We start from the raw sequence: 57,671 nt of genomic DNA on the forward strand, positions 1-57,671 counted from the left end.
CTTGAGACGTTTTACTGCGGCATGTGGAGCCGTGAGCACAGGAATGGAAACGTGTTCGCGTACGCTGGCTGCTGCACGGGACGTTGAAAAGTGGGCCAACATGATGACGTCGCAGTGGGACAATTCCTGAGCCCGAGCCGCAACGAGGCGGTTGTGGCTTTCCGCATCGCCTTTACGCAATAAATCAATGGCATCCGCCACCAAAATGGTCTCAAGAGTGGCGTCAGAACCCTGCTCTGACACATAGTCATCAAACTCTTGCGTCATGGTGTCAATCGATGGGCCAAAGGTCGCGAGCATACCAATTTTGTTCCCCTGCGCTATCGCCTCATGAAACATGGCTTCGTTGGGTTTCAAAACAGGAATGGGGAGGCTCTCGGCAAGTTTATCTATCGCTGGGCCAAACGCCGAACAGGTCACTAAAATCCCTTGGGCAGCCATGTCATAACCGTAGTGCCCGAAGCGAACAAAACGATCAATCATGGTGCTTGAAAGTTCATCCTCGCGAGCGCGATCAATGGATAGACCGTCATCGAGCAGGTTAACGAGCTCTGCTTCGGGCCAGATTTCACTAAATGCTGTATGGATCGGTGCCATTGCTACCGGTGTAGCATGGAGAAGAACAATGCGATGTGTCATATAACGGTTCCTTCAGAATTAAGCGATGCCACCTTACGAGTTCGGTCTTAATCTCTCAGGTAAGCCTACCTAATAATGTAAGGGCTTACAAATGGTTCTGTAAAGTGACTTGCGTCACACAAAAAAGTTATAATTTTGTTAGTGTGATATTGAAATGGAAGGCACGCATCGTCAGTATTGTAAGCGCTTTCAAATTTATGTCTTTTCAGAACGGCACGTTACGCGCTGATATCTCAGACGACCTTTTAATAAGTAATGATTGTGAGAACATATAATGACATCTTCTGCCAATGAATCCTCAATCCACACAGGGGTAAACGGCGCTATGACCTCAACAGGAAGCCTTGCTAATTCAGCGCCAGTGACAAGCAAAATCCCCCGTAAATTTAGTGATTTGCTCGCACTACAAGACTTCGAGCGCCACGCACGTCGTCGGTTGCCCAATATGATTTATCAGTATGTCGCCGGCGGGGTTGAAACCGGACGCGGGATACAGGGAAATTATGAAGCCTATCAGCAATACGCTTTTGTACCCCGCATGTTCGTCGATGTATCGGGACGCAGTCAGAGTGTTGAACTGTTTGGGCACACTTACAGCCACCCCTTTGGCGTTGCCCCGTTAGGGGGGGCTTCCTTTGTCTCTTATCGTGCAGATATATCGCTGGCTAAAGCGGCTCGTGCCATGAATACCCCAATGATCCTTAGCGCTTCATCACTTATCCGCCTCGAAGATGTGTATGAGGCCAATCCCGACGCTTGGTTCCAGGCTTATCTGGCAGGCGACCAGCCTCGTATCGATCGGTTGGTAGAACGTGTGGCTAATGCGGGATTCAAGACACTGGTGGTAACGGGTGACACCCCTATGCTGGGCAACCGCGAGCATAATACTCGCAGTGGTTTCAGCATGCCTATCAAGTTAACCCCGAAAGTGTGTTTGCAAAGTGCCCTTAGCCCACGCTGGCTGTTTGGAACCGTGGCGCAGACCTTCCTGCGCCACGGTGCACCGCATTTCGAAAATACCGATGCCGAACGTGGGCCACCAATGATGTCAAGCAAAGTGCGCAATACTCAGGCGCGTGACAAGCTGAACTGGAAACATGTCGATGCTATTCGCAAGCTGTGGAAGGGAAATCTGGTGGTGAAAGGACTGATGTCACCCGATGACGCCTTTATCGCCCGCGATTTGGGCGTAGATGCCGTTATCTTGTCTAACCATGGCGGACGTCAACTCGACTATACCGTCCCGCCTTTGCATACCCTGCCCGAAATTGCAGCTAAAAAGGGCAGCATGAAAGTCATCATCGACAGTGGTATTCGACGCGGAACCGATGTGATGAAAGCGATGGCTCTTGGTGCAGACTTTACTTTCCTGGGGCGCCCCTTCCTTTACGGTGCGGTTATTGGCGGCCAGGCTGGCGTAGAACATGCGATGCATATTCTGCGCGATGAAATAGACAGGGATTTGGCATTAATTGGTGTTCGATCACCGTCAGAACTGCACGGCGGTTTGCTTCGTCGTGCACCCTATTATGGTCAGGGATCACAAGGTGAAAACTATGGTAAATAACAATCTTATCCAGGTATTTAGCGCGCTCGCCGTCCGTGCACCCTTCGTCGGTCTCGAGGCACAATGGGCAAAACAGTATCCTGATACCTTGCTGGAAATCGAATGGAATCCCACTACCGTCATTGAAAAAAAAATTGCCGAGGGTGAAACGGCAGATGTCGTCATTCTTACCGTGCCAGCGATGGCCAAACTGGTCGAGTTGGACTTGGTGAGCGCCTCCAGCATCATCAATCTTGTTGATTCCCAGATTGGACTTGCCATGCTGCCAGAGGCTGAGGCACCGGATATTTCCAGCACTGAGGCGCTTAAAAATGCGCTGGTCTCCGCCCGCTCAGTGGCTTACTCATTGGGGGGCGCAAGCGGTATTTATCTTCAACAACTCATGAAATCACTGGGTATTGAGGAGGCGGTCAACTCACGCGCATCAACGATCCCGGAAGGATTTACGGCGACAAAACTGATTGACGGTTCTGCAGACATTGCCGTTCAGCAAATAAGCGAACTGCTTACCGTCGAAGGCGTAAAAGTGATAGGTTCACTGCCGCAAGATGTCCAGAAAGTCACATCATTCCAGGCAGGGATTTTCCGTCACGCTAAAAATCCTGACGCAGCGTTGACCCTGCTTGAGTATCTGCGGTCAGAACCGGCTAAAAAAGCCTATGAGAGTTTTGGCCTGCGCTTTATTCCTTAACGACCCTGTCGTGGTGCTGAGCCTGTGCTACTTCGCACAATAAGCTCGGGCTCGAGCACCCACTGTTGCTTGACCGTTTCTCCATTGAGCGTCGCCAGAAGGTATTCAGCGGCGTCCAGTCCTATTTGATCAAGCTCTACTCGCATTGTCGTCAGGGGATGCTCAAGGTGCTCTGCATATTCATAATCATTAAATCCGGCAATGGAGATATCGTTTGGAATACGCATATAGCGCTCACTGGCGGCGCGCATCGCACCAAAGGCCAGCATATCATTCCCGCAAATCACCGCCGTAGGAGGCTCTGGGCCATCCAACAGGGTAAACAGCCCCTTACGCGCATCGTTAATACTGAAAGCACATTCAATAAGATTGGACTCTGGCAGAGATAATCCTGCGTTGTTCAAAACCTCACGTATGCCACGAAGGCGGTCATAAACACGATCGTTTGTCGGGGGTGTACCCGCAATCATGCCAAATTTTTTGTGTCCGAGCGACAGCAGATGCTCAGTCACCCGCTGTGCGGCTTTCACGCTGTCATAACCAATGCTGGGATGTTGCGTGTCGATAGAAAACGTTTGAATACAAGGGATTTTGTGTTGCTCGATTCTTTCCCACAACCGTTGATGGTGGGTATGCCCCACGAGCAGTAACGCGTCTATTCCGTACTCCACCAGTTTGTTAACCTCACGAAATTCGATATCAGGATCAAACTCCGAGTTTGCCAGCAGTAGCGTATAGCCTGACTTGTGGATCTGGTGCTGAAAAGCTGCCAACGTGCGTGAAAATGTCTCTGTAGCCAGCGTCGGGACCACGGCGCCAATCGTCATGCTACGGCGAGAGGCCAGCGTTCGGGCAGCTCGGTTAATCACATAGCCCAGCTCTTCACAAGCACGCTCAACGGCTTCGCGGCGCGATTGACGGACCGTGGTACTGCCGTTTAGCACTCGTGAAACGGTCGCGGTAGAAACGCCAGAAAGTTTCGCGACATCCTCTAATGAGGCTCTTCCCTGAGGGGAGGTCTTATCTTGCATTGCCATATTCCCTATAAATTAGTGACGCCGCCCACAAAAATGAAAGACATTCCCCTCACCTTTTTGAAAGCGCTTACTTTTGGCTTGACTGCGTTTTGTAATCGCTTACTTTTAACATCACGTTATCAGATTTGGTTTCATAAGTTCACCAAATAATAACAGAGCTGTCCCAGAGAAGGCCACTCTTAGGACTGCTTGGCTGATAAATCCAACGCAGAATTTCTGGCTAAGAATGTACGAGTCACTGCCCCACACGGCAGCTTGCTCAACGGTGATACGGGCCAGAAAATCATAAATTATTAATATAATTAAGATAATAAAGGAATTCACCATGCGTAGATACCCTCGGATCCGCTGGATGATGATCGTGTTTTGCTTCTTCGCCATCGCCATAAATTACATCGACCGCGTCAATCTTGCGATCGCCGCACCGCATATCAAAAAAGATCTCGGGTTGGACGATGCCACCATGGGATTAATCCTCGGGGCATTTTTCTGGACTTATGCCTTGATGCAAATCCCGGCCGGTCGTCTGCTTGACCGTTTAGGTGCACGTACTGGTTTAGCCGTTGCTGTCGGGTGGTGGTCACTGTTCACCGTATTTACCGCATTTGGTAAAGGCTTCACCTCTATTTTTATCTCTCGTTTACTGCTCGGTATCGGTGAAGCGGGCGGTAATCCGGGTTCCGCGAAAGTTATCTCCAACTGGTTTCCAAAGAAACAACGAGGTACTGCCTCCGGGATATTTGATGCAGGCCCGCGTGCAGGAACAGCGATAGCTTTGCCGCTTGTTGCCTGGTTGATAAGCGTGTGGGACTGGGAGACATCATTTGTCGTGACGGGGGCGATCGGTTTGGTGTGGGTTGTGCTGTGGTTGGTATTTTATCGTGAACCTGAAGACATGAAGGGCATCGATGAACAGGAAAGACAGAATCTTCTGCAAGATCGTGGTCAAAGCCAACTCGTAGGCACTGAGAAAATAAAACTGTGCACGCTTTTTGGCTACCGGAATATCTGGGGCATGATGATCGGCTTCTTCTGCATGAACTTCGCCACCTACTTCTTTGTGACTTGGTTCCCTACCTACCTCACGATGTCACAGGGTTTTTCATTGAAAGAACTGGGTACCCTGGGGGCTATTCCTGCACTTATGGGCATCCCGGGCAGTTTGATTGGGGGTTATACCTCAGACTGGCTGTACCGCAAGGGGCTGAGTCTGACAGCCGCACGTAAAACCTGCCTGATTGCCGGCATGCTGCTCTCATCGGTTATTGCTCTGGCCGCATTTACCAGCAATATCACGATCATTCTTACTCTCTTCTCTCTAACTTACGCCGGTCTGGCGTTCACCGCAGCGAATATCTGGACCTTGCCAGCCGACGTAGCGCCAAGTCCAAACTATGTGGCGACTATCGGTGGAATACAGAGCTTCGCTGGCAATCTGGCGGGTATCGTCACGGCCTCATTTACCGGAATTATGGTGGGCCTAAGCAATGGTTCTTTCGTAATACCGCTGTGCGTAGCGGGTGGGATCTGTCTGCTTGGTGCACTTAACTTTATGTTTGTGCTTGGAAAAATAGAGCCATTAAACACGCCAAAGAATGAGTCTGGTTCAGATGAGACTACCTCACCTCAGCAGGCATCACTCTCCTGAATTAATGATTAACGATATTTAAAGGGCAAGGTATGAACAATGAAAATAGGCTCCGTGAAGAGATATGCTGGCTAGGCGCCAGCCTTTTTCAACGCGGATATACCGTCGGTTCTGCGGGAAATATTAGCGCCCGTCTTGATGATGGATGGTTAATCACCCCCACCGACGCCTGTTTGGGTCGGTTGGATCCTGCAAAAATTGCCAAGGTAAACAGTAAGGGTGAGTGGATATCCGGCGATAAACCCTCAAAAACGCTGCTCCTGCACCGTCAAATTTATGACCGAAATGCCTCAGTAAACGGCGTGGTGCATACCCATTCAACGAATTTGGTGAACCTGACATTACAAGGCGTGTGGAGCAGACCCAGCATCCTGCCCCCGCTGACGCCTTATCAGGTGATGAAAGTGGGGCGCATTCCGTTAATCGATTATGACCGCCCAGGCTCCGACGCCGTCGCAGCACAAATTGCAGAGTTAGCAAATCAAGTTAATGGCGTGATGCTTGAGAGACTGGGGCCCGTAATTTGGGGCAAAACAGTCTCTTCAGCCTGCTTTGCACTCGAAGAGTTAGAGGAGACGGCCAAACTGTGGATGCAATCTGACAAAAAGCCCTCCCCCCTCCCTGACAGTGCAGTGAGAGAGCTGAGTGAAGTATTTTCAATAAAGTGGTAACAGCTGAGTACCCTGCTTAAAGACACAAGGAGTTAACAATGAAGAAAAGCCTAGGTGCAATTGCACTGATGTCGATCATCACGGCGTCAGGTGCGGCTAACGCGCAAAGTTTTGTGTATGTGTCCAATGCCGTTAGCGGCACGGTAACAGGATATACACTCGACAAGGTTGCCATGAAGCTTGAGCCAATTGGCCGCTTCCCTGCCGGCGAGGGTGCCATGTCGTCGGTGGTTTCTGCGGATAAAAAAATGTTGTATGTCTCCATTCGCAGCAAACCCTATCACGTTGCCGCTTTTCACATCCTCAACGACGGTAAACTGGAGAAGGCAGGCGACACACCACTTCCTGACAGTATGGCCTATCTCTCGACCGATAAACGTGGCCATTTCCTGTTAAGTGCTTCATATGGCGGCGATCTGTTCTCAATTAATCGTATTGGTAAAAACGGTCTTGTTGAAACACCCCCTGTGCAAGTTGTGCATACAGGGAAACGTGCCCATGCGATTCAGGTTGACCCTTCAAACCACTATCTGTACGTCACCCTGTTGGGGGCAGATCAGATGCTGCAGTTCCATTTTGACCAGGACACCGGCAAGGTCACACCAAACAGTCCCTCATTTATAAATATCGAAACCGAAGCGGCAACGGGCCCACGCCACTTTGTTTTAGCGCCCAAGCTTGACGGTCAGGGCAAGCAAAATATGTACATTCTCACCGAGATGGCGGGAAATATTAAGCGTCTGACCATGAATACCAACGGAACCTTTACGCCACAGGAAGATATTGTCTCTGTTTCCCCTGATGACCAAAAATCGATGCAGCGTGGCGAAGCGCGCCCATTGACCGGGGACGACAACCTCCCGCCGACCTACAAACCCCGAATTTGGCAGGCCGATATACACATAACGCCTGATGGTAAGTTCCTCTACTCAACCGAACGCACTAACAGCACGCTCTCTTCCTTTTCGGTCGATCCGACTGATGGCCATTTAACGTATCTGCGAAGTATTAAAACCGAGAAACAGCCGCGTGGTTTTGCTATCGATAATTCGGGTCGTTTCCTTATCGAATCTGGCCAAAAATCAACGCAACTGTCCCTCTATGCCATTGATAAATCCAGTGGAAAACTGACTCAATTAGGGCAATACCCAACAGACAACGGTGCAAACTGGGTCTCGATTGTAGAGTAATCCCGCTATCACGGGTGATTAACAGAATAAGGTAATTAAATGAAATATAGACCTAAAAATTGTTCAATAGTCATGTTTTCGGGGCTGTTAACACTAGCGACTGCATTTTCGAGTGTTGCCGCCGAGAAAGAGAAAGTGGTGGCGACCAACCTTGAACCTGATCACCACGTCATTTTAGAGAATCAATATGTGACCGTGATGCGCGTGATGATCCCGCCAGGTCAGTCAACGATGTTCCACGAGCAGCATCTTGATTATGTGAATACTCATATTGATGGCAGCCCAGTGCAGGCAACCTACCCGAACAAGCCCGCAAAAAACTTCGAAATGAAATCCGGCAACGTGAAATTTGGCAATCATCAAGGCCATTCCGAGGTTGATAAAATCACCAATACCGGTACCACTCTCAACATGCAGATCGCCTTTGAAATCAAACAGCCAGGACCAATCGGCTTTGGCCTCTCCTCTCGTCCGGCTATACCCGCCTTCCAGCAGGTGCTGGATGCCAAGTCGGTAAAAGGATGGAAAGTGACCCTTCAACCCGGTGAAAGCACCCATCCCTATAGTCAAAAAGGGCCAGGCGTAAGAGTTTTCTTCAATGAGGGGCGCGTGCTTGAGGCCATACCCGGCCGACCCAATCGCACTAAAGAGTTGTGGGTACATAAAGGTGATGCGCTGCTAACCACCGCTGGCGAAGTTGAACTCATCAATGGTGGCGATACGCCAATCGTCTTTAACGACTACGAGTTGAAATAAGCCATAAATCCACGCGTTGTCAGTTGATTTTGACTCCTCGTTGTACGACCGAGGGCCTGAACCGTCAGGCTCTGTATTCAATCAGTAAATACACAATAAAAAAATATTAGCTTGGCTTTTTATTTTAGAAGGAGCAATGCCGTGAGAAGACATTATCTGTCTCTCGTGATGAGCACGCTTTTAGCGACCGGTTTTAGTGCGGTTGCGGCGGACAGTTCCAGTCCGCAAGAGCTCATTGCGAAAGGAGAGTATCTGGCTATCGCCGCAGACTGCGGCGCCTGCCATACTTCTCCTAAAGGGGGTGCCGCAATGTCAGGAGGATATGGAATTCAGTCCCCTCTAGGTACCATTTTCGCCAGCAATATCACGCCATCGAAAGTGGCAGGTATCGGAAATTATACTGAGCAGGATTTTGCCCGCGCCGTCAGGCAGGGTATTAACAAGCAGGGTCAATATCTCTATCCCGCAATGCCTTACACATCATATTCTCGCATCACCGACTCTGATATTCAGGCACTTTATGCCTATTTCATGCACGGCGTAGCCGCAGTTGATGTTAAGGCTCCTCAGACTCATCTCCCCTTCCCGTTTAATATTCGCAGTTCGATGGCGCTGTGGAATACCCTGTTTTCTAACAATAAACCGTTTATTGCTGAAGAGAGTGTCTCGCCACAGGTCAATCGTGGAAACTATTTGGTCAATGCGTTGGCACACTGCGATACCTGTCATACGCCACGTAATGCATTGATGGGACAGGATGACAGCAAGGCGCTTTCAGGCGGCAGTCTGGGCAGTTGGTACGCACCTAATATAACGCCTGATAAAACATCAGGCATTGGCAGTTGGTCGGGGGAGGATTTAGCACGGTACCTCAAAACGGGGCACCTTGCTGGTAAGGCGCAGGCAGCAGGACCGATGGCTGAAGCTGTAGAGCACAGCCTCCAACATCTTTCCTCTGCGGATATCGAGGCAATGGTCGCCTATTTAAAGCAGATCCCTGCCGTAAACACCGGTGGTTCTCAATCACGCGATAGCTATGGTGCTGCATCGAGTACCGAACAGCAGATGCGTGGCGACCAGGCCTCAGCCGAACCGGGTTGGGCAGTTTTCAGTGGGAGTTGTGCTAATTGTCATCAGGCAAACGGCGAGGGGACGTCCTATTACCCTTCTCTCTTCCACAACAGTGCAACCGGTGCAGATAACCCGACTAATCTGGTCTCAGCCATTCTCAACGGCGTACATCGCAATGTAAACGGCCAGCAGGTCGATATGCCGGTATTTGGTCCAGATGCGAATTTCTCGATGCAACTCACCGATCGGCAAATCGCTGACGTCAGCAACTATGTCCTGACAACCTTTGGCAACCCAAAGGTCAGCGTAACCGCCGCGCAGGTTCAACAAATTCGCGAGGGCGGTCCGAAACCACTACTGGCGCAACTGACCACGCCAGCGGTAATGATTGGCATTGCTGCCGTCGTCTTGCTGGCAGCGATTCTGCTCGGGGTGTGGGTAAGTAATAGAAGGAAAAAAAATGTCGCGAGAAAATAACCTTCCAGACTCGGTAAGCCGCCGCCGAATACTTCAGGGTATCGGTATTCTCTCATTGAGTGCGTTATCAGCCTCTTTATTTCCTGCGATCAAGGCACAGGCTCAAGAGATGAACGACAGTGGTTTTACTTCACTTTCCTCATTCTTGGTCAGTCGTCCCATTAACGCAATTTTGGCGCAGCGCTATTACCGCGCATTAGTCAAAAACGCTCCCGACTTTCCGACACGACTCGCCGAACTCAATCGTTATATTAACGATCATCATTTCGCGCATATGGATGATTTTGTTGCCAGTGTGAAGTCTGATGATGCGCGTTTTACAACGGCTAGCCATATCGTTGCAGCCTGGTACACCGGTGTCGTAGGAGAAGACGAAAATATGGCGTTAATCGCCTACGCAGACGCAATGATGTACCTGCCAACCAAAGGCATTCTTGTCATACCGACTTACGGATTGGGACCTGATACTTGGGGCAGCAAGCCCGTTATCCCACCTTCAGATAAAGGAAGCAATGTATGAGCAATAAACAAGTCGATGCTGACGTTATCATCATTGGTTCAGGGGTTATGGGTGGGTTAATCGCCTGCCAACTGGCGAAAGCAGGAAAATCGGTCATTATTCTTGAGGCCGGTCCCCGCGTTAAACGTGAGGATATCGTCGAACGTTTCCGTAATGCGCCAACGAAAATGTCACTGACCAACATGAAGTTACAGGGCGCGGGTTCTCCCTACCCTAATCCACCGCATATTCCTTCAACCTATGGGCCCTATTTACAGCAGATGGGACCCGTCAAATATCCAACAAAATATCTGCGCGTGGTTGGCGGCACGACCTGGCATTTTGGCTCAGCGTTGTGGCGAATGATCCCAAATGATTTCAAGCTTAAAAGCCTGTATGGACATGGTCGCGACTGGCCTTTTGGCTATGATGAAATCGAGCCGTGGTATGGACGTGCCGAACAGGAACTTGGGGTTTCCGGTATGGACGGGCAAGATGAAAGCGGTCAAGGTGGAAAGCCTTGGCCTCCACGCTCAACGCCTTTTCCAATGAAAGGGCTGACGCCGAGCTATATGTTTACCCGTCTTTCCGAACTGCTGCAAAAGGGGGATTTTCACCCGGTATATGAGCCAAATGGACGCGCAACACGGCCCTATGGCCAACGCCCAATCTGTGCCGGTAACAATAACTGCAATCCCGTTTGTCCGATCGGTGCAAAATATGATGGTACAGTCCATATCGACCAGGCTGAACGTCTTGGTGCGAAGCTGCTAGATAATTCAGTGGTTTACAAAATAGAAGCTGATGATAAAGGCAAAATCACCGGCGTAGGGTATAAAAAACCTGATGGTTCTGAACATCACCTTACCGCCAACTATTTTGTGTTGGCGGCATACGGTATTGAATCTCCGAAGCTACTGCTCATGTCAACAACCTCACGTTACCCTAACGGTATTGCTAACAGTTCCGATCAGGTTGGGCGCAATTTGATGGGTCATACAGGCATCAGCATGAACGTGATGATGAAAGAGGATGTCTGGCCAGGACAAGGACCGACCGAGCTATTGGTTTATCTTAACAACCGTGATGGCGAGCAGCGTAAGGATATACCCAGCTACAAAACCAAGGTGCGTAATACAGTCCCTACGGCCGATTTCGCGTCAACGCTGATAGCTAAAGGAGTATTGGGGTCCAAACTCGATGAGGAGTTGCAGCGTACTTCCGCTCGTTCACTCAACTTTGCCGTAGATATTGAAACCTTACCGCTGCCCGAGAATCGCATCGTACCGAGCAAAACCAAGACCGATGGTATTGGCCTGCCAGTGCCAGAGATTTATTACAGTGTTACCGATTATTGGCAAGCAGGTAAAGAAGCTGCGCTAAAGGATTTTGATAAGATTGCCACGTTGCTTAACGCCGATGTGCTGAAAATCGACACCAGTTATCAGGACAGGCAGCACATCATGGGCACGACGATTATGGGGGATGATCCGCAGAATTCGGTGGTCGATCGCAACTGTCAGACTCACGACCATCCCAATCTCTTTATTGCGGGAACATCGGTGATGCCCTCTGCATCCTGTATGAATCCTACTCTTACCGGTGCAGCCTTGAGTCTTCGCCTGGCCCATCATCTCTTAACGGTGGTTAATGTTTAACGTACCGAAGATAAAATAAAAGTCCTGGCCATTCGACCAGGACTTTTCCTCTGATTGATAGCTGCCTTATGGCAGCTATTCACCTTATTGAGCGACTTTTTTATCTGCGTTTTCTACGTGACCTTAAAATTATCCAGCCGAAAATGAGCACCAGCAAAGCCACAACAATCATGCCACCTTTGGCTATCGCGAGCAGCGGAGAGGGTTCACCTCCCTGACGCAGCGCTTTCACACGTTCCGGTGTGGTTTGAACCTTAGGATCGCCATAGGTCGTGAACAGATAGTTAACTAACGTTGCAACTTGCTTATCGTCGAGCTTGTCACTAAAGGCAGGCATAGCCTGTCCTTTCGACGGAATAAGACCTTCTAAAACGGCCATCACGGCGTTGTCTGCAACCGGACGCCTCAGCGCAGCGTTATTATAAAGTGCCGGAAGTCCATTGCCGCCTTGCCCTGAAGCCTGATGGCAAGTGGAGCAATGCGAGGCATAGAGCTTGGCCCCTTCTGGCGCTGTACCATTCATGATCGAGATGTCTGAAATTTCCGGTGCCGCAGCTGTCAGTTTTTCCGACGTCGCATTGATACTTTGTGCAGGTACACTCTGAATGTAAGTCGCAATAGCTTTTAAATCGGCAGGAGACAATTTGCTGAAGCTTTTATCAATGGCTTCAAGCATCGGCCCTCCAGCCTGAGAGCCATTATCAGCACGCCCTGTTGCCAGGTAGTCCACCAAATCCTGTTGTGTCCAACGGCCAATACCCGCATGCGGATCGGAAGTGATGTTCGGCGCAAACCAGGTTCCCAACGATGCACCCGCCAGTGACTTACCTGACTCTTCAGCCATCAGTGGATTTCTAGGTGTATGACAGGTTGAACAGTGTGCCAGCCCCTCTGCCAAATAGGCTCCACGGTTCCAAATATGCGATTGCGTGCTGTCTTCGACAAAGGGTTTTCCTCCGGCAAATATCAGGTTCCAGCCCGCCATCGATAAGCGAATATTAAACGGGAAAGGAAGCGCGGTTTCGGGTCCTTTGACGTCAACAGGCTGCACGTCTTGCATGAAGTAGGCATAAAGCGCCTTCATGTCTTCATCACTTATTTTGGAATAGGAGGTATAAGGCATAGCCGGATAGAGATTTGAACCGTCTTTGCGGATCCCTTTGCGTACCGCTTTGTCAAAATCTTCAAGCGTGTAATTGCCAATTCCAGCCGTTTTGGATGGGGTAATATTGGTTGAGAATATTTGTCCGATCGGCGTATTGATGGCCAAACCGCCGGCAAATGCTTTGCCGCCAGAATTGGTATGACAGGCACCACAGTCTCCGGCAAGGGCCAGATACTGACCTTTTGCAATCAAGGACTGACTATCACCTTGCTGCGCCAGCACGGGAAGACTCAATAACAATCCCGTTATCACTCCTGCGATCTTCAAAGAAAGCAACGTTTTCATAGTAACCCCCTTTAAATTTTACCGAGAATGGCATCGGCCGTGCGAAGGCCCAGTGCACAGGCAGTGAGTGTAGAGTTTGCGGTCGCAACCGTTGGCATGACACCTGTAGACACCATATAGAGGTTGTCATATTCCCAGGCTTTGCCCACGTGGTCAGTGACGGAGGTTTTTTCATCAAAGCCCATCGCTAAGGTGCCAGTAATGTGCTGATTGTTGCTGTAAACCCCGGGGGCGGAATAACGCACGTCTGTTGCACCTAACATTTTCGCAATATCGGCGTAGACGCTTAATGAATGTTGCATTCCTTTTTCCACATACTCATCGTAAGAGTAAGAAAATGAGGGGGTTGGCAGTCCGAGTGCATCTTTTTTACGTGAACTGAGCAGGGTCCTGTTGTTGGGGTCCGGTAACTGCTCTAACACATTTTTGATGCTCAGTTCGTGGGATGAACGAAAACGAATCGCCTGCTCAAGATCCTGCCCCGTCAGTCCTTCTTTAATGGCATTAGCGGTAACGCCGGCAACACGCGATGAGTTTGAAAAGTCTATGCGGAAGGCCGCAGATTCTGATCGGAAATCACCATCACGCAACTGCTGAATGGACGAAGGACTCATGGGGCCACGGCCGGGCCAAAGTGGTTCATCGACATAAAAAGTGGCGGAATTAGACGGGTGATCCATGAGATTGCGTCCAAGCTGATCGTAGTTATTACAAAGCCCATGCGGGTTTTTTTCATCAGCTGACAAGAACAGAATTTTTGGCGTTTCGATAGCATTTGCGGCCATAACGAACACTTCTGCCTCAACGCGGTGCGAGACTTTATTCCAGTCGTAGTAGTGCGCCGCGGTTATTTTTCCATGACCATCTTGTTCCAGCTTATAAACCACGGCCTGCGGGATTAATTTAACACCGGCTTTCTCCGCTGCATCTGCTGCAATTCCGCCGTGGTATTGAGCGTCAATCGGGCAAATAGGCATGCAGTTGTTGTTTCCACAGCACTGAGGGCGGCCATCATACGGCAGTGAGTTACGGCCCGTGGTGTTGGTCAGCAACTCATATTTAGGCGCAAGACGTTCTGTAACCCGCTGTTCGAGATACGATTTTGTTACAGGCGGAAGAGGGAAAGCTTCATTACGCGGAGAATATTTTGCCATCTCGGTAGGACCTGAAACGCCCCAAAGCAACTCGGCTTCGTAATAGTAAGGCTCGAGATCGGCGTAGCTAATAGGCCAATCGCGGCCCACCCCATACTGGGATTTAAGTCGAAAATCATTGGGAACCAAACGCCATGCCTGTGCGGCCCAGTGCCAACTGGTCCCCCCGACCACGCGGATATATTCGGGTTTGTAAGGGTGCGGCCCTGCCTGATCCAAGTATCCATTGTCTTCGGGTTTATAATCTGGGAAAGGGGCTATTTTAGAGTTTGGATAAGGTGCAATAAAATCGTCTTTACGCGCCGAGTGCCTAAAATTAGTCACAATATCATCGCGTTGAATTCTTGGACCAGCTTCAAGCATCAGCACCTGGCGCCCCGCCAAAGCCAGTTTACGTGCCGTTAGCGCCCCAACGACGCCAGAACCAATGACGAGGACATCGGTAGTAATAGTGTCAGACATTTTTGTCACTTCTTTTTAATATATCGAATTGAAAATGAAATGTAGACCGTTGGATTAGAACGGTTTTTTGGCCCAACTGCCGTAGGCGCCATAGGCATAACTTGGTGGTCTAAGGACGTCTGCAACTTCTTTATTGGCCAGCGCATCGACATAAGCCACGCAGACGGCGTTGTCTCCCGATCCAACGATGCCGAGATACCATCCAGTCAGGAGCAGCCCTGGCAGCCCCACTAAATCGGCAACCGCAGGATCGGCGCTCAGTCTGTTTTTCAAATCAGCCGCTTTGATGGAGTGTTCGTCGATGTAAGCGCGAAGGTGTGAAAGCTTGGTTGAAATAGTGCTGTCATACTTGGTTAACGCGGAATAAAGAGCGGTGCTGTAGTCTGCTGACAGCTTTTCACGACCAGTCAGAAATATTGAAATTGTTATAAAATCGTTACTTATAGCCGAAGAAGCATACGCGGGGAAAACTCCCGTCGGGATCAAGGTTGTGGCAGCAAGCACCCCCATCCCTTGCAATAGGCGTCTGCGCGTAAGACGGCCAGGTATATCAATCATTTGGCGTTCCTGAATTTGTTGTTTTACTGGAAATAATCTGGCCATAGATTGAGTTTTGCGTCCTGGGCAAGCATCAGAATCGCTATCTAATAACCATAGTCATTATATTGAATTAGCAAATGCTCGCCAATAACGTTAGGGGTATGATCTAAGGTGAGAGGGGTTGTTTAGGTTTTGTTTAATTAATGTGGGGGTGTTTTAATAATGTCATCTTAGTGTGAATTTAAAAATAAAAAATGTTAAATTACATTAAGTTACGGCATGACTTTTTAAGAAAAGTTGACGATGGTCACAAATATTATCGCTGTTTATGCTGTATAACAGCTTGGGAAAAGTTGTGTAACAACTAGTTTCTGCTGCCGGAATTTACCCTATTTTTGCGACTGGCACTAAGAAATGTGTGTTTTCTCGTTTGTACGTGATCAGAGGGCTGTCCATTAGTTCAACACCCTCCCTGCACTCCCTTAAAATCCTGCTCCATGATTTATAAACAGAATTCCGGCACCACAATTGCTGGTTTGGGTAGAGGAGGTATTGATGAAAAAGTCACGATGCAACAGACTGAAAAGTCTGTGCTGCTTGCTCAAGTGGCCAGAAATGCGAGGTTCTCTGGCGATGGCAATGTGCGAAGTTCGTCCACTGACATTTGTAGAATGGGCTGCCAAGGCAGTTAACTATCATACTGAGCCAACCTGTATTATCAGGGGCTGCGAGAAATAGGTAAATCTCATCAATTCGCCATCAGGGCTTTGGTGTTTAAATGGATAAGGATGATTTATCGCAGTTGGAAAAACAGGAACTGCTACTACGACGAGGCAAAATACCTTCTGGCCCTCAAAGAGCGACATTCGCCTTTGCTGGTAGCGTAAAAATCTTGTCGAATAGCTCAGGGCGTGAAGCGGACGTTGCAAATATCACGGTGTGTTATTTTTTGGGGAGCAGATCAGAGATGTTATTGAGGGTCTTGGCTGCCCACTTGCAACGTTCTTCCGTCCGAATGCGAACTATTACTGAATGAAAAAGCAAGATTCAGAGTTTCGCCTTAAATGTACTCGATTATATTAATCACTCGCCTATCTTTTCTTAATGATACCGAGGTTAACTGTGTCTTTTATTATCAGTGGATTAAATGGCAATAACTTCCAACATCTTTATGGCCTATCTGACGGTGAGCTCAAGGTATATGGTGCAGTCAGATTCAACGTGGATAAACACCCCTCCTACCCAGATAGAATTACACTTACAGATATTCCCGTAGGAGAGCATGCCATTTTGCTTAATCATACCTATTTAGACAGTCGTTCACCCTATCGAGGAATGCACGCAATTTTTATTTGGGAAGGTAAAATTGAGCCAAAAGTCTTGAAAGATGAAATCCCAGAGGTTATGCATAACCGAATCATATCCCTACGCGCATTTGATGAAAACGATATGATGATTGAGGGCGTTATTTCTTCGTCGGAAGACATAAAGAAAAAAATTTTAGAATTTTTTCAGATACCTGAGGTTAAGTTCATTCTCGCCCATAACGCAAAGCAAGGATGTTTTTCATGTCGCATAACCCGTGGTTAGTGAGCCGCCACTATTTTGGTAGTCATCCTGTCGCTGGCTAATCTGACCCGTTCCCTATCGATTAATAAATCATGATATTTACTGTTTTTTTACCTGAAAAAACAATTACGAACTTCCGCTTCTCGCTCAAAGCTGTCGGGTTCATTGTTAAATTTCTGTTATTCCCTGAAGGAGGTATGGACCTCGCCTGGTATTCATGCGGACAGTAACGCGACGAGGGTTTAAGGAAAATGCCGATAGAGATATAGGCGGAGCAACATGAGCAAGTTTGGAGATGGATTTCAGACCCTAGCGGAAACTGTAATATGTTGTGAAATCCGATACCCAAGGGGTTAGGTTCGTGAGGATCCCAATGCATTACAAATTAGTGCCAAAGGCCCATTCATCATTTCAGTTTTGACCATATTCTCGTCATGGCAACAACTGATAGAGAACGCGAAACCGTGTAAATAATCTGCCAGCAAATCCAGGCCGTCTTTTTCGGTTTTTATGGGTAGAGCTAAAGGAGAAACAATAATTTTATACCGTTCAGTAAATATTTGTGCTGGGCCGTGTGATGTCATGCTCAGCATAGTTTGTAATAGTCCGCTGTACTCGCGTAATATTTCGATATAACTGACACATAAGTGCTTTAACTCGGTTTGCCAGTCCGCACGTTCTTGAGGCCGATAGATTCCCACCACAAGTGATGTAGTTAGTGCCTCTAACAACGAATTCTTGTTTTTGAAGTAGTGATAGATCGCCATGGGATCCACGTTTAATTGCGTTGCTAATGAACGGATGCTGGGGATTTTCCCCTTCTCTTTCATCAAACATTTAGCTGTTTCTAGAATCCCATCAGCACTTAACTGTGTCAACTTTCCAACGGGTCGTCCGCGTTTTTTTTCATTGACATCCATCTGATATCCCCAATAAAATCAATTTAATTCTACAGTGTAGAATTAACTATACACCCTATTACTGCTTGACTCAACCACGACTAAATTGATGAGGTATTTATGGCAAACATCGTATTCATTGCAACCAGTCTGGATGGTTATATTGCAGATAAACAAGGGAAGCTCGACTGGCTATATTCGATACAAAATCCAGATAATACCGATACTGGTTTCTTCGCTTTGATGGAGCGAATTGACGGGTTGGTGATGGGTCGTAATACCCTTGAGGTTGTACTGAGTTTTAACTGTGATTGGCCTTATACAAAGCCAGTGTTTGTGTTGAGCAATACCATGACGAAAGTGCCGCAAGGCTATGAGGAAAAAGTATTTTTAGTCAAAGGTGAATTAAAAGATATTATCGCGGAACTGAATGCTAAGGGTTTTAATGATCTCTACATCGACGGTGGTGCAACAATTCAAAGCTTCCTCAATGAAGATCTAATCGATCAAATGATTATCACTCGCTTTCCCATCTTACTTGGTGGAGGCATACCTTTGTTTAGTGAACTAAAAAAGCCATTGAACTTCAAAGTGACTAAAAATGAAATAGTACTTGAGACCTTGGTTAAAACCACTTACGTACGAGAGAAATAATCTCTATTTTTGTTACTATAAATGATGTTTATAACTAACTCGAGGCCGTTTTTTAACACTGAAAATGACCGGTTCCCTGTTAATTTTTTAATTTTGAAACCCGGCTCCCACAGCGGAACGCCATGTTGTAAATCAGCATACTGACCGCTCACGTATCATGAATTATTTCCATTGGCCGGTGATAAACCCTATAACCTTAATTACACCTGAAAACCGAAAATTAATCATATGAGCATCTCAGAACCATAGAAATTGGGAAACTTAAGAGGATTTATAACTTTTGCATGCAAAAATTTGTCGTTCTGCAAAAAATACTCCGCAGTGAGCCCTCAATATATTTAAGGCTCACTGCGTTTTTATATTTGAGGCAGTTTACCTAAAATTTTGTCCAGCGTTATGGGAAAGTTTCGAATACATACGCCTGTAGCATTATAAATTGCATTGGCAATCGCGACTGCTACACCCGTTATCCCAAGTTCACTGACACCTTTTGCCTTCATGGGTGAAGAAAAAGGGTCAGCTTTATCAAGAAAAATCACATCCTGATGAGGAATGTCAGCATGTTACCCTGTTGGCCACTTTTCAGTACGATGCAGGGGTTTATGAATATTCCTCATAGGTACATTTCGATTATTGCATCTAATCGCCGGGCCATGAGTTTGCTAGAGTTATTTCACGCCAGACAAACTGAATGGGTACATAGAATGTTGGAAATTATTGCTAGCGGCTCAGTGCCTTCAAACAAAGGACCTGAACAGTATTTTACTGGGACAGTCAGAATTGATGCGCCTTTCAATGGGACGGAATCTTCGCGGATCGGCGGCGCAACGGTGACGTTTGAACCGGGTGCACGCACTGCATGGCACACGCATCCTCTCGGTCAAACACTGATCGTGACCCACGGACAAGGCTGGATACAGTGTGAAGGTGAAGAAACCGTGGTGATGAATCAGGGTGACATCATTTTCATTCCTGAAGGCGTGAGACACTGGCATGGCGCCACTCCTGATAATGCCATGACGCATATTGCGATAGCCGAATCTCTCAATGGAAGCCCGGTAGAATGGCTGGAAAAAGTGACCGATGAACAGTATAAAAAATAGCGGATGAAGTGTATCGCTGGAGATTTTATATTATTTGTTCCAGTAAAAATTTAAAGGTCCCTTTCAACATCCGCACTCATAAGATCTGGTATTTTAAAAAATACTGACAAGACTGTTATGTTTCAGTCATCTTCATGACAGCGTGGAACCATCAATATTCATATCCTCTTTTCTTGCGAGTTCAGGTCTTTCTAAAAAGAGAAATATGAATATTTTCATTTTAAATTTACTGATGCTCATTCTGGCAGGGCAGTCACTGATTTTCAGCACTGCTTCTGCAGCCACATCAATTCAACTGAACTGCACAACGTGTGATAGCCGATCCGAATATGAGCGCAATGTAAAAGAGGATAACACTTTGGACAGAAATAAAACGGTTGTACTTGTGGTCGGTGCCAGTGGCAGCATTGGGCAACCCGCTGTTGCTCAGGCCTACAGCAAGGGGTACGAGACCCGCGCGCTTGTAAGAAACCCGAATCAATCCAGCCTTTTTCCCAATGGCGTTAAGGTGATGGTCGGAGACTTAACACGTCCAGAAACGCTCCATGATGCTGTTGCTGGGGTAACTGGCATAATTTTCACTCATGGGAGTGGTGGAAACAATCCTCAGGCAGCCGAGCAGGTAGATTATGGCGCAGTTCGTAATATCCTTAGCGTGCTTGAGTCGCCAGCAAGGATAGCGCTGATGACTGCCGTCGGTGTCACAAAACCCACCGTTGGGCATGACTGGAAACGTCGTGGAGAACGTCTGGTTCGCGCCAGTGGCCTTCCCTACACCATTGTGAGACCCGGCTGGTTTGACTATAACGACAGAGACCAGCACCATCTTGTTTTACGACAGGGTGATACTCATTGGGCGGGCGCGCCGTCCGATGGTGTGATATCCCGCCGGCAGATTGCACAGGTGCTAGTCGCCTCACTGACGTCACCATCGGCAAACCATAAAACCTTTGAGTTAGTCGCCGAAAAGGGGCCGGCTCAAACCGATCTCGATCCACTCTTTTCTGCGCTGCCAGCCGATCCTGCACTTGAGGTTGATGCGATTGACGATCGGGATAATTTACCCCTGTCCGGGGAACCTCAATCGGTTATCAAGGATCTGAATACCCTTCGTGGTCATTTTAAAAATTAGTCCGCGGCCCGTATCTCTTTCCCTCTCAGGGCAATAAATCATTGCCCTCATATCTGATAATTATTTTCTGTGGGTTCCGGCCTCACGGTGAGGAACGCTGTTGCTATGGCAGCATCCATATTAAAACCCGACAACGCGATGCGTGAGGAAAAATGGGGGCTTTCTCAGAAATCTGATCCGCACTAAGCCCGTTGAAGGCAACGCATTACTCTGGTCATGGCTTTATATTTTTTCACTGTTTCTGGCTTATTTCGTGCTAAGGCCGATTCGTGAAGAGCTGGGCGTGGCTGGCGGAGTAAAAAACCTTCCCTGGCTGTTTACCGGAACGCTGATTGCGATGACCGTCATTAATCCCTTGTTTGCCTGGAGTGTAAAGCGCTGGGCAAGGGAGACATTCATTGCCATCAGCTATCGTTTTTGATGTTGACTCAATTCTTCCGGCGTCATGGGTTTTCCTGCCCTTTCTATGTATGCAGGAGACGCGCACACGATAGAACGATATGCCGCCAGCGGGCGGGCAACCAGCGTATTTACATGCTCGAGTTCGCCGACCTTAATCATGACATCGAAACCTTCTTCTGCCATGTCCATCGATTTATCGCTGAGCACCAAATCCATCGTTACATCAGGCCATGTCGTAAGAAATTGAGCTGTAACCGGCGAAAGCGCATGGACGCCAAAAGAGACAGGGCAACCTACTCTCAGTTTTCCACGTGGATTCTTGTGTAGAGCAAATGCCAGTGACTCGCAATCTTCGATATCAGCTAAAATCCGTTGGCAATTTTGGTAATACTCGTGACCAAAATCGGTAAGGCTTTGGCGACGCGTTGTGCGATTAAGTAGGCGAACGCCGAGATGTTCCTCCAACGCTTTTATAAACAGTCCGACCATCGTCCCGCTGAGCCGTAGCTCTTCGGCAACCGCGCTAAAACTTCCCCTTTCCACCACGCGGACAAACACCGCCATACTTTCCAGTTTATTCACGATTATCAATCCAGACTTGTTAAAGATGAAAATATACCGCTGTTTATCAAACTTTGTCAGCGAGTTTTAATGGACCTTCACTTAACAGGGGAACGCTAAAAATGATTACAAATCCGGAACTACGCGAGCGGGGAATGAGATTGTTTAACGAATTGTACGGTAATGGTGCGGGAGAAGAACTGCGAAAGGACATGGCAGATCTGTGCCCCGATTTTACTGATATATCAATCGAATGGGCTATGGGAGGCATACTTGCACGCCCTGGGCTGGACGCCAGAACGCGAGAGCTGGTTGTGATTGCTTCTTGTGTCACACTGGGCCATACGGTCCCGCAATTGCGGGCGCATACACAGGCAGCGCTAAATGCAGGCGCAAGCCGCGAAGAAATTATCGAGGCTGTCTTGCAGCTACTATTTTATGCCGGAGGCGCGGCGGTGCGCAATGCGCTGGTTAATATACGCGATATTTTAAATGCGCCTTTGAAAAGCCAAGAGGAGATTTCCTGACAGGATTTTAGCATTACATAACTTGCTAAAAATGAAGCCGATGTCTTAAAGCTCGGGGCATCAGGAATAATGGATCTGTTGCAGACTTTACCGCTTTGCGGGAGTGGGGCTCATTATATGAAAAACGAACCGGGTCGAGCAGCTATGAGGGCCATCTTACCGTTTTTTCAAAAGTCCGTCCCCAAGGCCAGATCAGGCTGACCAGTGGCGAAGATATGCATCATTTCCTGACTCAGAGCTGATTAAGTCAGTCTTGTAGATGTCCGATCTTCGCTCTTCGCTCTCAGCGGACCTTCAGCTCACCCTGTACGTCCGTCTCGTGCCAGAAGCGGAAGTTGCTAAGCCTTGGTTCTATTGAGCATTAGTGATTGATAAGAAACCAACATTACTTCTGTTTTTAAGGATCGCTATAGTTATGTCAAAACATAATTTTGACAGGGATCAACTGCCAGATGTATGAACATTTCTTGTGGATGAGGGGGCTGGATAGTTACCAATAGACAAACCTCCTCAACAAGAATTATTTTATTAAGTCTGGAATGTTAATCCATAAGAAACTTGGTACATAAATGCGCCGTAAAAATGTGAACGATTATCAAGCCTTTATCGCAGTAGCCCGAGAAAAAAGCTTCACAAAAGCTGCCGCTCAGTTAGGTGTCTCACAGTCGGCGCTGAGCTACACCGTAAGGACTCTTGAAGCAGATCTTGGTCTTCGTCTTCTTACCCGTACCACACGTAGCGTTTCTGTGACAGAAGCTGGCGAACGGCTACTTTCCCGTATAGGACCACATTTTGACGAAATTGAAAGTGAGATCGCTGCGCTCAGTGGACTGAGAGAAAAACCAGCCGGTACTGTGCGCATTACTTCCGTTGAACATGCAGCCGATACAATACTCTGGCCTAAGCTCGCCTCGGTGATGCTTGAATATCCCGATATCAACATTGAAATTATCAGTGAGTACGGACTCAAAGATATTGTCGCTGAGCGCTATGATGCCGGCGTTCGGCTGGGCGAACAGGTGGATATGGATATGATTTCCCTGCCGCTTGCCAGGGACTTCCGTTTTGCAGTGGTCGGAGCGCCCTCCTACTTTATGGGAAAGACATTTCCGGGAACGCCTCGTGATTTAAACGACCACTGCTGTATCAGATTACGCCTGCCCACTCATGGCGGATTGTATACCTGGGAGTTTCGCAAGGATGAGACTGAAATTAAGGTCCGTATTGATGGACGAGCGACTTTCAGCACAATAAATCTGATGAGGCAGGCCGCCCTTGATGGACTGGGACTTGCCTATCTGCCGCTAGATACCGTGGAGAATGATCTTGAAAACGGGATGTTAGTCCAGGTGCTGGCAGACTGGTGTCCCCCGCGTCCCCCCTATCATCTTTACTACCCCAGCCGTCTACAACATTCGCCGGCATTTGCACTTGTGCTCGAAGCACTCCGCGCCCCATAACCTTTGAGCGCTGTTTGTCCTGGTCCATATCGAACTCATTTTCTTATAACCCTATTAATAAAACCTCCTTCTAAGCCCATGCAAAATTAAGCATCTAATTTCTCAATACTAAAGAGATTAAGATGGCCGCTGAAACAATCCATGTTCTTTCAGCGGCCAGGGCCGCCATCATGTAAATGAAGGAGTCTTGCAATGAGTAAAAAAACAGGTGGGTTAAATCGCCGTAATTTTATCCTGACGAGTTCAGTGGCCTCAGCAGGATTACTGATGGCTATTTAACACAGCCACTCCTGATAGTAGCCCGTAGCAAGGCTGGCTCGGTCTGGCACAGCCAGGAATTACACAAAACTGCGGCTTCTGTTCAAAAAAACCTGCATATCATCCCAGGTGCAACGCATAGGGATCTCTATGATGGTCAGGGTGCAAAGGTTGCAACGAGTAAGCTGGCTCCTTTCTTCAAAAATCATCTCGTATAGGTATGACTATCCATGAAACAAACTCCACTTCTTGAAAGATTTTCACTCGGTAAAGGTGTGACTCTGCGCAACCGTATTGTGATGGCCCCGATGACGACCTGGGCGGGTAATGATGACGGCACGGTATCTCATGAGGAAGAAGCATATTATCGTCGACGCGTTCAGGACATCGGGCTGGTGATTACTGGCTGTACGCATGTTCAGGAAAATGGCATTGGATTTACAGGGGAATTTGCTGCATATGACGACAAATTTATTCCCGGTTTAAAGCGCCTTGCAGCAGCTGCAAAAAGCGGTGGAGCACCGGCAATCTTACAAATTTTCCATGCAGGTGTGAAAACCAGCCCTGAACTGGTGTCAGATATCGTAGCCGCAAGCGCTGTTCCCGGTGATGCCGGCCCATTCGCACCTTCCGTTACCCCTCGCGAACTGACATGCACTGAAGTCGAAACTGTTATTCAGGCTTTCGGTGAAACAACTCGCCGTGCAATAGAAGCAGGATTTGATGGTGTTGAGTTACATGGTGCTCATGGTTTTTTACTTCAGAATTTTTTCTCCCCTCATTCTAACCGAAGAGAAGATAAATGGGGCGGCTCTCCTGAAAACCGTATGCGTTTCCCACTCAGTGTCATCGAATGTGTGCGAAAAACGATTGCTGAGCATGCAACCAATCCCTTCCTGATGGGATACCGCATTTCATTGGATGAGCATTACGAAGATGGGTTGCGCATTGATGAGTCGCTTCAACTGGTTGATCGACTGGTCGATGAGGGGATTGATTATCTTCATGTATCCCTGGGTAATGCACTTGAAGCCAGACCGGTTGATGCACCGAATGGACCCAAAGTTATCGAAATTATGCGCGATCACCTTGCTGGACGTATACCGCTGATTGTTGCAGGGCAGCTGCGAACACCAGATCAAGCAGAGGATGCTGTTAAAGCAGGAGTGTCTTTGACGGCCGTAGGTCAGGGAATGGTGATGAACCCAGACTGGGTTAAATTTGCAGAGGGTAAAGCTGAAGGAAAAATTGCTCTCAATATTGCTGTATCTGACGCTGAGCAACTCGCTATACCCCAGAAACTATGGCGCGTCATTGAGGAAACCACTGGCTGGTTTAACATTCGTTAGATATGACCCAAGGGTAATATGACAATAAGAATCAAGATGCAGTTGATTTTATTGTAGAAGTTAGAAGGTTCATATTAAAAATTTACATGGCCGGATTTCGGGATGAGCTGGGTTACGGTCATGTAAATTTTACCTTATTCATTTAAGACTCTTTCAAATTCGAGGGCTATTATTTCAGGCATAACTTCCGCTCATCGCTCAACGCTGCCTGTCATGTCTGCTTAAGAAATAGGCTTAACGTAGGATATTTTCCCTTTTCCAAGCGGACCCCGTTTTTTACTCGCTAGTTACACCTGGATTTAATCATCAAAAACATGCTTGTTGAGTTATGCGTTTCCCCACTAATACCACTTTGAAGCTTTGGGGGTCGGCATTGAGTACCGCATAGCGTATTTGCGGACAAATCAGTTCTAAGCTTCGTTTGCTACAATCAAGCTGTATTAAAGAGCGTACGCCGGATTCGGTTTGCACCCTATTGGTCTCAGGATAGTCGCTGCAATCAAATCCTTTTTTACTTAACTTTTCTTTCGCCGCATCCAAACTCATTCCGATAAGATTTAGGCTTTCGACTTCTCTGGAATGCGATTTTTCAGAAACTCGAGTCAGTGAACACCCGCTCAGTAATTGAGCGAAGAGTAAGAAGAATATAAGGATTAATATATTTTTATTGTCTATTCTCTGCATCAGGCGACCCTTTAGGTTTTTTACCTTTGAGCGATATTGTTAGATATTGCAGTAAACAGAGTGAGGAGTATAACTTAAAATTCTCCGCTCAAAACCTATGTCAGGGCAAAGACAATCTACACTTCGGTGAATCGTGACTTTTTCATTGGCACCACCTCCGTTCAGGGGAGTGTTTATTATGCCGGAATTCTTTTTTTGAATGGAGCAGGATGTTGGGGGAGGGTCACGTCTGCAAGCGAATTTCACCAAGCTCCGCTTGAGCTGCTTTACTTTCAACATGTGCAGCAATCTACCGCCGATTCCTATTCCTTGCCAATGGGGATGTACCGCAACATTTTCGATCCAAAGATGATCAGCCTGGGGCCATATTTCGATGAGACCAACTACTTCTCCTTCGACAATGGCGAGGTCAATGTCATGCTCACGGATGGCTTTATTAAAATCGGCCGTCATCGGAGTCGGTTCACGACCAATAACTGAAATCCATTTGGAATAGGCCGCAAGTACAATCTCACGAACTAATCCCGCATCATTTTCTTCCGCGCGGCGGAACCAAACGGGGATATCAGGCGATTTGCTCATATAATCTCCTTAAACTCGACTGCCACTAATATGTGCAACATAGCAGGCTGTACAGCATATTAACTAATTAACCCCGGATTGGCGCTACCAGCACCAGTCTCACGTAGCAACTGCCAGGTTACTGACACTGGATAGAATCATCAAAGTGTACGGTTGGAGGTAAAAGAGATAGGAAAGCCTGCTACCGGCCCAACTGTTAGGATTGACTTGATAACTGAGATCCCGCCGTTAGAATCAAAATCAACGGGTGTGTAATGCCCGCTCCTTGCTGGTAGCAGATCTCGTGGCGCTGTGCCATAGGCAGACGTTGGAGATGCCTGTAAAGACACCATTAGGTTCCTTTTGCCGGTTCATCTCTTAAAGAATGGCGAAATCCCTTTTATTCTATTAATTATATAGATATGAACACAATGCAAATTCATCAGCGCGATTCTTGGCAGTTTGGATGGGGTTATACGTAGATATCTTCGTCTTCAGTGTGAAACGGCGTTGAGATCGTTACTGAGGGGCAAGTAAGGAGTCTTATGTTAATCAGCAACTTCACTGAAGTGGATGATATTATGAAAAATCTTCAATTACTGAACCATGCCATAGAGCTTAGAAAGCAGGGTCGCTTTGAAGAAAGTAGACAGCAACTTTTTTCCATCATCGGGTCTGAAGTTTATAACGGGATTATTTACCTTAACATCGCATGGTCTTACGATAATCAAGGTCTTGAAAGCGATGCCTTGGGTTACTACACAAAAGCCCTCAAAGAGGACTTATCCAAAGAAGACCACTTTGAAGCCAAATTTGGGCTCGCCTGTACTTACAGATGCCTAAACTTTTTTGAAGAGGCGGAACTATTATTTGAGTCTCTAATCAGTGATTATCCTGAGCGTAAAGAGGTAATCCCTTACTTTGCACTTAGCCTGACATCAGCAGGTAAAAAAGATTATGCGGTGAGGATCCTCTTAGAACTAGTCGTTAAAAACCCGCCAACAGAAGGCATTCAGGCATATCAAAAAAACCTTTTGGGATACCTCAAAGAGCTTTGAAGCCGGTTGATATAGTGGATGTTATGGTCAGTCGAATTTACTTGGTAAGAGGATAAAAATGCTCTGGCTGATAGTTAAATATGCAGTGACTGCAGGGATGATTGTGCTAATTTCTGAAGTAGCAAAGCGAAGTGATCGGCTCGGTGGCTTGCTGGCTGCATTGCCTCTAGTGACCGTTTTAGTGCTGATATGGATGAAGATCGAAGGGCAAACGCAGCACAAAATTGCGAGTCATGCATGGTACACGTTTTGGTACGTGGTCCCAACGCTTCCGATGTTTCTTTGTTTCCCCCTCATGTATAAGCGGTGGGGATTTTGGATAGCATTGCTGGCATCCTGCCTCATTACAGTGCTGATTTTTTGGGTATATGCGCATGTGCTTCACAGATTCGGTATCGACCTGATGTGACATCATTAATCAATGGAGACGTGCCGTGGTGTGCTACACATGGATGTTAATAAATTTAAAATCCGATCTGCTTAGCGTAATTCAAACGTCCCACAGTTCTTAATGTCTTTATTATCAGGACAACCTTCAGTCAGGCAGTCAGGACCGGTTGGTCCCCTCCTGCCTCATAGCAGGCCTAACGAAACTTTACAGGCCCTCTGACCTTAACCCCGTTAATTAATACATCGTGATGTTAGTAATGCCTTAACCAGTGGTTAGAATAGCTGCGAACTTTCACTTTTCGCTCGAAGCGGACTGTTATGCCTGCTTAAAAAACAGTCATACGTGGGATATTTAATGAGATGGTCACTCGCTCATTCCCAGTACTACGTTGATGCCGAAGCCATTTGTGAAGCTGCATCGCGTCCATCTATGCGTTTCGTAAAACCTCGAACGGAATCTCAGTTGAAAAGAAAGTTGGACGAAGATGAGGTTGGACGACATTGCTGGGAATGAGTAAGCGAGGTAACAAAAAGGTCCGAACTTTGTAGCTTCAATGAGCCAGGGTATTCATACAAAAACTGGAACACCAGTCTGGCAAGTTGGCCGATTGGGTCAGGGATTTACTGTGCCGGAAGAGCAACTTTGTCTTCACTTGTGCTCTGGCAAACAAGCTGGCCAGAATAGCCTGGGCACTCACGGCGCGACAGCAAATTTATGAAACATAACGGCAGGAATTGACCATAGTTTCCGTTTTCCAAGCGGACCCCTTCATGCAGGCAAAGAGAGCTGACCGCGAACCGGCTCGCCGGTGTTCGCTGAAAACTGCCCGGCCAGCAACGCTATTGCTCTTTGTGCCAGCGTTTCCAGCGGATAGGCAATCGCCGGAACCGCTGAAACGCCCGGTGGCAACGTGCTGTCGAGGCTGAACACCATCACGCTATCCGGCACGGCGCGCCCCTGCTGTGCAAGCTGACGCAATGCGTCCTGCGCAGTGGCATCGTCCGGCACCAGTAATGCATTAAACGGAACGTTTTGCGCTAGCAGTTGTGTGAGTGCCTGCTCGCCGCTATACACTAACCGACGGTCATACGGCAGCAGGAATTTCTCCAGCGCCAGATGATAGCCCTGAAGAATTTGGCCTGCGGCCTCACTGTTTTCAGCGTTAATCAGCGCAATCTGTCGCCGCCCCTGTTGAAGGACATACTGACAGGCTGTTTCGGTCGCAAAACTACGGTCAAAATGAATACTGCGCCCGCAATTTTCATCGAGGCAATCTATGGTGATGACGTTTTCAGGCAGCGCGGGGAGCGCAAAACGCGCTCCGATAACAATCATCGCATCACACAGCCCCCGCCCGATCTCGTCAACCGAATGCGCAAGGCTTGCAGCATTGGTCGCGAAACGCAGCAGTAAATATTTCTGATTCAGGCGCAGCTCTTTTTCCAGCGCATGCAGATAACCGGTGCTCTGGTTGATATTTTCCGCTGCACAAATCACGCCGATGCAGCCGGTAGACTGCGTGGAGAGAGACTGCGCGATCATGCTCGGTTTATATTGCAGTGTTTCAACTGCCTGCATTACCGCCAGGCGGCTCTCCTCTTTGACTCCGCGGCTGCCACTCAGGACACGGGAAACCGTCGCTTTCGACACTTTCGCCAGCCGCGAAACGTCGTTAATGTTTGCCATGTCTTTCCTTGTGTAAGAGATTTACTGTCAGTTAAAACCGTGTTCTGCAGCGACTTTAGCAAACCATTCGCCACTTTTTTTCACCGTCCGCTTCTGCGTTTCTAGATCTAATTGCACAAAACCGTAACGGTTTTTGTAAGCGTTCATCCATGACCAGCAATCGATAAACGTCCACATATGATAGCCGAGACAGCCGCTGCCTTCCTGCAATGCGCGGTGCAGCCATTTAAGGTGCCCACTCACGAACTCGATGCGGTAATCATCGTCGATCCGCCCTTCCTTCTCGAAGCGCAGTTCATGTTCCACGCCCATGCCGTTTTCGGAAATAAAGCACCGCGGATTACCGTAGTTTTCGCGCAGATTGGTCAGGATATCGTAGATGCCCTGCTCGTAGATTTCCCAGCCACGGTGCGGGTTCATTTTGCGCCCCGGCATGACGTAGTTATCGAAGAACCATTCTGGCATAAACGGGCTTTCCGCGTTGACCATACTGTCGCGGCACTGAATGCGACGCGGCTGGTAATAGTTGATGCCCAATAAATCCACCACGCCCTGCGTCAGCAGTTCCTTATCACCCTGCTGGCAGGCCGGAAGCTGATCGTGTTTTTTCAGCAATTCTATCAGCTCCTGAGGATATTCACCGCGCAGCGCCGGGTCGAGGAAACTACGGTTAAACATCAGATCAGCAATGTTTGCCGCTTTAAGATCTGCCGGGTTTTGCGAGCGCGGGTACGACGGTGTGAGGTTGAGGATAATACCAATTTCGCCCCCCTGCTGGCGTGCCCGGTACGCTTTTACCGCCAGCGAATGCGCCAGCATCGTATGGTAGGCCACGGTCGCCGCACGTCTGAAATCCACCACGTTCGGATAGTGGAAGTCATACAAATATCCACCTTCCACCGGCACCACCGGCTCGTTGAAGGTAAACCAGTGTTTCACACGATCGCCAAACAACTCAAAGCAGGTATCAGCATATTTTTCATAGGCGTGAACCACATCGCGGTTTTCCCAGCCACCAATTTCCTGCATCGCCATCGGCATGTCGAAATGGAACAGATTGATGAAGGGCTGCACGCCCTGTGCCAGCATTTCGTCAATCACCTGGTTATAAAACGTCAGCGCTTCAGGGTTCACTTCGCCGCGTCCGTTGGGGATCAGTCGCGCCCAGGAAATCGAAGTGCGGAACGTGTTGTGGTTCAATTGCTTAAGCAACGCGATATCTTCGCGCCAGTTTTTGTAAAATGTCGATGTGTCCTGCGGCCCAACGTCGCCGTGAAAACGCGTCGGTTGCTGGGAATACCAGTGATCCCATACCGTGGCGCTTTTACCGTGGCTCAGGGTTTCCCCTTCCGTTTGTGGTGCGGAACTGGCACTGCCCCACCAGAATTCTTTTGGAAATTGATATTTCACCGTCATCCTCGCTTGTCCGTTAGCTGTTAGCTGGCAAGGCGTTACCCGCCGCTTGTGGTGTCGCCTTTTCTGCTTCCTGTTTCAACAAAGTACGTTCGTAGGCTTTCAGGAATGGGTAATACATAACTGCCGATAACACCATACAGAAAAGACACATAATTACCGGGCTGAATGCCCAATTTGCGGCCCATGACGCACCAATTGGCGCGGGCGTCGTCCAGGGCGTAAGCGACACGACCTGCGCGACCCAGCCGAGTTTGGTGGCGGTATACGCGAAGACCGCGTTGAGCATCGGTACTAGCGTGAAAGGCAGGAAAAACACCGGATTCATAATAATCGGCGTGCCGAACAGAATGGGTTCGTTGATGTTGAAGAAACTCGGCACCACGCCCATTTTACCAATAGTACGTAGATGTACGGCCTTGCTGCAGAGCAGCAGAATCGCCAGTGGCAGGGTCGAGCCGACGCCGCCGATCAGCAGATAGTGATCCCAGAATCCTTGCAGATAGATGTGCGGCAGCGGAGCACCAGCCTGTAATGCAGTCTGGTTCAGCGCCAGATTGGTCATCCAGAACGGGTTCATTATACCTGTGACAATCAGCGCGCCGTGAATACCGGCAAACCACAGCACCTGGCAGATAAACACTGAAATCAGGATCGCCGGCAGTGAGTCAGAGGCCGAAACCAGCGGTGCCAGCAAATGCATAATCGCTTCAGGAATGATCATGCCGGTGGCTGACTGAATAAACAGGTTAAGCGGATGCAGCGTGGCGACAATCACCACTACCGGGATCAGAATTTCAAATGAACGTGCCACGCCGGTAGGCACTTCCTTCGGCAGGCGGATAGTAATGTTACGGCGTTTAAGCAACGCATACACTTCGGCGGCGTAAATCGCCGTCAAGATCGCGGTGAAAATGCCTTCACCGGAGAAATATTGGGTAGAAATCTGTTTATCATGATACGGCGCGGCCACCAGTAGAAACGCCATAAACGCCAGCAACCCGGTCATGATCGGGTCGAGTTTGTAATGCTTACCCAGGCTTGCGCCGATACCGACGGAGATGAAGAACGTCATGACCCCCATACTTAGATACCACGGCAACATCAGCTGTTCGCGGTATTTCAGCGACAGATCCAGCCAGCCGCGCGCGAAAGCATTGGTCGTGTCCGGTGAAAATGGCGGGAAGATAAAGACCAACATGAAGGAGCCGATAATCATAAACGGCAGCGCGGCGATGAAACCGTCACGAATGGCAATCACATGCCGCTGCTGGCCGACGCTGCCGGCCAGTGGCGTGATATGCTTCTCGATAACGTTGACCATCGCCTGATAGAGACCACTCATACGCGGCTTCCTTGTTGTGCGATCAGGCCGTAAGCGAAGTCCAGCACGTTATCGCCGCGCTGCATGCCGTAATCAATCATGTTGATGGTTTCGACCGGAATATGGAATTCTGCTGCTTTTGCCGATAAATCAGCCTGCATGTAACGCACCTGTGGCCCGAGCAACACCACTTGGTAATCACGGAATTTTTCATCAAACTCGCTGGCACCGAAAGCCTCAATCTGCACTTCCTCGCCCCGTGCCGACGCGACCTCTTTCATTTTGCGAACTAACATACTGGTCGACATCCCCGCCGAACAACAAAGCATGATTCTTTTCATTCTGCTTTACTCCACGATGATTAATGTTCTGCCTTTTTTTTTCTTCTGAGGGTATTTGAGTCAATTTGGAAACCGGTTTCCATCATCGTGAAACCAATGTGCGAAGAGGGTCAAAGATTTATCGGTAGATTACTGCAGGGTGTGAATACGGTCACGAAGCGGAAAAATTCTGCAATGCAAAGCGGAGAAAAAGGACTAAGGCGAACAATTTATAAATTAAAAAAAAACAACCGATGGTCGCGATCGCGATATTTTTTCCTCCTGCTCCTTTACGCGCCTTTTGAACCTCTGTCATTCTTCTCAGAAACTCTATCAGGGGGCAGTTTGGATATCGAAAATTATTGTACGTTTTGACTGTTTTTGTACTTTCGGCTTTGGTTAGAAATACGAGGCGAAATTGTCCTGTAGTTACATCCATCACAATTGCTAATCAAAACTTTCTCGTTTCACACTTCAAAAAGCACTCAGGCAGAGGGCTTCCAGGTTGTAGAAAAAATCCTTTAGAGATAGAAACTTAATATGGTGATAAGCCAAACTATGATGCCCATCACTAACATAATTCATTAAGTTGTGATCGCATCCGCTAATTCGTAATACAAATGTCACACATAACTCTCCAATGGTTTATTTATATCCCACATCAAATGGAGGTGTTTATGGAAGAATTTAACGATGTCTGCGTTTTAAATGAAATGGTTTTCAGCGCATCAACGGAGAATGAACTAAAGGAACGGTTTAAAGATATTTACCAGAGAATTAATGATGAGCAGGAATATGATGAGTCCGGACATATTGCATTTCTGCCTCTATCTAGACTGAACTCACGTCAAGAACGACTGGAATGCCGGGACATCATTTCAGATGTCATTGAAAGCGGGTTTTTTACCAGCGGGCCGTATATTGAGAAAATAGAAGAAATATTAAAAAATATCTATGGTGCATATACATGCATTGCCACCAGTAGCGGAACTGATGCGTTAAAAATCGCGCTTAAATCTGTGGGTGTTGCTCCCGGTGATGAAGTGATTGTCCCTCTGAATTCCTTTGCAGCTACTGAGAATGCTGTAATGGCTGTCGGGGCAGTGCCGGTGTTCGCAAATATTGATAAGTCTTTCAATATGCTTGCGGATGAAGTGGCACGCCTTAAGACATCTAGAACAAAAGCGGTATTACCTGTCTGTCTTTATGGCTCGTGCCGGCATATTGATGTTATTTACCGCATAGCTAATGAGGCCGATATCCCCGTTATTGTAGATGCAGCACAGTGCTTCGGGATCCGGTCACTCATGAATTATTGTGACTTGCTGATTCTGAGCTTTAACCCGTTCAAGAATATTGGTTCATTTGGTAAGTCCGGGGCGATACTGACTCAATCTCCAGAGCTTGCGCGCATGGCGAGACAATATTCCTATCATGGATTTTCTGAAGGTAAAAAGAATATAAAAGCCCAAAACTGGGGGTTTAACAGCCGCATGGATAACATGCAGGCTGCCACGCTCAGTGTCAAACTCAGACACTTTGAAAATAACGCAAAGAAACGCTCTCTGCTTGCCGCACGCTACCATCTTCTGCTGGCAGAACTGTCACATAAAATAATGCTTACGCCTGAGAAATATCAGAATACCTGGCATCTATTCCCTGTACTGATCTGCCAGGGGGAGCGTGATTCTTTGTTTTCCTTTGCGCGTGAAAGAGGAGTTGAGTTAGATATTTACTACCCAACCCTTTCCCATTGCGGGGAACACCCATTAGCTAGCGCTTATTCCAGTCCTGAACAGTTCGCCCCTTCTGAAATTATTCATTCTGCATTGTTTCATCTTCCGCTACATAACCACATGTCGCTCCAGGAACAAAACAGAGTTATCGAGGTACTTTATGACTTTTTTAAATGAAAAATGGCCATCTGAATTTCCTTTCCCAACGGTGATTCGTACTGTGGTGTGCTGCGATCTTGACGAAACATACATTCCCTCGGGCAGTAACAAAAAGGCCTTGGGGGGAGTTGACCTGTTGGAGTCGTATATTGAATCCAGTGCGGTTGAAAAAGGCATCCTCGCAGGTTGGGTGACAGGAACTAATCTGGATTCGGCCTGGCGAAAGTCCAAAGGCTATATTTCACGGAGTCCCCATTTTATCTGTTGTAGCCTAGGTACTGAATTCTACTGGGTGAGAAATGGCATGCTCTGGCCATCGGAAGCCTGGTCTGAACGGATACGTCGTTCAGGATATAGCCGTGAAAACGTCGACGGTATAATCTGCATGCTGCTGGAAAAAGGTATGCCCCTGAGTAAACAACCGGACGATTATCAGGGCCTCTATAAAACCAGTTGTTACTATCCTGAAGGTCCGGCAATGGACAGTGATTTTGCCTTCATACAGGCACTTGCTGATGAACGACGCGTTCGTGTCGTTTTTACCCGCTGTAATCCAGCCGCCGGTGATCCACCTGATTGTTATGATGTTGAATTTATCCCGCTTTGTTGTGGCAAGGATCAGGCAGTGTCGTTTCTCATGGAAGAAACCACTCTTCCGAAAGAAGCCATTATCGCATTTGGTGACAGCGCGAATGATTTCGCCATGTTTGCGCAGGCTGGGAAAGGTTATCTGGTGAGTAATGCCGACCCGTTCGCGATTAAGCAGTACGGCAGCAGTCTGGACCTCATCAATAACTTTGCAACAGTGCCTTCCGCTGAGCGTCAAACCCCTAATAGGCTCTTCGATTAGACGTTAACAAACCGCCAAACACATTCACCAACAAACCGGCAATGATGATCAGAGCCCCGATAAGTTGTTGGGAGGACAGCTCTTCACTAAGTATTAACGCGGCGCTGAGAATGCCAACAACGGGTACGAGTAATGACAGCGGTGCAATACGCCAGGTTTCATAGCGGACTAATAAAGTTCCCCAGATTGCGTAGCTAAGGATGGTGGCAACAAACGCCAGATAAATCAGAGCCAGGATGGTTTGGCCATTTATATTCAATAAGCTATAGCTGATTGCCGCTTTTCCTTCAAACAGCCATGAGCAGGCGAAAAAAGGCACTATCGGCACTAATGCACTCCAAACAACCAATGATATTATTGGCACCTGGCGATCACGCATGATCACTTTGTTTGTAATATTGCCAACCCCCCATGAGAGTGCAGCAGCCAGTGTCAGCATCATTGCAGTCAGCCTGATACCTCCAGCGACCTGACCTTGCACACCTGCTGCAGCCAACATAAACAAGCCTATAGCAGCAATAAAAATTCCGGTGATATGATTCCATTTTAGTTTTTCGCCGAGTATCAACGCGCCTAACAAAATGGTAAAGAAAGCCTGTGCTTGTATCACTAATGATGCCAATCCTGCAGGCATACCTATTTTGATCGCCATAAATAAAAAGGCAAACTGACCAAAGCTGATGGTCATTCCATACGCCACTAACCAGCGGAGCTGTATTTTCGGCGCCTTGACAAAAAAGATTGCCGGGAATACAACCAGTGTAAAACGCAAGCCAGCCAATAAAAATGGTGGCATAGTATGAAGTCCAACCTTAATAATCACAAAATTAACTCCCCAAGCTACAATTACACAGAGAGCCAATAGCGTATCTCTAAACGACATTATGTATTCCTTATATAATTCGCTAAACTTTCGCTATCATCGGTGTTGCTATTTCCGCAATACAATGTCGCCCTACCACCTTGAAATAATCATCGGCGTTCAACGATATCGATTTATTCAATTCTCCAGCATTAAAATACAGTCTCCCTACGCTGCAAAGGCGTTCATCTACACACAGCGTTAATTTGTCATTAAAGCTAAAAGGGGGGACTGCCCCCATCTGACACTCCGTAAGTTTTTGCGCCACTTCCGGCGGCGCAAAGGTGGACTTCTTCCCCCCCATTAAGCGGGCAATACTTTTGAAGTTGACCTTGCTATCGCCCGGAACTATTGCCAAAACATATTGTAGCTGTTCCGTACCATTCTGTACCTGCAGAACCATAGCTTTTGCTGCTTGCTGAAGGCTATTGCCACGTATTTTGCTAATAATATCGGTGCAGCCCTCAGCCTCATGCTCAATGATGTCAAAATCCACCTGCTGATAAATCAGCAACTCATAAATTTTATTGAATATTATCATGTGATACCTTTTTAGATGGAGAGTAGTGCTAACTCCAGGCGATTGCCTGCTTCATACCTTTATCTCGTATCCCGAAGAAGAAACCCATGGTGATGCGCGTATCGCCGACGACACGATCTATTTCATGGTAATAAGCTGGATTAAATATGTAGATATCGCCACTGAGAGGGCGGAATTCAAAGCTTTCATAGCCTTCTTTTATGCCATCTTGATAGCCCAATTCACCTAACGTTTTAAAACGCTCATCTTCCTGTTGCCATTTTTTCTTGTAGATACGCAAGGCTCCGCCATCGTTACATTCTTGTAGACAAACGACACAACTCAGCTGATGTAGTATTTCAGTTACCACTAAGCCGGTACCTGCGGCGTCACGGACTATATGGTCGTTATGTAATGGATTTGACACGCCATTTGCATGAAAACGTACAATTGACCCCGCATATGGCCCGTAATGAACATCATTCGCCGTCTCCAGGATGTCTAGTTTCAACACCTGTTTTACCCATTGATATACTTTCTGTTGCAATGAAGTAAGTGAGCTCGGCAACAATGGTTGGATATCGCGGAATCCTGTAAAATAGTTTTCCGGTGCGGAGATATATTTTGCCAAATATGGTCCCAAGGTAGTCAAAGCCCCATTTGAATAATGAGAAACCTGGATGCTATTTCGGCATTGCTGCAAATCATCAACCACCCCCCTTCTTACTTCAGGTTTCAGAAAGTTGCGTAAGACCAGCAGTGGAACTCGTGCGCTAACGATTTCATCAAGCCAGGCAGACTCAACCTGCGTCGTCGGATCAATTATTCGGACTTGGTTCAATATGGTCATACATTCACTCCGCTAAAGATATTTCATACAGTTCGTGATTAAGCATCTGACGCCAATGAGATGCTTCTCCCAGGGCTAAAACTTGTTCTGATGCAATGTATTTAGTATTGCCATTTTGATAAAGATGCATCGTAAAATAACTCTGTAACAATGTATTTTCTGGATACCACTGCCAAGCCCAAGCTTTATCACCTGTAATAAAGAAAGCATTACCTGAACTGCTACCAGGGGCTAAACTCGCCATTTTCCCAGAGAGGTAATACCGAGTAAAATCCCCCGGATTTATATAGTCTACAATATATTCAAGGTATTCTGCCGAGTCGAAGTGTGAGACATCTAAACTTAGGTGTGGATAAATTGTTGGCAGAAAACCATTATGCATCAAATACCATGCAGTGGAATTACACTGACGAAACAATGGATGAGAGAATTGAACTCCGATATTTTTACTCAGCGTTGCATGGCGTACATGAACTGCTAAAAATTTTGTACGAATGCTGTCAATATCAATATTTGATAACGCATCAGCAAAAGACTCTGATCCATGTAGAGTATTTATTTTTCCATTTTCTAGCCACAGGCAACCCCAGCCATTAGGATGCACCTTTATAGGCCCGTCGTGTTGTGCCGTTTCTCCACAGCACATGGAACGAGCAGCCTCCATGACTTGCGCTACCGAGAAATCGCCACGTGCCAAGATCATTCTGCACATTGCAACCCCTTATTAGCAGATGCCCGACTCGTTGATATAATGCCATGGAAGGCCGTCAAAATTTCCCGTGTGTCATTCGCCGTCAGACGCAATGTACCGAGAATACCGGCGTGACGGGTCAAATCCGCATAAAGAGAGGATTCACTAGAGATATTAAGCTGCGGAAAATTAATTGGTAGTAACACATTGCCGCACTGATTTTGTTGTACCCAAAACTCGGCGGCAGAAAGATGCGATGCCTGACGCAAACGTAAGTGACCTACTGCAGGAGAATGCGGTAAATAAGTAATACCTTCAAACGATTTGCCTTGTTCGATGTTAAAGGCAATTTCCGCCCAGTTAAGGCCCGTTGTTTCCTTAACCAAGTTAACCACTCCCATACCAGATAAGCGAAATCCCATTTCGAGGAAATAGGGGACACCATCCACCACGATGAAATCGATATGGAATGCCCCCTGTTGATAATTAAAGGTTTCACAGCAGAAGTGCATCAAGTTGATAAATTCTTCGGGCAATTTATTGGCAGCTTCTGCCACATGGCCTGATTCGTAAAAACTGATATTACCGTCATTATTCTCTGTTACTTCAATGACCTTTTGACAGCAGGTTAGTGCGAATGGCCGTCCATTACAAACAACTCCTTGTAACGAATATTCTTCACCTTGCAGGTAGTTTTCAATAATGAACCCGGAGAATAAGCGTCCGCCATAGTTCATAGTAGCCGCCAGCTTATTGACAGCAGAATCCAGATCTTCAGGCGTTTTAATAAGCCAAATACCCAGCCCACCGCCTCCATCTATTGGCTTAATTACAGAGGGGTAACTTAAAACGTCACGTGAATCTTTGATACTGTGTGCTGATGAGAAAAAACGAAAATTGGGCTGAGAAAAACTAATATTGGTCGTTTTTAGAGCCATACGTTGGGCGTACTTATCCAACGGTATAAAGCTTTGACTTTCGTGTGAATTGCTGAGCATTTCCCGCACACGACCGGCACATTGGTTATAAGCTTCAAATCCTGCGAGCACGACTTCCGGCCGCTTGAGTAACCCGGCATTCATGTAGGCTTGCAACACCTCAACGTGATTTTCGGGATGATCAATACGCAAGATCATATCGAAGGGGAACGCTATACATAGCGACTGATAGTCAACAAAGTCACCCATTTCAACCAACACGGTATAAAATCCCTGACCCTGAGCTATTTCACAGTAGGGGTTCTGCCCATCACGTGTAGCCCCGATCTGCAGAAAGATATTTTTCATAACTTCGTCCCTTGATTAACGTCCAGAAATTACTTCACTAACAACCTCCTGAGTCACTCCATTACTCACCTGAATAACCGCTTTATGCGGGTCAAAACGGAGTATTCGTGCAAGTGGGTCTGCCGACTTACCTTCCAATAGTGAGTTAACCAGTAAACTGCCATAACATTGACGCAACTGTGGCAAGGTAAGACCGGAGAGTTGTTGCAAATCCCCACTTAGAGATGTGTTATTTGGCGTGCTACTGTCACCAAGAAGCTTATGGATATCATCAACTGAAAAATGAAGATTTTCCTGCACCAAATAAGTGGCCAAATTTCTCCCTCGTTCAGTAAACGGTGAGTAGATCATACAAGTCAGATGTTCGGTAGTGAGGTTGAAAGCGTCCAGCGCGAACTGCTCTGAACGCTGACGCTGGCTTACGATTGCATCGTCATCCTTATAGCGCTGAGCCATTTCCGCAATTAAATGAGGTGGAAAATCCTTCTGCCTCATTAGTCCAAGGGCGAAATGTACATATTCGCGAATTCCCTCTTTATAGCTGCGTTTCAATAATGTCTCAGCTCTTAAACCACGAATGTGAGCCATCAATGTTGGATTGCCACAATCCGACTCGGAAAAACTAAACATCAGCGGGTCAAAGCTAAAATGCATAAAATCGCTCAATAATGTCCAGTGGGCTCCCGCCTCATAGGCAGTGTCCTGATAGATATTAAAAAACAATGGGTCACGCGCCAGTTTGAAGATAATGCGATGGGCCGGATCAACATTGTCAACACCATAGATATTGCTAAAGTATGCTTTCGCTACACCATCCAAGGTTTCGAGAAAACCCGAGAACCCATGATGCTGCTCAGTTTTTGGCGCTTTAAACAGGCGGGAAAGATGGCGAGCCCATGCTATATAAGCCGTTTGCTCATGTGTAGAGTCTCCTGTGATAATGATATCAACCCCCCCATTGTAATGAGCAGCTATGCCGAATGAGTTCACCATACTCAGGTTACAGGCGTTACAAAAGGTTGAGCGAGCATCTGCTTGAAACCGGTGACCATTCATTAACACATCCATACGATTCTGGCAGCGGACAGCATCAGGCATTATTAAATGTCGTTGGAATGGACGAATGAGTAAGCCATCAGTAATTAAACATTCGACTAATTCATCACCGTGAATCTTTAATGCCTGGTAAACTCGGTCAATATTTTCCATCACGCTGTCATTCATTCCTGCATGACGATTTGTAACAATCCTTAAAAGAAAAGTATCGCCTTTCTCCGCCAATACTAAACCTTGAACATACCGGATATAAGCAACCATATAGCTGCTATCCTTGCCACCACCATAAGCAAGCAATACCGTTTTCTGACGGTCACATGAATCATTATTTAAGGCGGACATCAATCTCTTTGCACATTTCTTTGCAGATTCAATAATCGATGGGGAAAGATATCTATCAATATCCTTAATCATTTGTAATGTATTATTCATCTTTTCCATTTATCAGAGATAATAAATAATGAGGTATGCACCAGGCAGAGGTCATTGGCTAATAATTGAACGAATTTAGACTTTTAAGACCTTCGATAATGAATGACTGGAGTTCACTATTTTTAAGCCTTGATAGTTAAACTACTCTCTTTAATACACACAGATAAGAACGAAATGGTGTGGAACCGATGCTAATTGAGAAAGCACAGCGACATGGAATATCAGCCTGACAACTGCGTTGAAAACCTTGCGAACGCTGGAGTATGAACACTACGCAGTGGCAAAACCCAAATCCGGTTTTTTTGTCGTTCCACGGTTAAATCCTCTCCAAAATAATGCGATATTAGCTGAGCAGCCGCGTGAGATTGCACCGCTCGTTGAACAAACTGAACTGCACATGGCGATGGTTGGTGAAGATTGTCGTGTTCGTTTGGATCTGGCTATTGTGTAATTTAGTATCTACAACAGTTGCCAACATAGTGTTATCTTTCACTTTCCTGTATAGAGATAGTTCTTTACTGACAATGCGGAAATCAGTATTGGTATTTTTTACATTAATAACAGATCCAGTTATTTGATTTATTAAAGGTTTTTTTTAGATGTGTATCATTATTATGATACATACAGCCATTAGAGAAACTAGGGGGTGGGTTAATTCTTTCTATAATATTCATATCATTTCCTTTTTTTGATGATCTTAATTAAATTACGCTACCAGTACAATGCAATGAACATCTTTCAAAAAACAATCTTTTTAGTCGTTTTTCATAATAAAAGTGGGTGGGTGATTGATTATCCAGACTCATTCAATTCCTTAGCGTGAGTTTTCGTTCCACTGAGCGTCAGACCCCGATAATGCCCTTGCAGGGTTTAAGGAAGAATTACTGGTGCAGGACGTGAACGCGGAATTAAAATCTTCGACGTCCCGGGCGCGTTTGAGATGCCATCACTGGCAAAACGCTTAGCTGAAACCGGTAAATACGATGCCATCGTTTGCGCTGCGCTGGTCGTTGACGGTGGAATTTATCGCCACGATTTTTGTTGCGGCTGCCGTCGTTGACGTGTTAATGAACGTGCAGCTCTCCACCAACGTGCCGGTTTATTCTGTGTCGCGGACGCCTCATAACTTCCAGCCGGTTGAAGTGCTAGAAACATTCTATACAGAGCATTTCATTAAGAAAGGCAAGGAAGCCGCGCGCGCAGCGCTGGCGATTAACAGTCTGTCAATTGACTGAAAGTCGTTTTGGATGATTTAGGTATCCGGCGTGTCCTTCATGCCGGATTTTTCATCCCGCACATAAAGTCACAGAGATGTTGCGAATCAGCAATGCCTGAAATACCTGCATTTTTCAGAAGTGCCACCCTTCGAAAGAATACTGGGCTATATGGATGCCCGGCAATCATCAGCGCAAACCTCCGCTTATCGATCATAGCTGCCTGTCAACTCCAGCCCGCTTAAAAAACAGGCTTAACGTTGGATAATTTCCGTTTTCCAAGCGGACCCCTTATACACCTTTTTACCCATGGCGTCAGCCGCATCACATTCGTCCGCTCCTTACTCACCTGACGCATCAACACCTTTCGTGTGTTCTGGCTCTGTGTGCAAGACTTGAGCTGCGGACGCGTTGAGCGACGCGGGCATCGAGTCAGTTGACTCTGGCCTTGTGAATATCGGCATCACCGCAGATATACGTGACATCGTCACACTTAAAAGAGAGTCTTTATTAGTTACAACATTCATATGCGCCTTAAAAATATGAACATGAAAGCCCGACCAAATATAGAACTACTGAGTTCTCTGTAACAATGGATTGTCAATCAGGAAAAAAAGGGTGAATTACAAGGCTATGCAGATATCTACATTGAATGTGCTGGCGGCAAACATCAATTTTTAGGTATGGGATGATTAGGTATATGTGGAGTGATTTTCTGAAAACTTATGATGATGAACATCCACTTTGTTTAGCATAGTTAGTGGGTACTTACTTTCATCGTAGCGCCCTGCTTATCTAAAACTATTTTTTTGCACGCGCTTTTATTTCTGCAAGAACCTGTTTGTGTCTCAGTGCGTTACCTACAATTTTGTGCCAGCTGGCAAGTTTACGCAAATCAGGTAAGGTTGCTTTTTCTGTCTCATCATATTGAGTGAGTGTTTTCAGGTATTCTTCAAAAACTTCAATACTCCGACGGGCCCACTCTCCCTCAAGCGCAGAACCTGCAACAGCGTGCGGTCGGCGAGGCAACCTGGGCCTGAGTGGTTTGCTTGCCACAGGTGTTGATTCATCTACGTAAGAAAACTTAATAGCAAAAACTGTGCGCCCTTTTTTAACAGGTTCCCATATAACGGATATATCGGTGTGAGCGTTTATGCGGTCAATCGCCGGTTCTAAAAGCTTTTGCCTAAAATCGCGGTAGTCTTTGTATTTACCTACGAGTGCAACCATTTCGCGCATCCAGGTAATCTCAAGAACCACATCAATGACTTTGTTATTATTGCGAACGTTGATATTTTTGTTTTTAATCAACCAGCTATACAATCGCAAAGAGAAAGGGCTTTCTAACTTAGTAATACTATTAAAATTGATCTGCGTAAAAGATTCTTTTAATTCATAAAGATAGGGGGCAACGTCTTGCCCAAAACGGACAACTACAGCACTGTGATCGTCGCTGACCACATACTCTAAACGAGAAAACCAGGACATTTGAATCTTACGAATTTTTCCCGTTTTTGGATCGTTACGGTAGATTGTGACGGGTTTTTTCATCAGGCTATCAGCCGCATCACGCAATTGTCGATGGCTGCTTGTTGGATTTACGCCAAAAGCCATTTGAAAATCTTGTGGACGCAGATGGTATAAAGTATCCGGCTGAGGCTTTCTGCTGTCTATCTGTGCCAGTGCCAGATACAACAAACGTATTTCATCCAGTGTTGAACCATAAGCACCATCCAGCAAATTATTACTCTGAACTACTGTGAGTTTTTCTAATTCCATGCTGGCTGATCCTTATGTGGAAAGAGTTTGAATTATTCCACATAAAAATCACTAACGTAAAGCAAAAAAACAAACTATTTACTCTATATAATTCAATTAGTTAATCCACATCTACCGTACTCATTACAGGAAATTTTTCCACATATATCTCACTCTCTCCTATTTTCGGACAAAAAATGCCATCAAAAGGCCTAGTTACACAACAGGAAATTCTTCCACAAAAGCGTCTAGAAAATTTTTGAATTAAATCATCATTGTGACAGGATCACTTTGCCTGTTTCTCACTCAACAGAAAAACACTCCACCTTGACTAACGGGTATCACCACAGGAAATTTATCCACCTTTAAATAACGAGTACCGTACAGGAAATTTATCCACCGTTGATTAACGTGTCCCGCTACAGGAAATTTATCCACCTTAAACTAACGTGTCCCGCTACAGGAAATTTATCCACCTTAAACTAACGTGTCCCGCTACAGGAAATTTATCCACCTTTGACTAACGTGTCCCGCTACAGGAAATTTATCCACCTTTGACTAACGAATACCGTTACAGGAAATTTATCCACCTTTGACTAACGTGTACCGTTACAGGAAATTTATCCACCTTTGACTAACGTGTCCCGCTACAGGAAATTTATCCACCTTTGACTAACGTGTCCCGTTACAGGAAATTTATCCACCTATAACTAACGAATACCGTTACAGGAAATTTATCCACCTTTGTTTTACAGATGTCGTTTACAGGAAATACTTCCACCTTTAACTAACGGCTACTGCTACAGGAAATTTATCCACCTATGTTCTACAGATATCGTTTACAGGAAATACTTCCACCTTCACTTAATCGCTTTCAATAAGTAGACTGAGTTAAATCAGTAAATTGATGATGTTACTGATTTAACTATAAACTCATGCAGACCTTGTAGATCCGTCACTAACATTCGGGCTGAACTTGCTACTCACTTGGTTGGATATGGGATGAAGCTATCTTGTTTGACTTGTGACACCATTCGCTATAATTAGTATATTTATCAGATAGTTAAATGTATATTTCATGTTTTCCCGAAGTTATACATAGGTTTTAACTCATTGAATAATAGAAAGTTATCAACAGAAAATTACTCTACATTAAACAGGAAATTCCTCCACCAATAACAGGAAAAGTATCCACTTGAGACCTGAAATAACTCCACATATAAACGTGTAACTTCATGTTATATATAGATAAAAACACCCCCTAAAAGAAAGATCTAAACTAAAAAAAGAACAAATGCTTATCAGATCTTCGATACTTAAAAATTTCTCATTTGACTCATTTTACATCTCAGGAACTGACTTTTTCGATGCTGTACAATCTCAAGCGGTTTTACATTTAAGCGACTGCTTTTTTTATGTTATCCACAGAAAATCCCTCCTCATCTATCATGAAATCCTTCCACATATAACATAAAAATCTTCAACTTCAAGCATGAATTTACTCCACCTTTATCAATATAAATTATTGATATTTAAGTGAATATTTAATCATAAAGTTAAAGATCTAAAGAGAAAAATAAACAAAATACTTGAGGGATGGTCATTATCGAGCACGGCTATAGTTTTACTAAAAGCCGTCAGCTTTTAGCCAATTGGCGTTCTCTTTGGCGTAATACGTGCACAATTTGTTCACTTTATGAGATCAAGAACATATTTTAATCAATTTATGTGTTGAAAATGAATCTTTGTGTTTACTTCGTCGTTTACATGCAGCATTATCGATTAAAATCAAAAATGCTGCATGAATGGAGTATTAAATGCTTACTGATAGCAAGCAGATCTCGAAGGTTGCCCAACGTTCGGAGAGGATGCTTATTTCTTTGACTGAACAGATCCAGACCCTTAAGGAAGAGATGTCTGAAACATCTTTCTATCAAACTTATGCAAAAGCTGCTTTGTCAAAACTGCCAAAATTAACTCGAGCAAACGTTGATTACACGGTGGCTGAAATGGAACTTGCAGGCTATCAGTTTGATAAAAAAGCGGCAGGTTCTGCCACTAAATACGTGATGTCATTGCAAAACATTATTGATATATATCATCATCGTGGGGTACCAAAATATCGGGATCGCCATAGAGAAGCTTTTACTATTTTCCTGGGTAATTTGAAGGGTGGCGTATCAAAAACGGTAAGCTGCGTCTCATTAGCCCATGGATTGCGTGCCCACCCTCAATTACTCTTTGAGGACCTGAGAGTACTGGTGATTGACCTTGATCCGCAGTCCTCTGCAACGATGTTCCTAAATCACACACGCTCAGTCGGAACGGTCGATACGACGGCAGCTCAAGCCATGCTGCAAAACCCATCACGTGAAGAGTTACTTGAAGAATTTATCGTTTCTTCAGTTGTGCCAGGCGTTGACGTTTTGCCAGCCTCTATCGAGGATGCTTTTATCGCTTCTCGCTGGGAGGGGCTATGTGCCGAACATTTAGGCAAACAAAATCCCTATGCCGTGCTGCGTGAAAACATCATTGATAAACTGGTTCACGATTATGATTTCATTTTCATCGACAGTGGCCCGCATCTCGATGCTTTCCTGACAAACGCCATAGCGTCAGCGGATTTATTGATGACTCCTATCCCCCCTGCTCAAGTTGATTTTCATTCAACACTCAAATATTTGACTCGTCTGCCTGAGTTGATCGGCATGATTGAGGACTCAGGAATGAAAACGCGTTTGTTGGGCAACATTGGCTTTATGTCTAAGCTTCTCAATAAAGCCGACCACAAGGTCTGTCACAGCCTCGCAAAGGAAATCTTTGGTGGTGATATGCTTGATGTGGCTTTGCCTCGCCTTGATGGCTTTGAGCGCTGTGGAGAGTCCTTTGACACGGTGATCTCTGCCAATCCGGCAACTTACGTGGGAAGCAACGAAACTCTTAAGAATTCTCGTATTGCCGCTGAAGACTTTGCAAAGTCAGTATTTGACCGCGTTGAATTTATAAGAACAAACTGAGGTGAGTGATGACAATTAAAAAACCTATTGGAAGGACTTTCCGTGAGTCTGCCCCAAATGAAACAACCTCAGAAGACGGTTACTCTCAGCGCTTTACTTTGGCCTCGGGCAAAAGTGCCATGTTCCATCTTGAGACCATTGAGGCATCGAAGGTGGCAGAGGCCACGTTCGTTCAACTCGAAACTAACGGGCGGGATCAGTCTGCATTAACCAACGAGTCATTAACGGACATCACACGGACCATCAAGCTACAGCAATTTTTTCCGGCAATAGGGCGTAAAGTCGATGGGCGGATAGAAATCCTCGATGGATCTCGTCGTCGGGCAGGCGCGATTATTGAAAAGGTTGGACTCAATATCCTGGTGACGTTCGCTGAAATCAGTGTTGCTGATGCACGCCAGTTGGCCGCTGATATTCAAACAGCTAAAGAGCATAATCTGCGCGAAGTGGGTTTACGTTTATTGATGCTTCGCGACAGCGGGATGAATCAGAAAGAAATCGCAGCTTCTCAGAAAATGTCTGAAGCTAAAGTAACGCGTGCTATTCAGGCTGCCTCTGTGCCATCCGAGTTACTTCTCCCCTTCCCTGTGCAATCTGAGCTGACTTACCCTGACTATAAGTTTTTGCTGAGCCTCCATGAACAGCTGCAGGCGAAAGGCATGAGCTCCGACGAACTTATCGATCAGGTCACAGAGCTGAAAAGCAACGTCAGTGACTCGCATGCACCCGATGAGTTTAAGACTGCAATTATGAATCTGTTTAAGGAGGTATCCCCTACCCTTCTTGAACGGCCTGGTAAAGATTCTTTCGTGACTCACAAGCTGTGGAATTTTGCCGAGAAAGATAAATATGCTCGCAAGAAAACTAAAGGACGTTTAGTTAATTATGAATTTAGTCGTTTATCAAAAGAACTGCAGGACGAACTTGATGCGGCTATTTTGGCGACTATTGAAAAACATTTAAGCGAATAATTTAGTTTTGAATCTTGGCGATTTCAGCCTGAAATCGCCAAGAGTAAAGCTCCGTAGGGACCTGAAATTCCAGATGAAACTTCATTATGTTCGCCACCGAAATTTCACGGATAAGTTATTGATTTTAATGGTTTTTATTTTTATTTTAGGCCGGATTTCAGGGTGAAATCGCCACGAATTTCAGCCTATGTTACTGTCGCATTTCATGCTTTTCGGATGTGGCGAACATTCCGCTCAATCCAGCTCCTTTCATTCAAATTTTGTAAGGTCGACTTCCAGTGATCAAATAATGAAATTGAATCTATTAGGTTAGAAGTCACTACTCAGAGAATTCTCTGATTTATATGCAAAGCAATTATCACTATAGAATCTTTCATAAAACATGCTCTGTATAAAAGTTGACTGCCCTGCCCTTTAAATAACCCATCTCACGTTCCTACTAAATTATACCTTTGATTAATTTATCCCAGAGTGTGGTTTAAGCTGGCGATAACATTACCCTTGTCATTTCCTAAGCCAGTTACACGCCTTGTGTGCAACCCACTTCCTTCCTGGACCTTAATTACTTATTTAATCGCGGATGAATATTAACTTCTCATCATCACGCCTTGGCAAATGTTCATCTAACAGAGAATGTTAAGCTGGTCTTGTTCGATAACAGTCATTGAATTTAGTTACGGCTTTGACAGATCTGTACCCTTCACGTCATAAGTGATTAATGGCACGTTGAGCTGCTGTGATAATGTTGCGAGGATTATTTGTAGCATTGATAAGTTTTTCATTGCTGTCTGAGGCGATATTGGCGTTGATTGAAAGTAAAGGGAGAGGCTCGAATGAACACTGCGATGTATCAGCAGAATCGTTTTCTTTCCTCAACTTTTCTGCTGATATTTTTGCATGATTGCTTACGGCTGGCGCATTTTGAATTTCTCAGCGTTATGTCGACCAAAAATGTGGCTGCACATGATTTGCTGTTTAGTCAGTATCTTTTCTTGGAGGGACAGACACTTTCTGCCCTTATCTCGCGAACCATTTTCTCAACAAAGCACTAACCCTTTTCCCTGTAAATCGTCAATCGTTGTCGACAAACTTTTAGAAACTTACTGGCAACTCTTGGCAAGCGTCTTCAGTCGCGCTATTCCGATACGTGCCGTGAGTTCAGTCTGCTAGCGAATCTTGTCAGAGACCTGATGTCAGAAAATCCTACTAGCGACTTCTGAATTAATGACAGTGACACCAGTACGTTTTCATCGTTTTAATATACCCTTCGCAACACTCTTATTGACTCAGGCACAGTGTGCATGCCATCTGATAAGTTCGTATATGAAGCGTGTTGAGACGAAAAACGGTGATGTTATATTCGGTGATAAAAGGTTTAATTTTGAAATAAGTAAGCCCCTCTGGAGACCTAAGACTTTAGGTTGATTTGACCGAGCAATCACACCCAACATTATTTAAAAAAGATAGCCTTTGGTTTTCGACGTAGGAATTAGGTCCAAATCCCGGCTAGTAGCTTGCCTGAAGATTGTTAACAACTGCCAAGGCACACATAGCTCAGTCTGACGTATTGAGGTTCACTAAAACCGCTGCTGCGCCTGGATGACGTGAACAGTCCTGATTCAGGTCTAAAGCCTGCTCAACATCGGTCTTGTGCTTTACCTGGAAAGCACGAACTGCATGTGTCTGCTCACAATAGTGGGAGATATAACACGTACATTAATCCTATGTCGTACGAATGAGAATACAGCTAAAACGTAATGTGACTGTATATAATTATATGTGTATATATACAGCTTCAATTAAATGCTTTCCTGGTGTAGATCTGGACTTATGCAATCCTGAGAACTCATTCGGTGACTGGTCTAAATTGAGATTTTTTTTCAGAAGTACTTTGATTGAAGTCGACAGGACAAGGGTGTTCTTCAGCTAAAAAATGGGAAAAGAAAGAGAAGGGGGCTTACTTTTGCAAGTGTGGATAAATTGTTTTGGCGTCAGGACAATGGCTTTCCATTAACCCGTGTTCATTAATTAATGAGTTCATGGCGCTCGCAAATCTGAATAGGAACTTCTGCCTGAAGCTACGCTATAGGGATCAATTAAGACAACAAAAAATGTGTACGAATACGCCGAGCGTAATATTGAAGCAAAAAGACTGTGGCTTTTAGTATTGATGCCTCAATGTGGATGAATTATCTGTGCGTGTGTTTTTTTAAGATTCAACTCGTTTCGAGTAGGGTACGGATGCCCACTTTCCTCATAATCAATAAGCTCAAAGTTGGCTTATCGATGAGAGTTAGGGCTACAACAACACCAGGTAGGAGAGGGTATGTATTGTGTGGAGCTATTTTCTGTGTTTTAAAGGTGAGTTTTGGAACCCAGTGCATTTTTCTTTACCTGCAATAAGGGATAAACCAATCTGAACTGATAAGGATCGTGCATAAAAAATTGCGATTAGGTTCTGAAGGAGACGAGGGAAAGGGTGAAGTTTATTAACGGTAGGTTACTGAATAAAAATGTGTTTTAGACTTCATGGTTTATACGTGGAAAAATTTTATGTTTAAGCCGCCTGAATACAAATATGTATCGTTGAAGCGTCTGTTAAAGGGAGGCCTGCCTTTATCCCAACTGCATCGATACACTGGCATAGGACTCCTTTAGCTCGTACAACGTGCACTAATGAAAGCTATAAGAATACACAAAATGTAAGCCGTTTTATGCATGGCACTGTCGCGAGAGTTTCCAGTTCGACCGAGAATTTATGGCCTCAACAATCGAGTCTACTGCTGAATTACTGCCTTGTGTGGAAGTATTTTCTGTTCGTCAGTGATGCCACTCGTAAGGCACGTCAGCGTTCTGTTGCGAATGGCGTCATTATATCTACGCTCTCGCTACTGATGTACTTCGAGTTGTATTAGGTGAGAATGAGAGGCTTAGGCTCTTAACCCTATATTTCTAAAAATAGGTTATCAGAAGAACTGATTCTCCTGGTATGTGGATAATTTTCCTGTTGAGGAGAATTTAATTTTATCCAAATAGAATCACATAATTATCAACCTATATCTCTGATATGAAGATGGTTTTGAACTAACACATTTGACTATGTATTTAGTTGAGAGCTTTAGCAAAAGAAGGGTCCTTATTTATAAAAAGAATCTTTGTGATGAAGAGGGGAGGGGGTACTGACTGCATATGTGGAAAGATTTTCTTTGTTAATCCGAACTCAATAAAGCATCGCCTCTTATTGTGATATCAATATGAAATAGAGAGATCTAGTTCAATCCGTTTCTTTAGCTACTACGTTAAACCAAATCAAACAAAACCTTACGGCGGCTGCATGCATAAAAAAGCCAGCCCGAAGGCTGGCCGGTAAATCTGAGCGGGTGCTTTTGGACCTATGCTAAACAACCTCCAACGGACGGGAGCGAATTCCCGTCTGTTGGGTTGCATTACCTCACGGATTCGTAGGCCAGTGAAGCCACAACCTCCATCTTGCCGTTTCTAACCTAGATTTCACAAAGTGATCCCCGATACATCCATGCGAGCACTACAACCGTTACGCACAGTATAAAAACGGTGACTGCTGGTTTGTGTGGCATCTGTCCTCCTTGTCCTTGCTTTTCAGCATGTGAGGCGCTACCTTTATGTTGTTGAGCATAAACGAGGGCCTCGGGTTGAATTAATTTCAATTCGGGGCTTCTTGCTTTCTGCTCTTTGCATAAATCTTAATCCATGCTCAGAACAGAAAGATCCTGAGCACCCGCGCGAAGTGTAACAGCCTTTTGAACTCCATGTGAAAATAATACTTATATAAAACAATGTGTTAATTTAATTAAACGTAGCCCGCGGTTTTGCTGAATTCTGCAGCGCTGTGCAGCTGATGCATCAAACTACTGTCAGCATTGTGGTCTGTTTCCCGCACTTGCTGCAAAGCTCACAAGCAGAAACACCTGCGAGGGCATTGCTGTTCAAAAGTCACGTCTGGAGTGTGACTAAATCACAATGTGGTTACTCATTGTCAATTAAGGCTCACTGAGCTAAGCTGGAAAAATGACTAAAAACACAAATTTACATGCCCCTAGAGGGCCATCGGACCATAGCGTCCGTGATCAGGTCGTGGAAGCCGCCACAGAACATTTCGGGCATTTCGGGTATGAAAAAACCACTGTCTCCGACCTCGCTAAAGCAATCGGCTTTTCAAAGGCTTACATCTATAAGTTTTTTGACTCCAAGCAGGCTATCGGCGAGGTGATCTGCACCAACCGGCTGGCGATGATCATGGCGATTGTCGACTCAGCGATTGCAAGTGCGCCGACGGCCTCCGAGAAATTGAGGTGTTTATTTAGAGCACTCATTGAAGCCGGGAGCGATTTGTTTTTTCACGATCGCAAGCTTTACGACATTGCTGCGGTAGCCGCCCGCGATAAGTGGCCCTCAGCAGAGGCGCATGAAGAACGGTTGCGACATTTGATTGAGCAAATCATTCTTGAAGGGCGGCAGACGGGAGAGTTTGAACGCAAAACGCCGCTGGATGAGGCCGCCCATGCGATATATTTGGTTATGCGGCCTTATGTTAGTCCCGTTCAGTTGCAATACAATCTGGAGACGGCATCGTCAGCAGCTGCACTCCTGTCGTCACTCATATTGAGAAGTTTGTCGCCCTAATTGTGACTATTGACTTTTTTGGTCACTAGTCTGAAGATGTGGTTTCTATCCTGTTAAATAAATAAGGGAACCATGCTCAGGCTCAAACCTGCCACTTTTGCTATTTGCCTGTTGCCGCTTGCGATTGTGGCCTGCGGCGAGTCTTCCGACATTCATGATCCACGTACTCAGCCCCCTTTAGTAAGAGCGGCAACCGTGGTGAGTCCTGTTGATAGCTCCCGCGCATTCACCGGCGTTGTAGTCGCTCGTATTCAAAGCGACCTCGGTTTTAGAGTGCAAGGCAAAATTCTTGAACGTCTGGTGGATACCGGACAGACCGTTAAACGCGGTCAGCCTTTAATGCGTCTGGACCCCGCTGACCTGAGTCTGCTGGCGCAAGCTCAGCAACAGGCTGTCGCGGCTGCACGTGCGCGTGCAAAACAGGCTACTGATGATGAGGTGCGTTATCGCAGGCTTGTTACTGCAGGCGTAGTGTCTGCATCGGCCTACGATCAGATAAAGGCCGCGGCAGATACGGCTAAAGCTGAGCTTAGTGCTGCCCAGGCACAGGCGAATGTGGCACAAAACACGATGGGCTATGCCGTGTTGCTGGCCGATGCCGATGGCGTCGTCATGGACACGCTGGCTGAACCCGGTCAGGTTGTCAGTGCCGGGCAACCGGTGGTTCGTCTGGCCAGAGCAGGGCAGCGCGAGGCTATCGTGCAGTTACCCGAGACGTTACGTCCGGCTGTTGGAAGCGAAGCTGAGGCAACACTGTACGGTACTGATAAACACTCAGTTTCTGCAAAACTGCGTCTCCTTTCCGATGCGGCTGATCCTGTAACACGCACCTTCGAGGCGAGATATGTGCTTGAGGGGGCGCTGGCTAGCGCGCCACTGGGGTCCACCGTTACGCTTCATATTACAGACGATAAATTACCGGGCCAGATGATGCAGGTGCCTTTAGCGGCCCTCTATGACCCGGGGAAAGGGCCGGGTGTCTGGGAGATTTCAGGCAAGCCAGCCAAAGTGTCATGGCGGCCGGTTCAGGTGCTGGGATTGGGTGACGATTCGGCAAAGGTGACAGGTCCGCTTAAGCCGGGAGAACAGGTGGTCGCTCTGGGTGCGCATCTGCTGCATGACGGTGAAACAGTACGACTGACCGACCAATCCGGTGCCAGCACGGCCGGGAGTCAGCCATGAGTGAGGGGAGATTCAATCTTTCAGCGCTTGCCGTTCGTGAGCGCTCAATCACATTGTTCCTTATTATTCTGATAACGGTCGCGGGCATTCTTTCGTTTTTCGAACTGGGTCGAGCTGAGGATCCACCGTTTACCGTCAAGCAGATGACGATTATTTCTGCCTGGCCGGGTGCCACCGCGCAGGAGATGCAGGATCAGGTTGCTGAACCGCTTGAAAAGCGCATGCAGGAGCTTAAGTGGTATGACCGTAGCGAGACTTATACGCGTCCCGGTCTGGCTTTTACCATGCTGTCACTGCAGGACAGCACGCCGCCTTCACAGGTGCAGGAAGAATTCTATCAGGCACGTAAGAAGCTGGGTGATGAGGCCAAAAACCTGCCTGCAGGCGTCATCGGGCCGATGGTCAATGATGAATTCTCTGACGTGACTTTTGCGCTCTTTGCGCTAAAGGCGAAAGGAGAGCCACAGCGGTTGCTGGTCCGCGATGCGGAATCGTTGCGCCAGCGTCTTTTGCATGTGCCGGGTGTCAAGAAGGTCAATATCATCGGCGAACAGGCTGAACGTATCTTTGTCTCGTTCTCGCATGACCGGCTGGCGACGCTGGGCATTGCTCCTCAGGATATTTTCTCCGCCCTCAACAGCCAGAACGTACTGACGCCCGCCGGTTCAATTGACACTAAAGGACCGCAGGTCTTTATCCGCCTGGAGGGTGCTTTCGACAAACTGGAGAAAATCCGCGAAACGCCCATCGTCGTACAGGGCAGAACCCTGCAGCTTTCGGATGTAGCAACGGTTGAGCGTGGCTATGAGGACCCTGCGACCTTCCTGATCCGCAATCAGGGTGAACCGGCGCTGCTGCTGGGCATCGTCATGCGTGACGGCTGGAACGGTCTGGATCTGGGGAAGGCGCTGGATGCGGAAACGGCTAAAATCAATGAAAGCATGCCGCTGGGCATGACCTTGATGAAGGTCACCGATCAGTCAGTCAACATCAGCTCCGCCGTTGACGAGTTCATGATCAAATTCTTTGTCGCGCTGCTCGTGGTCATGGTGGTGTGCTTCGTCAGTATGGGATGGCGCGTGGGCGTGGTAGTCGCAGCCGCCGTGCCGCTGACGCTGGCGATTGTCTTCGTGGTGATGGAGGCTTCCGGCAAAAACTTTGACCGCATTACCCTGGGTTCACTGATCCTCGCGCTGGGGTTGCTGGTCGATGATGCCATTATCGCCATAGAGATGATGGTGGTGAAAATGGAAGAGGGCTACGACCGTATCAAAGCCTCGGCCTATGCCTGGAGCCACACGGCGGCCCCAATGCTGGCGGGTACGCTGGTCACCGCCGTCGGTTTTATGCCCAACGGTTTCGCACAGTCCACAGCCGGTGAGTACACCAGCAACATGTTCTGGATTGTCGGGATAGCCCTGATTGCCTCCTGGGTCGTGGCGGTGGTATTTACGCCTTATCTGGGTGTGAAAATGCTGCCGAACATCAAAACGGTAGAGGGCGGGCATGCGGCTATTTACGACACCCGTCATTACAACCGCTTTCGCCGGTTATTGACACGGGTTATCGCGCGCAAGTGGGCAGTAGCCGGTACCGTTATTGCCATCTTTACTGTCGCTATCCTCGGCATGGGGCTGGTTAAAAAACAATTTTTCCCGACATCCGATCGCCCAGAGGTACTGGTTGAGGTGCAGATGCCTTATGGCACCTCAATTGAGCAGACCAGCGCCACCACCGCGAAAATAGAAGCCTGGCTGAGAAAGCAGAAAGAGGCAAAAATCGTCACATCCTACATCGGGCAAGGGTCGCCGCGTTTTTATCTGGCCATGGCGCCCGAGTTGCCCGACCCGTCTTTTGCGAAAATTGTCGTGCTGACGGACAGCCAGGAAGCGCGTGAGGCGCTCAAGTTCAGACTGCGTGAAGCGGTTGCCAGCGGTCTTGCACCTGAGGCGCGCGTGCGCGTGACTCAACTGGTGTTTGGTCCGTATTCACCTTATCCGGTGGCTTACCGTGTCATGGGGCCGGACCCTACTAAACTGCGCGAAATTGCAGATAAAGTAGAAAGGGTGATGCAGGCCAGCCCAATGATGAGGACCATCAACACCGACTGGGGCCCGCGGGTACCGGCGCTGCATTTTACGCTCAATCAGGACCGCCTTCAGGCGGTTGGGTTGACATCAAGTACGGTCGCACAGCAGCTTCAGTTCTTGCTTTCAGGGGTTCCGATTACCTCTGTACGTGAAGACATCCGTTCGGTGCAGGTCATGGGACGCGCGGCGGGGGATATCCGGCTTGATCCAGCTAAAATAGCCGGATTTACCTTAGTGGGGTCTTCCGGCCAGCGCATTCCGCTGTCTCAGATAGGGGATGTGGAAGTGCGAATGGAAGACCCCGTTCTGCGTCGTCGCGATCGTACCCCGACGATTACCGTACGGGGAGACATTGCCGAAAATCTACAACCTCCTGATGTCTCCACGGCAATCATGAAATCGCTGCAACCGGTCATTAATTCGCTGCCGGCCGAGTACCGCATTGAGCAGGCCGGCCCCATTGAAGAATCAGGAAAAGCCACCAAAGCGATGGCACCCCTGTTTCCTATCATGATTGCCATGACGCTGTTGATTATTATCCTGCAGGTGCGGTCGATGTCGGCGATGGTGATGGTATTCCTCACCGCCCCACTGGGGCTAATTGGGGTGGTGCCAACGCTACTGCTCTTCAACCAGCCGTTTGGCATCAACGCGCTGGTAGGATTAATTGCATTATCTGGGATTCTGATGCGTAACACCCTGATCCTGATAGGTCAGATCCATCATAACGAGCAGGAAGGGATGGCTCCGTTTCATGCGGTGGTTGAGGCGACGGTGCAGCGAGCCAGGCCGGTGTTGCTCACTGCGATGGCTGCCATATTGGCGTTTATTCCGCTGACACACTCGGTGTTCTGGGGAACGCTGGCGTACACCCTCATTGGCGGCACGTTTGGCGGCACCATCATCACGCTGGTATTCCTGCCCGCAATGTATGCAATTTGGTTCAAGATACGTCCTGGCAATCAGCAGCAGAATGAAATCTACACATCAGGACGTACGACAACTAATACCGAAGTATAGATAACAAAGGTTTAATCACGCAGCTATGACAGGGAAGTCAGAACTGCATTTTTATATAAAAATGTCCCGTGCCTTCTCAAGCTCAGCAGTCAGCGCGTGGGGAAGTTTATGACATAGGTTTCGTACTTGGCTGTATGTGAGCAAAAGTCCGCTCTGTGAGTTCAATCGAGGGATGCAACACTCTGGTTAAAATCGCTCTGCAAGTGATCACCACGTTGACTTCACTGAGAGTTTTTAATTAGGTCGGCTAAATTGTTAGACATTTATGACAAACGGCCTAAAAATTGTAGGCCAATGACTTATAACCTCTGGTAGAGAAGGGCGTTATGGACGAAAAATTGAAATTCATGTTGTTGGCGCTTGAATACTCTCGACAGGCATTACCTGAATGCAGACCAAATCCACCGGTGGGATGCGTAATTGTCCATAACGGAGATGTTGTTTCTAAAGGCTT

Annotated in this window: 47 protein-coding genes and 7 pseudogenes (1 of these 54 running past the window's edge); 32 read left to right on the forward strand and 22 right to left on the reverse strand. The window is 46.8% G+C overall.

Features of this window, described 5'->3' with window-relative positions:
• On the reverse strand, nt 1-639 hold a 639-nt coding region (locus GA565_RS23705), incomplete at its 3' end, for an aspartate/glutamate racemase family protein (RefSeq protein ID WP_152201732.1).
• Between the two features lie 325 nt (nt 640-964).
• Here GA565_RS23705 and GA565_RS23710 point away from each other — a divergent pair.
• Together GA565_RS23710 and GA565_RS23715 are read left to right on the forward strand one after the other, a co-directional pair.
• The gene (locus GA565_RS23710; protein ID WP_226951058.1) at nt 965-2,206 is read left to right on the forward strand and encodes an alpha-hydroxy acid oxidase; all 1,242 of its coding nucleotides are present in this window, start codon (nt 965-967) and stop codon (nt 2,204-2,206) included.
• Nucleotides 2,196-2,897, forward strand: a complete 702-nt coding sequence (locus GA565_RS23715) for a substrate-binding domain-containing protein (protein WP_152201735.1) — start codon at nt 2,196-2,198, stop codon at nt 2,895-2,897. Before GA565_RS23710 ends, GA565_RS23715 begins: the two co-directional genes overlap by 11 nt.
• Here the strand turns inward: GA565_RS23715 and GA565_RS23720 are convergent.
• Nucleotides 2,894-3,928, reverse strand: coding sequence for a LacI family DNA-binding transcriptional regulator (locus tag GA565_RS23720; protein WP_152201737.1), 1,035 nt, complete (start codon nt 3,926-3,928; stop codon nt 2,894-2,896). The two genes, GA565_RS23715 and GA565_RS23720, sit on opposite strands and share 4 nt — an antisense overlap.
• Nucleotides 3,929-4,259: 331 nt before the next feature.
• Between GA565_RS23720 and GA565_RS23725 the strand changes: the two genes are divergently transcribed.
• The 7 genes from GA565_RS23725 (at nt 4,260) to GA565_RS23755 (ending at nt 11,904) form a co-directional block, all read left to right on the forward strand.
• A complete protein-coding gene (locus tag GA565_RS23725; protein ID WP_152201739.1) occupies nt 4,260-5,582 on the forward strand; it encodes an MFS transporter in 1,323 nt (440 codons plus the stop codon).
• A gap of 32 nt (nt 5,583-5,614) precedes the next feature.
• Nucleotides 5,615-6,253, forward strand: coding sequence for an aldolase (locus tag GA565_RS23730; RefSeq protein ID WP_152201741.1), 639 nt, complete (start codon nt 5,615-5,617; stop codon nt 6,251-6,253).
• Between the two features lie 38 nt (nt 6,254-6,291).
• Nucleotides 6,292-7,443 carry a beta-propeller fold lactonase family protein gene (locus tag GA565_RS23735; RefSeq protein WP_152201742.1) on the forward strand — a complete coding sequence of 384 codons (1,152 nt, stop codon included), beginning with the start codon at nt 6,292-6,294 and terminating at the stop codon, nt 7,441-7,443.
• A gap of 39 nt (nt 7,444-7,482) precedes the next feature.
• Complete coding sequence (locus GA565_RS23740) at nt 7,483-8,199, forward strand: hypothetical protein (protein WP_226951059.1); 717 nt, start codon at nt 7,483-7,485, stop codon at nt 8,197-8,199.
• 168 nt (nt 8,200-8,367) lie between these two features.
• Nucleotides 8,368-9,747 (forward strand): cytochrome c, encoded by a 1,380-nt coding sequence (locus GA565_RS23745; RefSeq protein WP_152201984.1) that lies wholly within the window; start codon nt 8,368-8,370, stop codon nt 9,745-9,747.
• A complete protein-coding gene (locus GA565_RS23750) occupies nt 9,731-10,267 on the forward strand; it encodes a sugar dehydrogenase complex small subunit (protein ID WP_152201744.1) in 537 nt (178 codons plus the stop codon). Before GA565_RS23745 ends, GA565_RS23750 begins: the two co-directional genes overlap by 17 nt.
• Nucleotides 10,264-11,904 carry a GMC family oxidoreductase gene (locus GA565_RS23755; protein ID WP_152201746.1) on the forward strand — a complete coding sequence of 547 codons (1,641 nt, stop codon included), beginning with the start codon at nt 10,264-10,266 and terminating at the stop codon, nt 11,902-11,904. Before GA565_RS23750 ends, GA565_RS23755 begins: the two co-directional genes overlap by 4 nt.
• A gap of 100 nt (nt 11,905-12,004) precedes the next feature.
• Here the strand turns inward: GA565_RS23755 and GA565_RS23760 are convergent, their stop codons facing one another.
• From GA565_RS23760 to GA565_RS23770, 3 genes are read right to left on the reverse strand one after another with little or no spacing between them, the layout of a single operon-like run.
• Entirely contained in the window at nt 12,005-13,354 is a 1,350-nt protein-coding gene (locus GA565_RS23760; RefSeq protein WP_152201747.1) for a c-type cytochrome, read from the reverse strand.
• An 11-nt stretch (nt 13,355-13,365) separates the two neighbouring features.
• On the reverse strand, nt 13,366-14,970 hold the full coding sequence (locus GA565_RS23765) for a GMC family oxidoreductase (protein WP_152201749.1): 1,605 nt from the start codon (nt 14,968-14,970) through the stop codon (nt 13,366-13,368).
• Nucleotides 14,971-15,024: 54 nt separating this feature from the next.
• On the reverse strand, nt 15,025-15,528 hold the full coding sequence (locus tag GA565_RS23770; protein WP_152201751.1) for a sugar dehydrogenase complex small subunit: 504 nt from the start codon (nt 15,526-15,528) through the stop codon (nt 15,025-15,027).
• Between the two features lie 586 nt (nt 15,529-16,114).
• Between GA565_RS23770 and GA565_RS23775 the strand changes: the two are divergent.
• Both GA565_RS23775 and GA565_RS23780 read left to right on the forward strand, forming a co-directional pair.
• A pseudogene (locus tag GA565_RS23775) lies at nt 16,115-16,397 on the forward strand (IS110 family transposase); the annotation flags it as partial.
• Between the two features lie 235 nt (nt 16,398-16,632).
• Entirely contained in the window at nt 16,633-17,100 is a 468-nt protein-coding gene (locus tag GA565_RS23780) for a DUF1203 domain-containing protein (protein WP_152201752.1), read from the forward strand.
• A gap of 332 nt (nt 17,101-17,432) precedes the next feature.
• On the opposite strand, the gene GA565_RS23785 is transcribed toward GA565_RS23780, so the two are convergent.
• Complete coding sequence (locus GA565_RS23785; RefSeq protein WP_055778428.1) at nt 17,433-17,999, reverse strand: TetR/AcrR family transcriptional regulator; 567 nt, start codon at nt 17,997-17,999, stop codon at nt 17,433-17,435.
• A gap of 99 nt (nt 18,000-18,098) precedes the next feature.
• Here GA565_RS23785 and GA565_RS23790 point away from each other — a divergent pair, with 99 nt between their 5' ends.
• On the forward strand, nt 18,099-18,632 hold the full coding sequence (locus tag GA565_RS23790) for a dihydrofolate reductase family protein (protein WP_152201754.1): 534 nt from the start codon (nt 18,099-18,101) through the stop codon (nt 18,630-18,632).
• A 356-nt stretch (nt 18,633-18,988) separates the two neighbouring features.
• On the opposite strand, the pseudogene GA565_RS23795 reads toward GA565_RS23790, so the two are convergent.
• Nucleotides 18,989-19,195 (reverse strand): annotated as a pseudogene (locus GA565_RS23795) (hypothetical protein); the annotation flags it as partial.
• Between the two features lie 141 nt (nt 19,196-19,336).
• Here GA565_RS23795 and GA565_RS23800 point away from each other — a divergent pair.
• The 3 genes from GA565_RS23800 (at nt 19,337) to GA565_RS23810 (ending at nt 21,288) form a co-directional block, all read left to right on the forward strand.
• Nucleotides 19,337-19,735 (forward strand): cupin domain-containing protein, encoded by a 399-nt coding sequence (locus GA565_RS23800; RefSeq protein ID WP_152201755.1) that lies wholly within the window; start codon nt 19,337-19,339, stop codon nt 19,733-19,735.
• 205 nt (nt 19,736-19,940) lie between these two features.
• Complete coding sequence (locus GA565_RS23805) at nt 19,941-20,867, forward strand: SDR family oxidoreductase (RefSeq protein WP_152201757.1); 927 nt, start codon at nt 19,941-19,943, stop codon at nt 20,865-20,867.
• 142 nt (nt 20,868-21,009) lie between these two features.
• A complete protein-coding gene (locus tag GA565_RS23810; protein ID WP_226951061.1) occupies nt 21,010-21,288 on the forward strand; it encodes a hypothetical protein in 279 nt (92 codons plus the stop codon).
• On the opposite strand, the pseudogene GA565_RS23815 reads toward GA565_RS23810, so the two are convergent.
• Nucleotides 21,285-21,851: pseudogene (locus GA565_RS23815) on the reverse strand (LysR family transcriptional regulator); the annotation flags it as partial. The gene GA565_RS23810 and the pseudogene GA565_RS23815 sit on opposite strands and share 4 nt — an antisense overlap.
• Before the next feature lie 101 nt (nt 21,852-21,952).
• Between GA565_RS23815 and GA565_RS23820 the strand changes: the two are divergent.
• The 3 genes from GA565_RS23820 (at nt 21,953) to GA565_RS23835 (ending at nt 25,424) form a co-directional block, all read left to right on the forward strand.
• Nucleotides 21,953-22,357, forward strand: coding sequence for a carboxymuconolactone decarboxylase family protein (locus GA565_RS23820; RefSeq protein ID WP_152201759.1), 405 nt, complete (start codon nt 21,953-21,955; stop codon nt 22,355-22,357).
• Nucleotides 22,358-22,926: 569 nt separating this feature from the next.
• Complete coding sequence (locus GA565_RS23825; protein ID WP_152201760.1) at nt 22,927-23,817, forward strand: LysR family transcriptional regulator; 891 nt, start codon at nt 22,927-22,929, stop codon at nt 23,815-23,817.
• Between the two features lie 488 nt (nt 23,818-24,305).
• Nucleotides 24,306-25,424, forward strand: coding sequence for an NADH-dependent flavin oxidoreductase (locus GA565_RS23835; RefSeq protein ID WP_055778473.1), 1,119 nt, complete (start codon nt 24,306-24,308; stop codon nt 25,422-25,424).
• A gap of 306 nt (nt 25,425-25,730) precedes the next feature.
• Here the strand turns inward: GA565_RS23835 and GA565_RS23840 are convergent, their stop codons facing one another.
• Both GA565_RS23840 and GA565_RS23845 read right to left on the reverse strand, forming a co-directional pair.
• Entirely contained in the window at nt 25,731-26,108 is a 378-nt protein-coding gene (locus GA565_RS23840; protein WP_152201762.1) for a hypothetical protein, read from the reverse strand.
• Between the two features lie 226 nt (nt 26,109-26,334).
• Nucleotides 26,335-26,690: pseudogene (locus GA565_RS23845) on the reverse strand (GNAT family N-acetyltransferase); the annotation flags it as partial.
• Nucleotides 26,691-27,214: 524 nt separating this feature from the next.
• On the opposite strand from GA565_RS23845, the gene GA565_RS23850 reads away from it, so the two are divergent.
• The 3 genes and pseudogenes from GA565_RS23850 to GA565_RS23860 form a co-directional block, all read left to right on the forward strand.
• Complete coding sequence (locus GA565_RS23850) at nt 27,215-27,727, forward strand: M48 family metallopeptidase (protein WP_082457398.1); 513 nt, start codon at nt 27,215-27,217, stop codon at nt 27,725-27,727.
• A gap of 58 nt (nt 27,728-27,785) precedes the next feature.
• Nucleotides 27,786-28,136, forward strand: a complete 351-nt coding sequence (locus tag GA565_RS23855) for a DUF3147 family protein (RefSeq protein ID WP_152201764.1) — start codon at nt 27,786-27,788, stop codon at nt 28,134-28,136.
• A gap of 366 nt (nt 28,137-28,502) precedes the next feature.
• Nucleotides 28,503-28,843 (forward strand): annotated as a pseudogene (locus GA565_RS23860) (hypothetical protein); the annotation flags it as partial.
• 43 nt (nt 28,844-28,886) lie between these two features.
• Here the strand turns inward: GA565_RS23860 and GA565_RS23865 are convergent.
• From GA565_RS23865 to GA565_RS23880, 4 genes are read right to left on the reverse strand one after another with little or no spacing between them, the layout of a single operon-like run.
• Complete coding sequence (locus GA565_RS23865) at nt 28,887-29,804, reverse strand: LacI family DNA-binding transcriptional regulator (RefSeq protein ID WP_152201765.1); 918 nt, start codon at nt 29,802-29,804, stop codon at nt 28,887-28,889.
• Nucleotides 29,805-29,831: 27 nt separating this feature from the next.
• Entirely contained in the window at nt 29,832-31,214 is a 1,383-nt protein-coding gene (locus tag GA565_RS23870; protein ID WP_152201767.1) for a glycoside hydrolase family 1 protein, read from the reverse strand.
• A gap of 19 nt (nt 31,215-31,233) precedes the next feature.
• Nucleotides 31,234-32,562 carry a PTS sugar transporter subunit IIC gene (locus GA565_RS23875; protein ID WP_152201769.1) on the reverse strand — a complete coding sequence of 443 codons (1,329 nt, stop codon included), beginning with the start codon at nt 32,560-32,562 and terminating at the stop codon, nt 31,234-31,236.
• Entirely contained in the window at nt 32,559-32,882 is a 324-nt protein-coding gene (locus GA565_RS23880) for a PTS sugar transporter subunit IIB (protein WP_055778493.1), read from the reverse strand. The genes GA565_RS23875 and GA565_RS23880 overlap by 4 nt, the downstream gene beginning before the upstream one ends.
• A 656-nt stretch (nt 32,883-33,538) precedes the next feature.
• Between GA565_RS23880 and GA565_RS23885 the strand changes: the two genes are divergently transcribed.
• Together GA565_RS23885 and GA565_RS23890 are read left to right on the forward strand one after the other, a co-directional pair.
• Entirely contained in the window at nt 33,539-34,774 is a 1,236-nt protein-coding gene (locus tag GA565_RS23885; RefSeq protein WP_152201771.1) for a DegT/DnrJ/EryC1/StrS aminotransferase family protein, read from the forward strand.
• Nucleotides 34,758-35,606 carry an HAD-IIB family hydrolase gene (locus GA565_RS23890; protein ID WP_152201772.1) on the forward strand — a complete coding sequence of 283 codons (849 nt, stop codon included), beginning with the start codon at nt 34,758-34,760 and terminating at the stop codon, nt 35,604-35,606. Before GA565_RS23885 ends, GA565_RS23890 begins: the two co-directional genes overlap by 17 nt.
• Here GA565_RS23890 and GA565_RS23895 read toward each other — a convergent pair.
• The 6 genes from GA565_RS23895 to GA565_RS23920 are packed head-to-tail and all read right to left on the reverse strand — an operon-like array spanning nt 35,587 to nt 41,303.
• Complete coding sequence (locus GA565_RS23895; RefSeq protein ID WP_152201774.1) at nt 35,587-36,489, reverse strand: EamA family transporter; 903 nt, start codon at nt 36,487-36,489, stop codon at nt 35,587-35,589. The genes GA565_RS23890 and GA565_RS23895 overlap by 20 nt on opposite strands.
• A 22-nt stretch (nt 36,490-36,511) precedes the next feature.
• Entirely contained in the window at nt 36,512-37,009 is a 498-nt protein-coding gene (locus tag GA565_RS23900) for a YbaK/EbsC family protein (RefSeq protein ID WP_152201776.1), read from the reverse strand.
• A 28-nt stretch (nt 37,010-37,037) separates the two neighbouring features.
• Nucleotides 37,038-37,838, reverse strand: coding sequence for a hypothetical protein (locus GA565_RS23905; RefSeq protein ID WP_152201778.1), 801 nt, complete (start codon nt 37,836-37,838; stop codon nt 37,038-37,040).
• Between the two features lie 4 nt (nt 37,839-37,842).
• Nucleotides 37,843-38,550 (reverse strand): class II glutamine amidotransferase, encoded by a 708-nt coding sequence (locus tag GA565_RS23910; RefSeq protein ID WP_152201780.1) that lies wholly within the window; start codon nt 38,548-38,550, stop codon nt 37,843-37,845.
• Nucleotides 38,538-39,815 carry an acetyl-CoA carboxylase biotin carboxylase subunit family protein gene (locus GA565_RS23915; protein ID WP_152201781.1) on the reverse strand — a complete coding sequence of 426 codons (1,278 nt, stop codon included), beginning with the start codon at nt 39,813-39,815 and terminating at the stop codon, nt 38,538-38,540. The genes GA565_RS23910 and GA565_RS23915 overlap by 13 nt, the downstream gene beginning before the upstream one ends.
• A 15-nt stretch (nt 39,816-39,830) precedes the next feature.
• Nucleotides 39,831-41,303 carry a hypothetical protein gene (locus tag GA565_RS23920; RefSeq protein ID WP_152201783.1) on the reverse strand — a complete coding sequence of 491 codons (1,473 nt, stop codon included), beginning with the start codon at nt 41,301-41,303 and terminating at the stop codon, nt 39,831-39,833.
• A 214-nt stretch (nt 41,304-41,517) separates the two neighbouring features.
• On the opposite strand from GA565_RS23920, the pseudogene GA565_RS23925 reads away from it, so the two are divergent.
• Nucleotides 41,518-41,745, forward strand: a pseudogene (locus tag GA565_RS23925) (PLP-dependent aminotransferase family protein); the annotation flags it as partial.
• A 415-nt stretch (nt 41,746-42,160) separates the two neighbouring features.
• Nucleotides 42,161-42,538 (forward strand): annotated as a pseudogene (locus tag GA565_RS23930) (6,7-dimethyl-8-ribityllumazine synthase); the annotation flags it as partial.
• Nucleotides 42,539-43,318: 780 nt separating this feature from the next.
• On the opposite strand, the gene GA565_RS23935 reads toward GA565_RS23930, so the two are convergent.
• Nucleotides 43,319-44,296 (reverse strand): replication initiation protein, encoded by a 978-nt coding sequence (locus GA565_RS23935; RefSeq protein WP_152201785.1) that lies wholly within the window; start codon nt 44,294-44,296, stop codon nt 43,319-43,321.
• Between the two features lie 1,796 nt (nt 44,297-46,092).
• On the opposite strand from GA565_RS23935, the gene GA565_RS23940 reads away from it, so the two are divergent.
• The 3 genes from GA565_RS23940 (at nt 46,093) to GA565_RS24990 (ending at nt 51,178) form a co-directional block, all read left to right on the forward strand.
• A complete protein-coding gene (locus tag GA565_RS23940) occupies nt 46,093-47,292 on the forward strand; it encodes an AAA family ATPase (RefSeq protein WP_152201786.1) in 1,200 nt (399 codons plus the stop codon).
• An 8-nt stretch (nt 47,293-47,300) separates the two neighbouring features.
• Complete coding sequence (locus GA565_RS23945; protein WP_152201788.1) at nt 47,301-48,263, forward strand: ParB family protein; 963 nt, start codon at nt 47,301-47,303, stop codon at nt 48,261-48,263.
• A 2,633-nt stretch (nt 48,264-50,896) separates the two neighbouring features.
• Nucleotides 50,897-51,178, forward strand: coding sequence for a DUF6434 domain-containing protein (locus tag GA565_RS24990; RefSeq protein ID WP_226951074.1), 282 nt, complete (start codon nt 50,897-50,899; stop codon nt 51,176-51,178).
• A gap of 588 nt (nt 51,179-51,766) precedes the next feature.
• Here the strand turns inward: GA565_RS24990 and GA565_RS24995 are convergent.
• Nucleotides 51,767-51,859 carry a Hok/Gef family protein gene (locus GA565_RS24995; protein WP_152201790.1) on the reverse strand — a complete coding sequence of 31 codons (93 nt, stop codon included), beginning with the start codon at nt 51,857-51,859 and terminating at the stop codon, nt 51,767-51,769.
• Nucleotides 51,860-52,310: 451 nt separating this feature from the next.
• Between GA565_RS24995 and GA565_RS23955 the strand changes: the two genes are divergently transcribed.
• The 4 genes from GA565_RS23955 to GA565_RS23970 form a co-directional block, all read left to right on the forward strand.
• Nucleotides 52,311-52,925 (forward strand): TetR/AcrR family transcriptional regulator, encoded by a 615-nt coding sequence (locus tag GA565_RS23955; RefSeq protein WP_152201792.1) that lies wholly within the window; start codon nt 52,311-52,313, stop codon nt 52,923-52,925.
• A gap of 72 nt (nt 52,926-52,997) precedes the next feature.
• Nucleotides 52,998-54,107, forward strand: coding sequence for an efflux RND transporter periplasmic adaptor subunit (locus GA565_RS23960; RefSeq protein WP_152201820.1), 1,110 nt, complete (start codon nt 52,998-53,000; stop codon nt 54,105-54,107).
• Nucleotides 54,104-57,217 (forward strand): efflux RND transporter permease subunit, encoded by a 3,114-nt coding sequence (locus GA565_RS23965; protein WP_152201822.1) that lies wholly within the window; start codon nt 54,104-54,106, stop codon nt 57,215-57,217. Before GA565_RS23960 ends, GA565_RS23965 begins: the two co-directional genes overlap by 4 nt.
• Nucleotides 57,218-57,543: 326 nt before the next feature.
• On the forward strand, nt 57,544-57,671 hold the start of the coding sequence (locus GA565_RS23970; RefSeq protein ID WP_152201823.1) for a deaminase. The gene runs 316 nt beyond the window's last position; 128 of the gene's 444 nt are visible here — the first part of the coding sequence; the start codon lies at nt 57,544-57,546; its stop codon lies beyond the right edge, outside the window.

Source organism: Rouxiella sp. S1S-2 (assembly GCF_009208105.1).
Classification (GTDB): Bacteria; Pseudomonadota; Gammaproteobacteria; order Enterobacterales; family Enterobacteriaceae; genus Rouxiella.

What these genes read in the sequence shown, in the direction of transcription:
- GA565_RS23710 (WP_226951058.1), top strand. Translation starts at nt 965, where the DNA reads ATGACCTCAACAGGAAGCCTTGCTAATTCAGCGCCAGTGACAAGCAAA.
- GA565_RS23715 (WP_152201735.1), top strand. Translation starts at nt 2,196, where the DNA reads ATGGTAAATAACAATCTTATCCAGGTATTTAGCGCGCTCGCCGTCCGT.
- GA565_RS23720 (WP_152201737.1), bottom strand. Translation starts at nt 3,928, where the DNA reads ATGCAAGATAAGACCTCCCCTCAGGGAAGAGCCTCATTAGAGGATGTC.
- GA565_RS23725 (WP_152201739.1), top strand. Translation starts at nt 4,260, where the DNA reads ATGCGTAGATACCCTCGGATCCGCTGGATGATGATCGTGTTTTGCTTC.
- GA565_RS23730 (WP_152201741.1), top strand. Translation starts at nt 5,615, where the DNA reads ATGAACAATGAAAATAGGCTCCGTGAAGAGATATGCTGGCTAGGCGCC.
- GA565_RS23735 (WP_152201742.1), top strand. Translation starts at nt 6,292, where the DNA reads ATGAAGAAAAGCCTAGGTGCAATTGCACTGATGTCGATCATCACGGCG.
- GA565_RS23740 (WP_226951059.1), top strand. Translation starts at nt 7,483, where the DNA reads ATGAAATATAGACCTAAAAATTGTTCAATAGTCATGTTTTCGGGGCTG.
- GA565_RS23745 (WP_152201984.1), top strand. Translation starts at nt 8,368, where the DNA reads ATGAGCACGCTTTTAGCGACCGGTTTTAGTGCGGTTGCGGCGGACAGT.
- GA565_RS23750 (WP_152201744.1), top strand. Translation starts at nt 9,731, where the DNA reads ATGTCGCGAGAAAATAACCTTCCAGACTCGGTAAGCCGCCGCCGAATA.
- GA565_RS23755 (WP_152201746.1), top strand. Translation starts at nt 10,264, where the DNA reads ATGAGCAATAAACAAGTCGATGCTGACGTTATCATCATTGGTTCAGGG.
- GA565_RS23760 (WP_152201747.1), bottom strand. Translation starts at nt 13,354, where the DNA reads ATGAAAACGTTGCTTTCTTTGAAGATCGCAGGAGTGATAACGGGATTG.
- GA565_RS23765 (WP_152201749.1), bottom strand. Translation starts at nt 14,970, where the DNA reads ATGTCTGACACTATTACTACCGATGTCCTCGTCATTGGTTCTGGCGTC.
- GA565_RS23770 (WP_152201751.1), bottom strand. Translation starts at nt 15,528, where the DNA reads ATGATTGATATACCTGGCCGTCTTACGCGCAGACGCCTATTGCAAGGG.
- GA565_RS23785 (WP_055778428.1), bottom strand. Translation starts at nt 17,999, where the DNA reads ATGGATGTCAATGAAAAAAAACGCGGACGACCCGTTGGAAAGTTGACA.
- GA565_RS23790 (WP_152201754.1), top strand. Translation starts at nt 18,099, where the DNA reads ATGGCAAACATCGTATTCATTGCAACCAGTCTGGATGGTTATATTGCA.
- GA565_RS23800 (WP_152201755.1), top strand. Translation starts at nt 19,337, where the DNA reads ATGTTGGAAATTATTGCTAGCGGCTCAGTGCCTTCAAACAAAGGACCT.
- GA565_RS23805 (WP_152201757.1), top strand. Translation starts at nt 19,941, where the DNA reads ATGAATATTTTCATTTTAAATTTACTGATGCTCATTCTGGCAGGGCAG.
- GA565_RS23820 (WP_152201759.1), top strand. Translation starts at nt 21,953, where the DNA reads ATGATTACAAATCCGGAACTACGCGAGCGGGGAATGAGATTGTTTAAC.
- GA565_RS23825 (WP_152201760.1), top strand. Translation starts at nt 22,927, where the DNA reads ATGCGCCGTAAAAATGTGAACGATTATCAAGCCTTTATCGCAGTAGCC.
- GA565_RS23835 (WP_055778473.1), top strand. Translation starts at nt 24,306, where the DNA reads ATGAAACAAACTCCACTTCTTGAAAGATTTTCACTCGGTAAAGGTGTG.
- GA565_RS23840 (WP_152201762.1), bottom strand. Translation starts at nt 26,108, where the DNA reads ATGCAGAGAATAGACAATAAAAATATATTAATCCTTATATTCTTCTTA.
- GA565_RS23850 (WP_082457398.1), top strand. Translation starts at nt 27,215, where the DNA reads ATGTTAATCAGCAACTTCACTGAAGTGGATGATATTATGAAAAATCTT.
- GA565_RS23855 (WP_152201764.1), top strand. Translation starts at nt 27,786, where the DNA reads ATGCTCTGGCTGATAGTTAAATATGCAGTGACTGCAGGGATGATTGTG.
- GA565_RS23865 (WP_152201765.1), bottom strand. Translation starts at nt 29,804, where the DNA reads ATGGCAAACATTAACGACGTTTCGCGGCTGGCGAAAGTGTCGAAAGCG.
- GA565_RS23875 (WP_152201769.1), bottom strand. Translation starts at nt 32,562, where the DNA reads ATGAGTGGTCTCTATCAGGCGATGGTCAACGTTATCGAGAAGCATATC.
- GA565_RS23880 (WP_055778493.1), bottom strand. Translation starts at nt 32,882, where the DNA reads ATGAAAAGAATCATGCTTTGTTGTTCGGCGGGGATGTCGACCAGTATG.
- GA565_RS23885 (WP_152201771.1), top strand. Translation starts at nt 33,539, where the DNA reads ATGGAAGAATTTAACGATGTCTGCGTTTTAAATGAAATGGTTTTCAGC.
- GA565_RS23890 (WP_152201772.1), top strand. Translation starts at nt 34,758, where the DNA reads ATGACTTTTTTAAATGAAAAATGGCCATCTGAATTTCCTTTCCCAACG.
- GA565_RS23895 (WP_152201774.1), bottom strand. Translation starts at nt 36,489, where the DNA reads ATGTCGTTTAGAGATACGCTATTGGCTCTCTGTGTAATTGTAGCTTGG.
- GA565_RS23900 (WP_152201776.1), bottom strand. Translation starts at nt 37,009, where the DNA reads ATGATAATATTCAATAAAATTTATGAGTTGCTGATTTATCAGCAGGTG.
- GA565_RS23905 (WP_152201778.1), bottom strand. Translation starts at nt 37,838, where the DNA reads ATGACCATATTGAACCAAGTCCGAATAATTGATCCGACGACGCAGGTT.
- GA565_RS23910 (WP_152201780.1), bottom strand. Translation starts at nt 38,550, where the DNA reads ATGTGCAGAATGATCTTGGCACGTGGCGATTTCTCGGTAGCGCAAGTC.
- GA565_RS23915 (WP_152201781.1), bottom strand. Translation starts at nt 39,815, where the DNA reads ATGAAAAATATCTTTCTGCAGATCGGGGCTACACGTGATGGGCAGAAC.
- GA565_RS23920 (WP_152201783.1), bottom strand. Translation starts at nt 41,303, where the DNA reads ATGAATAATACATTACAAATGATTAAGGATATTGATAGATATCTTTCC.
- GA565_RS23935 (WP_152201785.1), bottom strand. Translation starts at nt 44,296, where the DNA reads ATGGAATTAGAAAAACTCACAGTAGTTCAGAGTAATAATTTGCTGGAT.
- GA565_RS23940 (WP_152201786.1), top strand. Translation starts at nt 46,093, where the DNA reads ATGCTTACTGATAGCAAGCAGATCTCGAAGGTTGCCCAACGTTCGGAG.
- GA565_RS23945 (WP_152201788.1), top strand. Translation starts at nt 47,301, where the DNA reads ATGACAATTAAAAAACCTATTGGAAGGACTTTCCGTGAGTCTGCCCCA.
- GA565_RS24995 (WP_152201790.1), bottom strand. Translation starts at nt 51,859, where the DNA reads ATGCCACACAAACCAGCAGTCACCGTTTTTATACTGTGCGTAACGGTT.
- GA565_RS23955 (WP_152201792.1), top strand. Translation starts at nt 52,311, where the DNA reads ATGACTAAAAACACAAATTTACATGCCCCTAGAGGGCCATCGGACCAT.
- GA565_RS23960 (WP_152201820.1), top strand. Translation starts at nt 52,998, where the DNA reads ATGCTCAGGCTCAAACCTGCCACTTTTGCTATTTGCCTGTTGCCGCTT.
- GA565_RS23965 (WP_152201822.1), top strand. Translation starts at nt 54,104, where the DNA reads ATGAGTGAGGGGAGATTCAATCTTTCAGCGCTTGCCGTTCGTGAGCGC.